Origin of the sequence: Paraburkholderia sp. SIMBA_030 (assembly GCF_046535245.1) — a bacterium.
GTDB lineage: Bacteria > Pseudomonadota > Gammaproteobacteria > Burkholderiales > Burkholderiaceae > Paraburkholderia.
Window position 1 is genome coordinate 288,358 of record NZ_JAWRXB010000007.1, and the last position, 57,671, is coordinate 346,028.

41 protein-coding genes and 6 pseudogenes (1 of these 47 running past the window's edge) are annotated in these 57,671 nt (G+C 57.8%); 26 read left to right on the forward strand and 21 right to left on the reverse strand.

Going from position 1 to position 57,671, the window contains the following annotated elements; genetic code table 11:
• The 3 genes from SB772_RS14590 to cysC form a co-directional block, all read right to left on the reverse strand.
• Nucleotides 1-333, reverse strand: the 5' portion of a protein-coding gene (locus SB772_RS14590; protein ID WP_410833939.1) for an ABC transporter permease. It extends 492 nt beyond the left edge of the window; the window shows 333 of its 825 coding nt (coding positions 1-333); the start codon lies at nt 331-333; the stop codon falls past the left edge of the window.
• A 221-nt stretch (nt 334-554) separates the two neighbouring features.
• Entirely contained in the window at nt 555-1,370 is an 816-nt protein-coding gene (locus tag SB772_RS14595; protein ID WP_410833940.1) for a sulfotransferase family protein, read from the reverse strand.
• Between the two features lie 80 nt (nt 1,371-1,450).
• Nucleotides 1,451-2,107: an adenylyl-sulfate kinase gene (cysC, locus tag SB772_RS14600; protein WP_410833941.1), complete on the reverse strand. Its 657-nt coding sequence runs from the start codon at nt 2,105-2,107 to the stop codon at nt 1,451-1,453.
• Nucleotides 2,108-2,363: 256 nt separating this feature from the next.
• Between cysC and SB772_RS14605 the strand changes: the two genes are divergently transcribed.
• The 4 genes from SB772_RS14605 to SB772_RS14620 all read left to right on the forward strand — a co-directional run bounded on the left by SB772_RS14605 (nt 2,364) and on the right by SB772_RS14620 (nt 11,883).
• The gene (locus SB772_RS14605; protein ID WP_410833942.1) at nt 2,364-3,764 is read left to right on the forward strand and encodes an ABC transporter ATP-binding protein; all 1,401 of its coding nucleotides are present in this window, start codon (nt 2,364-2,366) and stop codon (nt 3,762-3,764) included.
• Between the two features lie 11 nt (nt 3,765-3,775).
• Nucleotides 3,776-8,914 (forward strand): glycoside hydrolase family 99-like domain-containing protein, encoded by a 5,139-nt coding sequence (locus SB772_RS14610; protein ID WP_410833943.1) that lies wholly within the window; start codon nt 3,776-3,778, stop codon nt 8,912-8,914.
• Nucleotides 8,915-9,328: 414 nt separating this feature from the next.
• Nucleotides 9,329-10,075, forward strand: coding sequence for a class I SAM-dependent methyltransferase (locus tag SB772_RS14615; RefSeq protein ID WP_410833944.1), 747 nt, complete (start codon nt 9,329-9,331; stop codon nt 10,073-10,075).
• 266 nt (nt 10,076-10,341) lie between these two features.
• Entirely contained in the window at nt 10,342-11,883 is a 1,542-nt protein-coding gene (locus SB772_RS14620) for a hypothetical protein (protein ID WP_410833945.1), read from the forward strand.
• A gap of 297 nt (nt 11,884-12,180) precedes the next feature.
• On the opposite strand, the gene SB772_RS14625 is transcribed toward SB772_RS14620, so the two are convergent.
• Complete coding sequence (locus SB772_RS14625) at nt 12,181-13,041, reverse strand: class I SAM-dependent methyltransferase (protein WP_410833946.1); 861 nt, start codon at nt 13,039-13,041, stop codon at nt 12,181-12,183.
• A 286-nt stretch (nt 13,042-13,327) separates the two neighbouring features.
• Here SB772_RS14625 and SB772_RS14630 point away from each other — a divergent pair.
• Nucleotides 13,328-13,663: pseudogene (locus tag SB772_RS14630) on the forward strand (IS1634 family transposase); the annotation flags it as partial.
• A 260-nt stretch (nt 13,664-13,923) separates the two neighbouring features.
• On the opposite strand, the gene SB772_RS14635 reads toward SB772_RS14630, so the two are convergent.
• Both SB772_RS14635 and SB772_RS14640 read right to left on the reverse strand, forming a co-directional pair.
• Nucleotides 13,924-16,182 carry a hypothetical protein gene (locus tag SB772_RS14635; RefSeq protein ID WP_410833947.1) on the reverse strand — a complete coding sequence of 753 codons (2,259 nt, stop codon included), beginning with the start codon at nt 16,180-16,182 and terminating at the stop codon, nt 13,924-13,926.
• A 57-nt stretch (nt 16,183-16,239) separates the two neighbouring features.
• Nucleotides 16,240-17,349, reverse strand: coding sequence for an acyltransferase family protein (locus SB772_RS14640; protein ID WP_410833948.1), 1,110 nt, complete (start codon nt 17,347-17,349; stop codon nt 16,240-16,242).
• A gap of 58 nt (nt 17,350-17,407) precedes the next feature.
• On the opposite strand from SB772_RS14640, the gene SB772_RS14645 reads away from it, so the two are divergent.
• Nucleotides 17,408-18,424: an IS30 family transposase gene (locus tag SB772_RS14645; protein WP_410833949.1), complete on the forward strand. Its 1,017-nt coding sequence runs from the start codon at nt 17,408-17,410 to the stop codon at nt 18,422-18,424.
• A gap of 611 nt (nt 18,425-19,035) precedes the next feature.
• On the opposite strand, the gene SB772_RS14650 is transcribed toward SB772_RS14645, so the two are convergent.
• From SB772_RS14650 to SB772_RS14680, 7 genes are all read right to left on the reverse strand, one after another.
• The gene (locus tag SB772_RS14650; RefSeq protein WP_410833950.1) at nt 19,036-19,461 is read right to left on the reverse strand and encodes a GtrA family protein; all 426 of its coding nucleotides are present in this window, start codon (nt 19,459-19,461) and stop codon (nt 19,036-19,038) included.
• Nucleotides 19,458-20,741 (reverse strand): NAD(P)/FAD-dependent oxidoreductase, encoded by a 1,284-nt coding sequence (locus tag SB772_RS14655; protein ID WP_410833951.1) that lies wholly within the window; start codon nt 20,739-20,741, stop codon nt 19,458-19,460. Before SB772_RS14655 ends, SB772_RS14650 begins: the two co-directional genes overlap by 4 nt.
• Before the next feature lie 13 nt (nt 20,742-20,754).
• Nucleotides 20,755-21,693: an NAD-dependent epimerase/dehydratase family protein gene (locus SB772_RS14660; protein WP_410833952.1), complete on the reverse strand. Its 939-nt coding sequence runs from the start codon at nt 21,691-21,693 to the stop codon at nt 20,755-20,757.
• A 121-nt stretch (nt 21,694-21,814) separates the two neighbouring features.
• Nucleotides 21,815-23,524 (reverse strand): hypothetical protein, encoded by a 1,710-nt coding sequence (locus SB772_RS14665; protein ID WP_410833953.1) that lies wholly within the window; start codon nt 23,522-23,524, stop codon nt 21,815-21,817.
• Nucleotides 23,525-23,538: 14 nt separating this feature from the next.
• Nucleotides 23,539-24,279 (reverse strand): SDR family oxidoreductase, encoded by a 741-nt coding sequence (locus SB772_RS14670; protein WP_410833954.1) that lies wholly within the window; start codon nt 24,277-24,279, stop codon nt 23,539-23,541.
• Nucleotides 24,276-25,592, reverse strand: a complete 1,317-nt coding sequence (locus SB772_RS14675; protein WP_410833955.1) for an FAD-dependent oxidoreductase — start codon at nt 25,590-25,592, stop codon at nt 24,276-24,278. The genes SB772_RS14670 and SB772_RS14675 overlap by 4 nt, the downstream gene beginning before the upstream one ends.
• A 3-nt stretch (nt 25,593-25,595) precedes the next feature.
• Entirely contained in the window at nt 25,596-27,020 is a 1,425-nt protein-coding gene (locus SB772_RS14680; protein ID WP_410833956.1) for a UbiA family prenyltransferase, read from the reverse strand.
• A gap of 349 nt (nt 27,021-27,369) precedes the next feature.
• On the opposite strand from SB772_RS14680, the gene SB772_RS14685 reads away from it, so the two are divergent.
• Genes SB772_RS14685 through SB772_RS14700 form a run of 4 tightly spaced genes read left to right on the forward strand, consistent with a single transcriptional unit; the run spans nt 27,370 to nt 32,091 of the window.
• Nucleotides 27,370-28,215: a glycosyltransferase family 2 protein gene (locus SB772_RS14685; protein ID WP_410833957.1), complete on the forward strand. Its 846-nt coding sequence runs from the start codon at nt 27,370-27,372 to the stop codon at nt 28,213-28,215.
• Nucleotides 28,212-29,168 carry a UDP-glucose 4-epimerase family protein gene (locus SB772_RS14690; protein WP_410833958.1) on the forward strand — a complete coding sequence of 319 codons (957 nt, stop codon included), beginning with the start codon at nt 28,212-28,214 and terminating at the stop codon, nt 29,166-29,168. The genes SB772_RS14685 and SB772_RS14690 overlap by 4 nt, the downstream gene beginning before the upstream one ends.
• An 8-nt stretch (nt 29,169-29,176) precedes the next feature.
• A complete protein-coding gene (locus SB772_RS14695) occupies nt 29,177-30,208 on the forward strand; it encodes an MraY family glycosyltransferase (RefSeq protein WP_410833959.1) in 1,032 nt (343 codons plus the stop codon).
• 5 nt (nt 30,209-30,213) lie between these two features.
• Nucleotides 30,214-32,091, forward strand: coding sequence for a polysaccharide biosynthesis protein (locus SB772_RS14700; protein WP_410833960.1), 1,878 nt, complete (start codon nt 30,214-30,216; stop codon nt 32,089-32,091).
• Between the two features lie 60 nt (nt 32,092-32,151).
• On the opposite strand, the pseudogene SB772_RS14705 reads toward SB772_RS14700, so the two are convergent.
• Nucleotides 32,152-32,574, reverse strand: a pseudogene (locus tag SB772_RS14705) (glycosyl transferase); the annotation flags it as partial.
• Between SB772_RS14705 and SB772_RS14710 the strand changes: the two are divergent.
• The 4 genes and pseudogenes from SB772_RS14710 to SB772_RS14725 form a co-directional block, all read left to right on the forward strand.
• Nucleotides 32,575-32,935 (forward strand): annotated as a pseudogene (locus SB772_RS14710) (transposase); the annotation flags it as partial.
• 253 nt (nt 32,936-33,188) lie between these two features.
• Nucleotides 33,189-34,088: a tyrosine-type recombinase/integrase gene (locus tag SB772_RS14715; RefSeq protein WP_410833961.1), complete on the forward strand. Its 900-nt coding sequence runs from the start codon at nt 33,189-33,191 to the stop codon at nt 34,086-34,088.
• Complete coding sequence (locus SB772_RS14720; protein WP_410833962.1) at nt 34,061-34,450, forward strand: hypothetical protein; 390 nt, start codon at nt 34,061-34,063, stop codon at nt 34,448-34,450. The genes SB772_RS14715 and SB772_RS14720 overlap by 28 nt, the downstream gene beginning before the upstream one ends.
• A gap of 64 nt (nt 34,451-34,514) precedes the next feature.
• Entirely contained in the window at nt 34,515-35,222 is a 708-nt protein-coding gene (locus SB772_RS14725; RefSeq protein ID WP_410833963.1) for a nuclease-related domain-containing protein, read from the forward strand.
• A 202-nt stretch (nt 35,223-35,424) separates the two neighbouring features.
• On the opposite strand, the pseudogene SB772_RS14730 reads toward SB772_RS14725, so the two are convergent.
• Nucleotides 35,425-35,568, reverse strand: a pseudogene (locus SB772_RS14730) (glycosyl transferase); the annotation flags it as partial.
• A gap of 207 nt (nt 35,569-35,775) precedes the next feature.
• On the opposite strand from SB772_RS14730, the gene SB772_RS14735 reads away from it, so the two are divergent.
• The 3 genes from SB772_RS14735 to SB772_RS14745 all read left to right on the forward strand — a co-directional run bounded on the left by SB772_RS14735 (nt 35,776) and on the right by SB772_RS14745 (nt 40,433).
• Nucleotides 35,776-37,131: an IS1182 family transposase gene (locus SB772_RS14735; RefSeq protein ID WP_410833964.1), complete on the forward strand. Its 1,356-nt coding sequence runs from the start codon at nt 35,776-35,778 to the stop codon at nt 37,129-37,131.
• 1,210 nt (nt 37,132-38,341) lie between these two features.
• Nucleotides 38,342-39,316 carry a hypothetical protein gene (locus SB772_RS14740; RefSeq protein WP_410833965.1) on the forward strand — a complete coding sequence of 325 codons (975 nt, stop codon included), beginning with the start codon at nt 38,342-38,344 and terminating at the stop codon, nt 39,314-39,316.
• 454 nt (nt 39,317-39,770) lie between these two features.
• Nucleotides 39,771-40,433 carry an NERD domain-containing protein gene (locus tag SB772_RS14745; RefSeq protein WP_410833966.1) on the forward strand — a complete coding sequence of 221 codons (663 nt, stop codon included), beginning with the start codon at nt 39,771-39,773 and terminating at the stop codon, nt 40,431-40,433.
• A gap of 316 nt (nt 40,434-40,749) precedes the next feature.
• Here the strand turns inward: SB772_RS14745 and SB772_RS14750 are convergent, their stop codons facing one another.
• Nucleotides 40,750-40,938 carry a hypothetical protein gene (locus SB772_RS14750; RefSeq protein ID WP_410833967.1) on the reverse strand — a complete coding sequence of 63 codons (189 nt, stop codon included), beginning with the start codon at nt 40,936-40,938 and terminating at the stop codon, nt 40,750-40,752.
• A gap of 17 nt (nt 40,939-40,955) precedes the next feature.
• Here SB772_RS14750 and SB772_RS14755 point away from each other — a divergent pair, with 17 nt between their 5' ends.
• From SB772_RS14755 to SB772_RS14775, 5 genes are all read left to right on the forward strand, one after another.
• A complete protein-coding gene (locus SB772_RS14755) occupies nt 40,956-41,426 on the forward strand; it encodes a hypothetical protein (protein WP_410833968.1) in 471 nt (156 codons plus the stop codon).
• 900 nt (nt 41,427-42,326) lie between these two features.
• Nucleotides 42,327-43,424 carry an integrase domain-containing protein gene (locus SB772_RS14760; protein WP_410833969.1) on the forward strand — a complete coding sequence of 366 codons (1,098 nt, stop codon included), beginning with the start codon at nt 42,327-42,329 and terminating at the stop codon, nt 43,422-43,424.
• Nucleotides 43,425-43,433: 9 nt separating this feature from the next.
• Entirely contained in the window at nt 43,434-43,802 is a 369-nt protein-coding gene (locus SB772_RS14765; RefSeq protein WP_410833970.1) for a hypothetical protein, read from the forward strand.
• Nucleotides 43,803-44,098: 296 nt separating this feature from the next.
• Nucleotides 44,099-44,719: a hypothetical protein gene (locus SB772_RS14770; protein ID WP_410833971.1), complete on the forward strand. Its 621-nt coding sequence runs from the start codon at nt 44,099-44,101 to the stop codon at nt 44,717-44,719.
• Between the two features lie 3 nt (nt 44,720-44,722).
• Nucleotides 44,723-45,490, forward strand: a complete 768-nt coding sequence (locus tag SB772_RS14775) for a nuclease-related domain-containing protein (protein WP_410833972.1) — start codon at nt 44,723-44,725, stop codon at nt 45,488-45,490.
• A gap of 156 nt (nt 45,491-45,646) precedes the next feature.
• Here the strand turns inward: SB772_RS14775 and SB772_RS14780 are convergent.
• A pseudogene (locus tag SB772_RS14780) lies at nt 45,647-46,465 on the reverse strand (MraY family glycosyltransferase); the annotation flags it as partial.
• Nucleotides 46,466-46,626: 161 nt separating this feature from the next.
• Here SB772_RS14780 and SB772_RS14785 point away from each other — a divergent pair.
• Entirely contained in the window at nt 46,627-46,893 is a 267-nt protein-coding gene (locus tag SB772_RS14785) for a methyl-accepting chemotaxis protein (protein ID WP_410833973.1), read from the forward strand.
• Nucleotides 46,894-47,293: 400 nt separating this feature from the next.
• On the opposite strand, the gene SB772_RS14790 is transcribed toward SB772_RS14785, so the two are convergent.
• Nucleotides 47,294-49,132, reverse strand: a complete 1,839-nt coding sequence (locus SB772_RS14790; protein WP_410833974.1) for a hypothetical protein — start codon at nt 49,130-49,132, stop codon at nt 47,294-47,296.
• A gap of 1,460 nt (nt 49,133-50,592) precedes the next feature.
• Between SB772_RS14790 and SB772_RS14795 the strand changes: the two genes are divergently transcribed.
• The gene (locus SB772_RS14795; protein ID WP_410833975.1) at nt 50,593-51,486 is read left to right on the forward strand and encodes a hypothetical protein; all 894 of its coding nucleotides are present in this window, start codon (nt 50,593-50,595) and stop codon (nt 51,484-51,486) included.
• Nucleotides 51,487-51,838: 352 nt separating this feature from the next.
• Here the strand turns inward: SB772_RS14795 and SB772_RS14800 are convergent, their stop codons facing one another.
• Nucleotides 51,839-52,939, reverse strand: coding sequence for an MraY family glycosyltransferase (locus SB772_RS14800; protein ID WP_410833976.1), 1,101 nt, complete (start codon nt 52,937-52,939; stop codon nt 51,839-51,841).
• A 271-nt stretch (nt 52,940-53,210) separates the two neighbouring features.
• Between SB772_RS14800 and SB772_RS14805 the strand changes: the two genes are divergently transcribed.
• Nucleotides 53,211-54,860: a methyl-accepting chemotaxis protein gene (locus SB772_RS14805; protein ID WP_410833977.1), complete on the forward strand. Its 1,650-nt coding sequence runs from the start codon at nt 53,211-53,213 to the stop codon at nt 54,858-54,860.
• Nucleotides 54,861-55,664: 804 nt separating this feature from the next.
• Nucleotides 55,665-56,021 (forward strand): hypothetical protein, encoded by a 357-nt coding sequence (locus tag SB772_RS14810; RefSeq protein ID WP_410833978.1) that lies wholly within the window; start codon nt 55,665-55,667, stop codon nt 56,019-56,021.
• A 328-nt stretch (nt 56,022-56,349) separates the two neighbouring features.
• Here the strand turns inward: SB772_RS14810 and SB772_RS14815 are convergent, their stop codons facing one another.
• Nucleotides 56,350-56,625, reverse strand: coding sequence for a hypothetical protein (locus SB772_RS14815; protein ID WP_410833979.1), 276 nt, complete (start codon nt 56,623-56,625; stop codon nt 56,350-56,352).
• A gap of 263 nt (nt 56,626-56,888) precedes the next feature.
• Nucleotides 56,889-57,398 (reverse strand): annotated as a pseudogene (locus SB772_RS14820) (NAD-dependent epimerase/dehydratase family protein); the annotation flags it as partial.
• Nucleotides 57,399-57,671 lie beyond the last annotated feature (273 nt).

The following is a 57,671-nucleotide window of genomic DNA, read 5'->3' on the forward strand; positions in this document are numbered from 1 at the left end:
AACGAAGTTGGCGTTCGCGAGCACCATTGATGGCGCGCGATTCACACACTCAGAGAAGACGTTGAACATGATCATGCCCGCGAACAGCACGACCGCAAATTGTGCGTGCGATCCCGGGACGGCGCTGTTGCCCCAGCGCGACTTGAAAACGCCGCTGAATACGAAGGTGTACACGCTCAGCATGAGAAGTGGCGTGAGCAAGGACCAGAATATGCCCAGCATCGAACCTTTGTATCGCCCGACGGCATCTCGACGGGCGAGATCAAACATCAATCGGCGATTCTTCACCATCGATGTAAGGAGGTACATCGGCGAGGCACTAAAACTTTGCATGGATCTCAGCTAGAGGATACGGCGAACCCGCGCGAGCGGGTAAGCTCCCTGCGAGCAGGGGCCTTACCCGTGCCAATCACACTTGACATGGCAACACCGCGTCGATTCTTGCCGTGGGATTCGCAAGGTGCGATTAACGCAGCATGTGCGTATTATCGCATAGCGAATTTCCTCATTTGCCGACAATGCGTGGCGTGTTGCCACGGCCGGCGTTCAATGCTTCATTTGTAACCAAATATTTGCATCGCTTCTCTTGCACTGTACTCGCAATGTGCCCTGACTTCGGGGGACAGTTCATTGCGCCAGGCGTCTATCCGGTCTGGGAGAAATGGCTGGCCGAGATTCCTGTGGCTTGGATTGGTCCGAAGTTCTGCGCCGCGTTTGCTTGCATCAAGCATGGAGTCCTGGAAGGGCACGCCGAGTAGGTCCGTGATGCGCGCGAGTACAGTAGCGGGAGCGGTAACCAACTCCTCGTATTTCACGAGCAGGTAGTTGGGTTTTTTGCTGAGCATCTTGTACAAATGTAAATTTGTGTAATTCCAGATCCGGGGGAAGTATTCTTCGATGCCGGGCGGAGCCCAGTTTACGTTCAACAACGACGCCACGGATCCACGAACGTCACGCACGATGTGGACGAACATGACCCGTGAATCGAGCAGGCCTACCTGTTCCAGCTTGCGGATAGAAAGCAGATCGTCAGGGGACTTGTCGCCGCAGAGGCGTTTGCCGCGCTTGCCTGCCAGCGCTCCGTAAATAGCCTCAAGCACGCCGGCCAGTGATGGGGCGGCACTGTTGACTGCGCCCCGGATCTCAGCTTCGGTAAGGTACGGTGCGAATACAGTTGAGTAATCATCTGATGCAATGATTGCCTCGGCTATGACCCTGGAGGCTTTTTCCCACGAACTGGTGCTGCCCGCGATATGTGCGGCCGTGCTGATGACGGTCGTCTGCATCGGAATGAAGATTTCCGAATGAAGATTTAGCGATTCTTTCAGCAGGGTGGTGCCGGAACGCGGCGATCCGAATACGATGAACATGGAAATGCAAACATAGAGTGAGGGTTGAGCCGTGCGCCTCTTGGCTACGGCTTACGTCGTGAGCATCTAGCTCATCGTATCTAAAGGGGAGGCGAGGCGCTACGCAGAGGGACGGCGCGCATGATGTAGTCAACCAAAGAGTCCGAGCACGCGTCGAGGGTTAGTTTCCCCGTGTCGAGAAGCAGGTCCGGGGCTTCCGGTGGTTCATAAGGGGAGTCGACGCCTGTAAAATTGAGAATTTCCCCATTAAACGCTCGGGCATACAGTCCCTTCGGGTCGCGGCGCCGACAGGTTTCCAGATCCGCCGCAACGAATACTTCATGCAAACGTTTGCCCACAACTTCGCGGGCTTTCGCTCGATCTGCCGCGAATGGTGCGATTGCGGCGACGAGCACTAGCAGCCCCGAGTCGGCCATCAAATTCGCCACGTGTGCAGTGCGGCGTACGTTTTCTGAGCGGTCGGACGCTGAGAATCCCAAGTCTGCGTTGAGGCCAGTGCGAAGAACGTCTCCATCCAGTAAATAAGTGCGATAGCCGAGGGCTTCGAGCCGTGGGCGCACGTGGTGACCTAGCGTTGATTTTCCTGCACCCGACAGCCCGGTCAGCCAGATCACGGCGTTTGGGTTTTCACGAGACTGCGAGTATACATCCTCTTGCCGCGCTTCCGGGGCTGCGCTAGGTCGGCCGTAGCTTACATGAAGCGATGCCGAACGGTCGGCGTGGGGGCGAAAGCTCATAGCAGTTAAGCATATATGTACATCTGGAGGCGGGCCATTATTGCAGACCACAAATTGTAAGGCGGCGATCAATGGTTACAGTTCGTTACAAGCTATAGTCAAACCTAGTGGCCTCAAACGAGTTTCGTGTGGAGCATCCTTCCACCTGCGGATTGGTAGGTAACGACGTTTGGTAAAATAACGGTGGATAAATTCTCGCGGGCCCGCAATCTGTTTTGGTCGCGGTCTCTCAGCACTTTCGAAGGAAGCGGCTTTCATGTCTAGTCAGATTGTCATTCGAGCGTCAGGAGTGACAAAGGGTTTTAGTTCGTATGAGTTGCCTGCCGATCGTCTGAAGCAAGGTGCGCTTAGCTTGGTCAGTCGCATTCTGCCGACCCAGTTGGGGCGTGAGTGTGCGCGCGCACAGTCGGAAACATACGGGAAGATGTTCTGGGCGCTGAACGGCGTCAGCTTCGACGTGGCCAAAGGTGAAACGATCGGCGTCATCGGACGCAACGGTTCAGGCAAGAGCACACTTCTGCAGATTGTCTGCCAGACGTTGAACCCGACCGGCGGCTCCGTGGAAACCACTGGTCGCGTTGCGGCGCTTCTGGAGTTGGGGTCGGGATTTGATCTGGAATATACCGGCCGCGAGAACATTTATCTGAACGCGCAATTGCATGGGTTGGCCCGGCGCCAGATCGACGAGCGTCTTGACGACATCATTGCGTTTGCGGACATCGGCGATTTCGTCGATCAACCTGTCAAGACATACTCCAGCGGCATGTTCGTTCGGTTGGCGTTCGCTGTCATTGCGCATGTCGATGCCGACATCCTTGTCGTCGACGAAGCGCTCGCCGTGGGCGATGCCTTTTTCAACCAGAAGTGTCTACGCTTTATGGACCGCTTTCGCGAGACGGGAACGATCCTTTTTGTCAGCCATGACACGTCGACGGTCAAGAAGCTCTGCACGCGTGTAATCTGGATCGACAAAGGCGTCGTCATGCAGTCAGGGGATCCTGATGAGGTGTGCGAGGCCTACCTGGAGGCATATTACGAGGCAGGGCTGCCGAATGCTGCCAACGCACCTGTAAAGCCGCTTGAACAACCGGCGCGCTCGCTTGTTGTCGAGGCCGGTCGCGATAACAGACTTTCTGAAGTCAATCAATCGAAGTACCGCAACGATATAGAGGTTTTGCGGTTCGAGCCCTCTGCCGCGTCTTTTGGCAGCGGGGATGCTCGCATTGTGAATGTTGAACTCGTTGACGAAGATGGCTCACCGCTCGCATGGGTTGTTGGGGGGGAGTCTGTCACGCTTCGGGTGACGGCACAGATCAGGAGCGAGATCGACTCAGCGATTGTCGGGTTTTTCTTCAACGATGGCTTGGGCCAGCCGTTGTTCGGCGACAATACCTACTTGAACTATCGGGACCGGCCGGTCTCATGTGGCGACGGCGATATTCTCGTTGCGCGTTTCACGTTTGCGATGCCGATATTGCCGACTGGCGACTATTCAATCAATGTGGCGATCGCCGACGGCACACAACAACGGCACGTTCAGCTTCACTGGATACACGACGCGTTGCCGGTCAAGGTCCACGCGTCCAGTACTGCGCACCATCTTCTCGCTATTCCTATGCTCCGGGTCGGCGTTACCACTTTGTCCGCCATCCGGTAACCAGAGCTTTTATGTCGAACAACCGTTTGGAAAATATTCACGGCGCGACGCCGAACACGGGCGTTGAGTCCGAACATGATGTTCAATCCGAGCAAGATCTTGCATGGGATGGTGAGCGCTATATCCCGGGGATGTCCACCGAGATTGAACTCGAGCACATGCATCGGTACGTCGTTGCGCGTAAACTGGCCGCTGGCCTGCGTGTACTGGACATCGCGTGCGGAGAGGGCTACGGCTCATATGCCTTGTCCAGTCTTGCGGCGTCAGTCATCGGTGTAGACATCAGTGAAGAAGCAATTCGTCATGCGCAAACACAGTATCTGCACCGGACATCGAATCTCGAATTCAAGGTGGGTTCAGCGGCCGATATTCCGTTAGCGAACGCAAGTGTCGATCTTGTCGTGAGCTTCGAGACGATTGAGCATCATGACCAGCACGAAGCCATGATCCGCGAGATCAAGCGAGTGCTGAAGCCGGGCGGCGTTGTGGTGATTTCAAGTCCGAATAAATATGAATATTCGGACGTGACTGGTTATGCCAATCCATGGCATGTCAAAGAGTTATATCTGGACGAGTTCGAATCGCTGTTGCGATCGCAGTTCGCGAATATAGACATGTATGGTCAGCGCGTGGTGACGGGGTCAGTTTTGGCCCCGTTGGCAGATGCGGTGTCGCACCTGCATACGCTGCCGGGGAAAGATGCGGAAGATGCCGCGGAGCACTCGGGAGTTGCTCGCCCGCTCTATTTCGTCGCCGTTGCGTCTGACGGCCCGTTGCCCTCGCTTGAGAGTAGTGTGTACGAGGCTGCGGAAGGGGCCAGCGCTAACCTGGGTAAGGTGCAGGACGGGCGCATCGAATGCAAATTATATTGGCACGTTGTCTCAGAGGACACGTGGACCGAGCGGCACGCGATTGGTAGCTACGTGCTAGCGGATGACAGTGAGCAGTCTGTTCGTCTGGAGATTCGCGAGCCTGGGGAGAGTGTGTCCGTGCGTGGGCTTCGGCTAGATCTCAGCGACCGGCCCTGCGCAATGCGTCTCGGAAGCATTGAGCTTCTCGATGCCGATGGCTCGGTTGCGTGGGCGTGGGACGGACAACCGCAGACGTTGGGTCAGGTGCATAGCTCGTACTTTCTGTCGTCGGTCGCGCCTGCCACGTTGATCGTGACGGGTGATGATCCCTGGTTCGAGGTGCCAGTTCCGCAAGAAGTTCTCGCGCGAGCAACGCAAGGTTGGGCGATCATCGTGCGGTTCGCCGCGCAGGGCAACATTGAGGCAGTCGGCGATCTTCTGCGTGAAACCGATACACGCATGCTGGAGCTCGTGCACGACATCGATGGGATGTCGGACTTGGTCCAGGTGCAGGATGAAACGGCGCCGGGTACGCCGAAGCATTCGGGGATTGATAGTCAAACTGCAAGACCAACTGCTGGCGTTGCGGAAAGCCGATGGGCAGCATTTGAGCGGGCGCGGGACGTAATAGCCGAAGCGGGCAGGATGAGGGTGGAAACGCAGGGGAGGCTCAGCGAACTACATAAGGCGATTGTGGAACGCGATAATCGCATTGCTGGGCTTGAACGGGATCGCGAGGTCTTTGCTGGCGAACACAGCCGGTTGGTGGCGGAACTCCTGCAGCGAGACGAGCAGGTGCGTCTTGTGGACGAACGGGTGCATTTGCGTGACGAGCAGATCAATAAGATAGTCGCGAGCACATCTTGGAAGATCACGAAGCCATACCGTTTTGTAGGGCGCTTGGCGAAAGGTGGGGAGCAGCGTTCAGCTGCGATCCGTTCGGCGGTGAAAATTCTCTATCGTCGACTGCCCGTGTCGGAACGGCTCAAGCGTCGCGCTAAAGGCGCATGCTTCCGTTTTTTCCCAAGCTTGTTTTCCCATACGCGCGCGTACAAGGATTGGGCGGAGTTGCGGGCACGACTACGTGGTGCAGCGGTGCCCGCGCCGGTGCCTCCGGCTAGTGATATTGGTCCCAACTCCAACATGCCAGCGCCCCAGATTGATGAAACGAATTTGGCATCGCAGGTTCTCCCGGTGACCGCAGTTAGTCCTGCAGCCGACTATCAGGCGCTCCCGCCGGTTGCGCCTCGCGAGGTGCCGATTCGTGCAATCGCTTTCTATCTTCCGCAGTTTCATCCGTTTGCGGAAAACGACGAATGGTGGGGACGGGGCTTTACAGAGTGGACGAACGTCACGAGGGCGGTGCCGCAGTTTGCAGGGCACTATCAACCTCATTTGCCGGGCGAGCTTGGTTTTTACGACCTTCGTGTTCCGGATGTCCAGCGCCGCCAGGTCGAACTTGCGAAGGCGGCGGGGCTCGGCGGATTTTGCTTCTATTTCTATTGGTTTGGCGGCAAACGCTTGATGGAAGCCCCAATCCGCCAATATCTCGATCACGCGGAATTCGATCTCCCATTTTGTCTCTGTTGGGCGAATGAGAATTGGACGCGCCGTTGGGATGGGCTTGATCAGGAGTTGCTCATTTCGCAGCATCACTCTCCTGAAGACGATATCGCGTTTATCGAACATGTTGCCAAGTACATGCGCGATCCGAGATACATCCGTATCGGTGGACGTCCCTATCTTATGGTGTACCGTCCGAACCTGCTGCCGGACGCGCGCGCGACAGTCAAGCGCTGGCGCGAGTGGGCCCGTGAAAACGGTCTGGGCGAACTCTATCTGGCATATACCCAATCGTTCGAGAAGGTGGATCCGCGTGAATATGGGTTCGACGCTGCAGTCGAATTCCCGCCGAACAACAATGAACCGCCCTCGCGAGCCGACAGCGTAACGTTCATCAACCGTAACCACGCTGGACACGTGCTCGACTGGACGCACTATGTGGAGCGAAGCCGGGCGTACGAGGCGCCAGATTACCGGCTGTTTCGTGGCGTCACGCCGTCGTGGGACAACGAGGCGCGCAAGCCTGGCCGAGGCACGGCTTTTGTTGGCTCCACTCCGAAGCTTTACGAAGAGTGGCTGTACAACGCGGCCGTTGAAACGGTCCGCCAGATTGAGGCCCCTGACGAGCGACTTGTGTTCATCAATGCATGGAACGAATGGGCTGAGGGCGCCCACCTTGAGCCGGACCGGAAATATGGCTACGCCTGGCTGCAGGCGACCAACGACGCATTGACGCGGGCTAACACGTTTACTAGCGGCCATCGGGTGGTGGTTGTATCGCACGATGCGCATCCGCATGGTGCGCAATTCCTTGCGTTGAATCTTGCTCGAACGCTTGCGACGGACTTTGGTGTCGAGGTTGCCATTGTTTTGCTCGGTGACGGCCGCCTGAGTGACGAATTTGCGCGTTGGGGTACGGTGTATGACCTCAAGGGTATAGATCCGGAAGGGGACGAAGCCCACGCATTGGTGAAGCGACTCGCTCGGCAGGGATTCAACGCCGCGTTGTGCAACACGACAGTGTCGGGTCTATTCGCCGGCACATTGACGCTAGGTGGTATCAAGTGCGTAGCGCTCATCCACGAATTGCAGGGCATGCTCGGCAAATATCAGCTCGAGCGCCACGCTGAGCAGATAAGCAAATGCGCGACGCAAGTTGTCTTTCCGGCGGCTTCGGTTCAAGAGTCGTTCGAGCAACTTGCACCGGTTGAAGGCGGCCGTGCTCTGGTCAGGCCGCAGGGACTTTATAAGCGAAACCTGCTGCGTGGGGATCGTGAGCGCGCGCGCTCATTGCTGCGCGAAAAACTTCATTTGCCGAAAGACGCGAAGATCGTGTTGGGTGTTGGCTTCGCCGATCATCGTAAAGGCGTGGACTTGTTCGCGCAGATTGGCTGCGAGTTGGCTTCCAATCTCGGTGATGTGTATTTTGTCTGGGTCGGCCATTGGGACGCGGATGCTCGAAGCGAAGTCGACGCTCGACTCGATGGTCACAGCACCCGTGCAAGGTTCATCTTCCCGGGTCTGGAGTCCGATACCGACGCTTACTACGCGGGCGCGGACGTTTTTGCATTGACCTCGCGGGAAGATCCATTCCCCTCTGTCGTACTGGAGGCGCTCGAAGTCGGAGTGCCCGTCGTTGCGTTCGAAGGTGCTACCGGAGCGAGTGATTTGTTGGTGCGGGGTTGTGGATTGCTTGCGCCGCTTGAGGACGTCTTAGCTTTCACAGGCGCGATTCGGGAGTTGCTGGAAAGTCCTGTGCGGGCAAATCAACTGGGCACGACAGGTGCTCGCATCATCGCTGAGGAATTTTCCTTCAGGCACTACCTGTACGATCTGCTTGATATGCTCGGGTGCGGGTTCAAACGTACGTCGGTGATAGTTCCTAACTTTAACTACGCGCGTTTCATCGGTGAGCGTCTGGATTCGATCCTCAAGCAGAAGTACCCGATCTATGAATTGATTGTGCTTGACGACTGTTCAACCGACGACAGCGTGGCGGTCATCAAGGCGAAGCTCGTCAATCAAATGGTCGACAACCGCCTGATTGTTAACGAATCCAATTCGGGTTCGGTGTTCGCACAGTGGAAGCGTGGCGTAGAAGTCGCGCGCGGTGACTATGTCTGGATTGCTGAGGCGGACGATCTGGCGCTGCCGGAGTTTTTGTCTGGGGTGACGGCGGGCTTCAATGATGAGTCGGTTGTACTAAGCTATTCCGAATCGAGGCAGATGGCCGAGTCCGGAGAGATTCTGTGCGACGACTACCGTGGCTACGTGGCCGACATTTCCACGACGAAATGGAACGAACCTTACGTGATCTCCGGAGCTAGTGAGATCCGCGATGCGTTGGCTGTCAAGAACACCATTCCGAACGTTAGCGCGGTGGTATTTCGGCGCTCTGAATTGGCCAGCGTGCTTCGGAACCATTTCGACGATGTGCAGCAGTTCCGGGTCGCGGGCGACTGGATGGTCTATCTTCGGGTCATGGAAGAGGGGAAGGTTGCTTTTGTCCCCGACTCGCTCAACTTGCATCGTCGCCATGGGCGTAGCGTGACCATTGGTGGGTTCGGCGAAGCGCAACTGAAGGAAATCCGCAGCATTCAGTTGTGGGTGAGAGAAACGTACGAGGTGGATGATTCGGTAGTCGCAATTGCAGATGGATACGCGCGTCACCTTTGTTCCCAGTTCAACCTGGACGATGGCCTACTCGACGGCGATTCAGCGACCATGCGAGGTTAAGCAGGTTACGGGGCGCGTGCCAGCGCGGTCGTACCGTATTGCCACAGCGCGGCGCGTTCTTTTTCGCGAGCGGAATCGGGGTAATCCTTGGACTGCCCGCATCCCCTCATGTCAATCCTGGCGATTTTCGTCGCCTGTTTGGTCGCCGCGGCCTGCACAGGGCTCTCATGCACACGATCACGCGGTGTTGTGGAAGACCACCCCGCTTCGGGGCGAACGAGTTGATTCTGGAGCGGAGCCATGTGGTTACCCATTTGCGAATTGTGATTCCGTTGTCCGCTTTGTTGACGTCCCTCGGACTTGTCAGCGAAGCCAGTACGTCCGAACCTACCTAGAATCGTGGCGGGATCCGAAGGTCGAATACCGCTAGTCTGCTGTACTATGAAGACACACTCTTTCGGAAAGGGGCGTCATATGGGCAACGTTGAGTTTAACTCTCACTATTGGGATGGCGATTACGATTGGTCAGGTGCCGGTGAAGAGTGGAGTTCTATGTGGGGCGGCAGTCGTGCCCAATGGCTTGGCTCACTATATCCGCGGATTAGCGCGTTCTTGCCCGCAAAGTCTGTCCTTGAGATCGCGCCAGGCTTCGGACGCTGGACGCGCTTTCTGCTCGCTGCCTGTGACAGCTACCAGGGAGTTGACCTCTCGCAGGAGTGCGTTGATGCCTGTAATAGCAGGTTTGCTCGAATCGAGAAGGCAACATTTCACAAGAACGACGGTAGATCTTTAGATCTTGCGCAGGACCATTCGGTTGACTTTGTCTTCTCGTTTGACTCCTTGGTACATGCGTCCATGGACGTTCTTGAAAGTTATATTCCTCAAATTATCAAGAAACTTTCCCCAGACGGCGTTGCGTTTATTCACCATTCGAATTGGCTAGAGGCTTCCCAAGGCCTTCCCAACGATCATGGCCGCGCCATGGACGTGTCGCATCAGCTTTTCGCGGAGCTTGTCGCTGCATCCCACGGCAGGATTCTTGTTCAGGAGCGGATCAATTGGGGTGGAGATGTGTGTACCGACTGCATGTCGCTATTTTGTAATGAAGATGCTTACGATGGCGTTGATGCGACAGTAATCGAAAATCGCGACTTCATGGCCGAGGGCAATAATATTCGAAAATATCAAAGTCCTTATTCCCTGATTGCTCGGGGGGGCTGATTGCAACTTAGCGACTGTATCGCGGAGATTTGCATGCCCCGAGCAATGATCCTTGTTAACGACGACTGGCTTCGGCACGTTAAAGGACTGCCGGTTCTGAAGACGAATTCTGGATCTTTAGTGGCTTGATATCGGAAACGGTCACTGTCGGCGGCGGTGGACGCCTGGGGCTGCCGGCCTCAATACGTCTGCAGACTGACTACCGACGAGGCGACTCCCGATTCATATGTTCTATAATTCGCGGCTCATGTTGACAGAGTGGCGAAATGAACCAAGTTCGAGAACGAAACCGATCGGTTATCCTTGCCGTTGCTGCTATTGTCGCCGCACTGGCGCTCCTGTATTCAGCCTACATTTCGATTCGGTATAGCGGGCACCACATGCTCGTGCCAGCGTTCTCTTTCCGGCAGACGCAGACCGCCATCACGTCGTACTGGGCATGTCATGATGGATTCAAGCTAGCTTACGAAACACCAGTAGCTGGCTATCCATGGTCGATTCCTTTTGAGTTTCCAATCTATCAGTGGATCGTTGCGGCTATCTCATGTCCGCTCGACCTGGACCTCGACCGCGTTGGCAAGCTAACGGCCTATGTATTCCTTGTGTTGTGCGCATTGCCGGCGGCGCGCATCAGCAAGAGTATCTTCGGTGAGAAATGGCTGTTCTATTTCTTTGCGTTCTGCGGCGTCTTTTTTTCGGCTCCCCTTGATCTGTTTTTCGGCTCCGCGTTCCTTATGGAGACGGCGGCGCTCTTCTTTACGATGTATTTCATCGCTTACGCGCTCAGCATGATTCAAGGTGATCGGTCAATGCGCACCGCCGTGCTAGCGGGTGTATGGCTGACTCTCTCGATTCTGCAGAAGTCGACTACCGTCCTGCCGCTCGTTCCCGTGTTTGGCTTCTGGCTGCTCGCCGTGGGCTGGCGCGAAATCGTGGCCGATCGCCTTCGCGCACGCGTGTTGTGGGCTGGAATCATCGGAATCGTCATCCCCTTCATCATTGGCGCGGCGTGGGCCAAGTACAGCGATATCGTCAAACTCCACAGCGTGTTCGGCAGTCAGCTCACGTCTGACGCATTGATGCAATGGAATTTTGGCGGAGACAGGTTGAACTGGAAGCTTTGGCTGTGGGTGATCTGGCTGCGCAACATTGTCCGGAACATGGGCGGCTGGCTCGGCATCGGCATCGTTCTGATGGGACTACTGGTGCTCGACTGGAAGCATCGGATCGCTATCATCGTTGGCGCGGCATTGTTCCTGTCGTACTTCATGATTTTCACCAACCTGCAGTTCGTGCATGAGTACTATCAGCTCTCAAATGAGTTCCTGGCAATTTTTTCAGTCAGCGTGGCACTTGCCGGAGCGATGACAAATAGAAACCGGCTCCTTTCAGTAGCCGGTGCGGTGGCGACTGTGGCGCTGGTGGCCGTCAACATACATACTTTCAGGACCGGCGATAACTTCGTTGCGATGCGTGTCGTGCACGGTCCGGACGATCCAGTGCTCGCGAGTGCGTATTTCGTGCGCGACAATACTGATCCGGCGAGGCCCATCGTGGTATATGGTGACGACTGGAGCAGCGAATTTCCGTACTACAGTAACCGCAAGGGCTTCGTGGTGATGACGCATTTCCAAGACTTTGACGGTATCGTTGCTGAGCCCAGCAAATATTTCGGCGGCCTGCAACCGTCTGCCGTGCTGGTTTGCCGGGACGCAAGAAAACCAGATTTCGAAGCCCGTGTCGAAGGCGGGTTCAAACCGACTTCTGTGAAGCGCCTTGAGCTTTGCGATATTTTCCTGAAGGAGTAGCAAATAAAAGCTGGATTATTCGGCACTTCGTTGGCTATAGCGGTGGTCGTGTTTTCCGAGGGATACACGGCTACGGCTAAACTGGCAGACCGCAGGACATTGCTCGTGCTTTAGCATGGGAAGGATTGCGGCGGGAGACCCGCCGCGGCGCTTCTGGATCGTCAACTCATGGATATTGACGATACCTGCGATGTCGAGTTGCAGACGTCCGGCATCAGGCCATATTCCCAAGCAAGTCGGCGCCGACCTTTGTTCCGTTCAGCGCATTTAGCGTTGTGAGCCTGCCAAATATCTAATCTAGGATAACTTGACGGGTCGTAAAAACACGATTGTCTGAAACGGGTCTTGCAGATTAAATTCGACGCCTGCAACGTCCCATCCGTCCCAGTTCCGTTTGATGTAGTCAAGCGTCATCGATGTATCTCCATAAGTGATGTCACCGTCGATTGGTTCGCGACCGTGAGGCGTATAGGCGAAACCCTTCTCGACGTGGTCGCGCTGCATGGCCGCAACATCAACGACGTTCTGCTTTTGGTCATGCGAGACCCAATAGGACAGCGGGCGGATCGTGACGACCATTAGACCGTTGTCGGCGATTGACTGCCTGCACACGTCCATCACGGCCTTTCCGCTTCTTGCAGACAAGTGCGTGAAAACTGAAAATGCATAGATAAGATCGAATTTCTGCCCCGGGAAGGGAGTTTTCGTCGGAATGTATTCCGAGATCGCAAAGGTACCCGCCAAACGACTTTCACGACAAAGCTCAATGGATCGATCCCAAGGATCACAGCCGAAGATGTTTGCTGGGTCTGTGAACCGGTACAAGAGTCGGATCAGGCGTCCCCACCCGCAACCGTAGTCTAGGATCTTCGTGTCATCAAGCGGGCGTCCCGCATACCGTCTGAACCCGTTTTCCAGTACTCTGATGAACGCTGAGCTCTGCAATAGCAACGGGTAGCCATGTGTTCCCGTCCAACTGTCCTGAATGGCATCTGGAGCCATCGGCGGCAATGCACGCCGCGCGGCTTCGTATTCGGGCGGGATGTACATCAGGACATCCCCCACAGCGTCAACCGGGAGTTTGCGGAGTACAGCGTACGGATTCTGTCCTGCGGCGACTGCGGTGTTAACCAACTCATAGATCTCTGCACGGTCCATAAACTACGCTCCTGTGTTTGCGGGGCAAATCGGTTTGGATCTAATCCGGGGGCAGTCTACTCTATATTGTGGGGCACTTTGTTTAACCGCCCATCAGCACCTTAATAACCTAGGAGACAACGTTCAGTTGGTATTGGGTCTCCCGAGTTCGACAGCTTGAGCCAATTTTTGGGGTGATTTGAGAGCAAAGGTGCCGACAAATCAAACATTTGATGCGCAGGATCTGAACAACTCAGTAGTGGCTCGTTGCGCCGGAATCGGCGGTCACGTTCACCGGAATACGCACTACAAGTCGTTGGCCGACATCGAACGGGGCTTCCGCGTGCTGAAGTCCGAAATCGGGATCGGCCCGGTGTTCCACCGGCTACCCAACCGGATTCGCGCGCACGCGATGATCTGCGTCCTGGCGCTCGTGCTGTATTGCGTGATCCGCATGCGCCTGAAAGCTCGGCAGAGCGCCTGCTCACCCGAGCGTGCGCTTGAAATCGTACGTCGCATCCAGTTTCATCAGGTCATTCTTCATCTGCGCCAAAGCGCAATCGGCCTGTCCACACCGACTCCTGAACAGAAAGAAATCTTCAATGCCCTGAACCTGCCGATACCGACAATTCGTAGCTTGTAGTGGCAATTTTTGCACACCGAGGTTCAGCAAAATCATGAATTGTACGAAAATCTGTCGAACTCGGGGGGCTTGGATCTGACAAAGCTGATCATTCCTGGTATGCGTGCCATCGCTCATGAAAGTTCGCGCGGCAGTTGGGAAGCGTCTGAATATAGCTGTACTGATTGATGACGGATGGCCTCAATTGGGCACGGACCTGCGACGTGATCGTCGGAATCGCGACTGGCTTGCCGCAACGGTTGGTGCCGAAGTCATTGTTCTCAAGGAAATTTCGAACCGGAACTTCGGTCTGAACTTCTAAGCCAACATAGGCAACTTGCCAAAAGGAGGACCGCTAAGGCAAATGCAGTGATTGCGGATGGTTCAACGCGTTCGGCGGAAAGAATTGGATCGGCGACCCATGTCGTGGTGAAATAGATGAGCCACGCGATTAGTACGGCATGCGTGAACCGCCCTCCATGTTCCGAAAGGAACGCTGCGCCAGCCATGGCCAGAAGGAATATCGCTCCGTATGCTTGGTGGTGCGTGACGCCAAGTTGAAAAATGGTGAGCGTCATAAGGACCACGCCGATGCATCCGCAAATTGCCGCGTCCATCGTGGCGACGCGCAAATGGGCTCGGCTCTTTGCCAACCAAACTATGACGATCCCGGCGAGACCTAGTGATGCCGCGCCAATAGATCTAGCTACCACGACAAAGTCGAAAACTCGTTGGTTGCCCAAGATACTGTTGCCGAACGGGTCGATCGGCCCTCCAAACTCCTTCCAGTCACCTTCCGTCCCAACCAATAGGCCGAAGGAGCGCCTTTTCAGTGAAAGCCAATCGACGAGGCCAATCCGCCGATACGCATCAATCACGCTTGAAACGACCGGGCGGTTGCGGTGATCAAAACCAAAGTCGTTTGAGAGTGCGAACCGAGTCAGCGCGTTTCCATGTGGCTGTACAAGCAAAGTCCAATATCCCCAGGGAGACGCAATCAAGATTGCGAGGAAGGCAGCGATGCCAAGCCGTTTCCCTGTCACCTTGTATAGCACCGGTGCAAAAACCAGAAAGATGGGAAGTATGGCAAATGCATTGCTTGCGTGCGCAAGAATAGCGAGCATTGATAAAGCGGGCAGTAAAACGAAATTTGCTCGAAACGCAGGGTTATCGCGAGTGTATGCGCAAATGCCAAAGGCAAGGACCGCATAGGCTCCGCCTAGAAGTTTTCCCCACGTATACACGGTGTTGAACAGAGTGAACGGAGTCAACAGGACAATAGCGACTATGAATATGCCGTGCTGCGGAAACACTTTCTTTACGATCGAGATCAACATCGCGATCCAGATTGCCGTAACGGTAACCGCAGCGGCGTTGTCCGCAACTAGTACAAATTGGGCGCCCAGCGCATGTGACAGTGGTCCTATGACGAGTATTCGCGGCAGGAATAAAAAGGCGGTGAGAAGCGGCGTGCGATCCGAGAAAAGCCAAGGACCCTGTTCGATATTTTTGGATCCAACTCCGCCGACGAATTGCTCTAGAAAGAGCAAAGGACTTTGATTGTCTACAGACCAGCTTAGCGGGGAAAAGACGGTGTTTGCGGCCCATGGCCCAGCACCATTGTCAGCTGCGGCTAGGAACGCGACACATGCGAGCGACAGTGCAAGCCAACATAATAGAGTTGGTGTGATCTCCCCCAATACTTGGCGTACCGCCGCGCTTCTGGTCAGAGCGAATGTTGAGAGAAGGGCGATGCTTATAATGCCGATGGTGATGACAAAAACGGAACCTACAAAGGGGGAGATCATGTGAGCTGCTAACGCCCCCATGCCAACACCGCCGAGACCTAGAAAGCCGACGGCATCAGTGTCTAGCGAGTTCAGGCGCTGCTTCGCCAGAACAGAGCATGTCGCGAACACAATCGACAGGGATAGCCACGTCAGGAGAACGACCAGGCCACGAGAGCCAAACCTCGATTGGGTCCAAAACATCGCTCGGGATACGGCGAATGGGGTCGCGATACCGAGGTAAGCGCCGAGCCCTACGCCGAAGGACTGCGCGACCAACCTCCCTTTAGACGATGGGCAAAAATCGTCTGGAACCTCGATGTACGCGGTTACCCATTGATCAAAAGTCTGGGCGTTGCTGACAATCAACTCCTTCTTGGTAGCATCGCATTGGAGCAAAATTTTGTCTTGGGGTTCTGCAGTTACCAAGCCACCATGAGCATACGGGACGGCGATATATCTTGGGAGGTCGAAGGGCACCGTGGTCAATGTGCCAACCGCGGCGCCCGTTGGCGTCCACGTGCGGAACACCTTGGTTTTAGGGTTCGAGGTGATGGCACTCGGTACCTGTTGATTATCGATAGGATCTCTGAATTCTGGAAAATCTCCCGACCGAAGCCAACCACTGGCACCTATCAGCGGCTTGGGGGCCGTTCCATGCATGCCCCCAATACCAAAGAGAACGAGTATTCCTATGACTAGGGTGGCGGCAAAAAGCGCGGCCAAGGCTGCGATGCTATTTCTCTTGTACATTGCTCGATCAATGGGCTGCCGTAAAAGAGGCATACAGACGCTAGAAATTAAGTGCGATCAAGTCGAAATGCGAGATCTGACCCGTTGCAACGATCGAATCGCAGCCTTGCCAGCATTATTACCAGGCGTTTCGACATACCTGTACGTCAGATACGATAATCCCGTCACTACTGCAAGACCTACTGCCAGTGATGCAGAATATGCAATGGTTACGTACGGGATATGTTTATATATCGCAGCGAAAACCTTGGACATGAGGAAGAAGGTTGTCGCGTGACTCAAATAGAGGGAGTAGCTAATTTTTCCGTAAAATCGCGTGATCTTATTTACCAATAGCTTGGGGGCGGTGATCGACAGCCCGAGTAGCAAGCACCCGTACAGTGCCGCCTCAACCGTTAGGCTCTCAAATGGCCCAACCTGGACTATCCCGTACGCGATCGCGAGCAGGGAAACCCCGAAGGCACCGACTAGAAGGTAGCCGATTCCCAGTTTTTTCGCTGAATTGAAATTGATCAACTGATACGCACGATAGATCACAACACCGAACATGAAGGTCGGTAGATGACGAAGCAAGCTAAAGTTATAGAACGGCTGCGCAACGGCAGGATCTGCTACAAGATGCGGCACGGCTGCATGCCACGTTGAGCATAGTAAAAGTGCAGCGAGGAAAATTGCTCCGGCCGTTCCGATGCTACTGGCGTATCGAAAAATAACTGGGAAGACTAGGTAGAACAGCATTTCAACACCGAGTGTCCAGCTCGCCCACACGAAGCCCTGTTCGTGCCCGGGAAAGAAATTAAGCAGGAAAAATACGCTCCGAGCAATCTCGCCGACCGAATGAGTAGCGTCGAAAACGACCTTATCCCGAATGCAGTAAAGCACAATCCAAAGATAGAAGAGCGGCGCGATCCTGAAGAATCTGCGTAAAAAGTAATTCCTGACTGGAGTCGTTTCGTCGCTGCTTCGAGCGTCCATCGATAAGCATAGCGTAAAAGCGCTAACAACAAAAAATAGTGTGACGCCAGAACCACCTAGGCCGGTGAACGGAGCCAGCCACCGCGGCGCAACGGCCATCGGTGTGGTGATCAAGCTGAAGTGATAGAGCATCACGTAGAGCGCAGCGAATCCTCGTAGGGAATCAATGAACTCGAGCTTTTTCGGTTGCATTTTTGCCTGCCGTTCTCAAATCTGAAGTGCAACACCCCAACTCGTATAAGGTGTTGCCATGGAAAAACAATATCAACAGCTACAGCCTGAAGAGCGGCTGACGATTGCCAGCATGCATCTGCAGGGTTCAAGCATGCGGGCCATGGCCCGCATGCTTGGACGTTCTCCCGCAACCGTGAGCCGCGAGCTGGCCCGCCACTGCCGGTGTGACAACTACGCGTCCGTACCGGCGCAGGCGTTGAGCCTGGCACGACGCATCGCTGGACGAGGTCCCGCCAAGCTTGACCCAAAGGGCGTTACATGGCGCATCGTACTCACGCTGCTGGACTGGAAATGGTCGCCACAGCAGATATCGGGTACGCTCAGGCGCATGTACCCGAACGATTCGACCCAGCAGGTCTCGCACGAGACCATCTACACGGCTATCTACGCCCGGCCGTACGGGGAGCTGCGTCGCCAGCTCGTTGCCTGTCTGCGCCACCATCGCACCGATCGCATGCCGCGAAGCAGAGGTACCGACCGGCGCGGACAGATTCCCGACATGGTGAGCATCCATGCACGTCCGCCTGAGGTGGATGACCGCGTGATGCCGGGCCACTGGGAAGGGGACTTCATCAAGGGTGCGAACAATGCCTCTTCCGTGGGCGTGCTGGTTGAACGCACCAGCCGTCTCGTCCTGCTTGCCCGGATGGACGATGCAACCGCCGCCTCGGCACTCGCAGGCTTCTCTGCCAAACTCAACTCCATCGCCGCGCCACTCCGACAAAGCTTCACGTACGACCAGGGCAAGGAGATGTCGCGCCACCAGGAACTTACCGCAGCTACCGGCGTGAAGGTCTATTTCTGCGACCCACACAGCCCCTGGCAGCGTGGCACCTGCGAGAACACCAACGGCCTGCTGCGCCAGTATCTGCCCAAGGGCACTGACCTCTCGATCTACAGTCAGGATGATCTCGACGCTATCGCCGACAGTCTCAACAGCCGGCCTCGTGCCACACATGCATTCCACTCGCCGTTCGAAGTCTTTGCCAGCATGCTTGAACTTGCATCTCGACCTGACACTTCCGTTCATTAAGCTCTGTGTTGCGCTTCACCTTTGAAACCGCCCCTATATACCGTGTTTCCTAGTGGGCAAGATCATAGCACCCTGCAGTGAGGGTCTCGACCTGCATGACGAACGGTCTGTGAGGTGCCAGATATGCGGTGGGAGCGCATTGAGGCGGAGGGCGACGTCGAACTGATGCCAACTGCACACGGGATCTTCGCTTACGCCGATAGGTCTTGAGACTTCGGCGGCGCGCGCTGTACCGGGGCACAGTGGATCACCGTCAGAGCAAGAACGGCAGCTAACCGTAGTGATCGCGGCCGCCTCATGGCAATTCGTGGAAAAGCCGTCTCTCAATGCAGCGCGCAGATGGGCCAGTAAAAAGGCGGCATTGCGTACAGCGAGCGCGGCCTGATCCAAGTACGCTCAACGGACTGATCAGTATCGATATTTCACCATTCGCGTGCGCGTCCCTCTCCAGATGGATGGGTATGGGCTGCTACGGGACACGCGGATTACGTTTTTGAAGTGCTGATACGTCGGCCAAAACTTCGCCTGTCCGATCGAACGCAGGAACGGGACCGCAGCGTCGGCTTCCTTGTTGCGCAACATGCCACGATGATCGTCCCGGGCAAGCTGCTTTAATGTTTAAAACTCCACTTCTTATGCCCCACATAACTAGTGAACACCGGCGCGGCGACCCCAACCGCATGCGCGATATCCCTCACATGCCAGGTGAACGCCAACCGTGGAAACACGTAATACGCTAGCCCCACACTAACCACCCACGTCTGCGCCACCGCCACTAGATTCACGAGCGTAAAGAAGAAAACTGAGCGCCCGGTCGATTGCGTGCTCTTCGTGAACACAAACAGCTTCGCCAACACAAACGCCGTAATCATGCCCGTGATGTACGCGACCACGATGGCCGCCGAGTACGGCATCCAGATGTTGTAGACGATCCGGCTACCCCAGTTGACCGCCGCGGCGAAGCCGCCGGTCAACAGGAACATCAGAAAGTCCTTCGAGACGAACGTGTGCTTGACGAACGCGTGAGCCCGAGTCATATCATCCTCGCCATCTTGCGCGACAATCCGATACTCTCCGAGATGCCGCGATCCTCGGGGTAGTAGTACGACGTATCGGCAACCAGCAGACCTTTAACCGGCAACTGGATCGGCGGCAACCGGTCCAGAAACCCCGGCTCGCAAATCGGTTGCGCGAAGCGGTACCGGCTCGCACGTACGTCGATGAAGTCGTCCGCCTTCAAAGCCGGGTTGATCTTCATCAAATAGCGCTTGACCTTGTCGATGAACACCGAATCGGCTTCCTGATACTTCGGATGCTCACCCGGAACGTAAAACGGAACATAGACAATGTGATGATCCAGCGGCCGCAAGTTTGTGTATTCGACGATGCCCGGAATATCCATCTCGGGGTCGTTCGTGTTCAGCCAGAAGTTGTCGGTAACCGGCTTCTTGAGCTTGGCGATCACGCATACCACGGCCACGTTCTTGACACTACGGAACGCATCGAGAATGTTGGGCGGCAGATCGGGCATCACGCGCGGCACGTAGGGTAGCGGGATGGTGCTGATGACCTTGTCGAACGGCAGCACCTCGCCGCCGACCTCGATGCCCGTGACTTTGCCGTTTTCGATCAACACCTTCTGTGCCGGCGTGCCGAGCCGGAATTCGCCACCGTTCGCCTCGATATAACGGCGCATCCCTTCGAGCAGCGTGTCGGAGCCGCCGTCGAGATACCCAAGCTTCTCGCGGAAGATGCTATAACGCGATCGGCCGATGCGCCGGATGCGGCTCCAGATCCATGCAGCGGATAGGTTGTAGGCGTAGTCGTAGAACTTATAGTCGAACAAACGCCGCCACAACACTTCCCACGCTTCTTCGCCGACCCAGCGGCGGATCCAGCCGGTTGCCTCGACGTGATCGAGTGGCTTCCAGTCGTTGCGCTTGGTCGACAGAAACGCATGCAAGCCATAGCGGAGTTTCGCTTGCAGGCTAAGTCCCTTGAACTTCAGAAGCGCCATCGGGTTGCCCCATGGCTGCACGCGGCCCTGGTAGAAGTAACCCATCTTCGTTTCGCGCCACTGCATCTTTTCTTCGATGCCGAGCTCGCGCAGCACTTCAAAAAAGGCGTGGTCCGAAATTGCGTGAAAGTGATAATACCGCTCGATCGAAAGGCCGCCGAAATCGAAACACGCGGCCATTCCGCCCACGCGATCGTCCGCTTCAAAAATGATCGGCTTGCGTCCGTCCTTGACGAGCTGATAAGCCGCGCCGAGGCCCATCGGCCCCGCGCCCAAGACTGCAATGCGCTCTGCGCTCATGGTGTTTGCCTGCTCAGAATTCAAGTGCGATGTGGCTATACGTCGGATCGTTGAAGGTCTCGTCCATGGCCTTCGCGAACGGCGTCGCGCGGATGTTGAAAATGCCTTCCCAGTCGATCACTTCAAATTCGTCGCCGGCCGTCAGCGCTTTAAGCTGGTCGGCGGTGAAGGGCGGATTCTTGCTGAAGAGCGCATAGACTTTCAGCAGCACATAGAAGAGGCCATACGGAATCCGCACGATCGCGCATCGGGCATTCGTAGCGCGTTTGATCTGCCGAATGATGTCGATGTAGTCGACGCGCTCAAGCCCGGTAATGTTGAACGCCTGGCCTTTGACGCGCGACTCGATGCAACTGATGATCACGTTGCAGAAGTCGCCGACATAAAGCGGCTGGCGCATGTAGCGCCCGTTGCCGGGAATAGGAAACACGGGCACGCGATGCATGAAGCGCGACAGCCAACCCAGGTGCTTGCGGTCGAACCAGCCGAACATCAGCGTGGGCCGCAACACGACGCATTCAATGCCGGAGGCGAGCACGATTTCTTCCTGCTCCCGCTTCGTATCCGTATAGAAATCCTCGCCGACCGAGTTCACGACAGACGAACTGATGTGCACCGTGTACGGAACCCGGTAGCGCTTGATCACGTCGAGCACGTTGCGCGTCGCCGTGATGTTGTTGCGGATAAATGGCTCCAGCGTTGGCGCGCCAATCTGCGCCTGTAGCATGACCACCATGTCCGCGCCTTCGAAGTGTTTTGCCCAATCGCCGGGTTCGGCGAGATCGGCGAAGAGTGCTGTCACGTCCGGATGGACTTTGCGCAGGACTTCGAGATTGGGCTTGTGTTTGTCGAGCACGACGATATTGCTGTACCCGCGCGCTTTCAGTCGCGCAACTAGGTTCTGGCCGACGAGGCCGGCGCCGCCTGGAAGAAGGATGCGGGTTTGATTCATGCGTTTACTCGGTGAATATAGATGCTGTTAGCAATTTCGTAAGGGCTAGATGATACTAGCTAGCCGGGATCAGCCCGTAAAAACAGCCTGGTAGCATTAAACGGTTGTTCGGCCCTGGCTGCTATTTAGGCGAGGCGCCAAGTGCGGGCGGCAGTGCTATTTCGCCTTTCAGCGCGCAGTACATATCTGCATTTAGTTGCCCGTTGACTCGTACGTCACCGGTCGCCGGTGCCTTGAAAAAAGCGGTCCAACCGCTGTATCGAGCTCGCCGGCCATACTGCTTGCGAACGTCATCTCGTTCGCCCCCGACGACGCCCGTGCCCACTGTTGTCCCGGCCGAGTCGGTGACGACAATCGCTCGCGCCGTTTGGCCGCCCGCGGGGTCGTAGATCCATCCCCCTGCACGATAGATGCCCGGGGCTGTTGTGGCTGATATGCCATTGGTATCGCCAATGCAGGGAACAGTGGCGCTGATATGATCGGGCGGCACCAGATAATCGGGTTGATCCCGCGCGAAGACGGAAAGCCGGGCCGCCTCGGCGTCCTTGGCGATGACGGTCAACACGTCGGGAAACGGATACACCACCTTGGTGATCTCGGGATCGTAGACGTGCGCGCGCAGCGCAAGCCCCGCAACGAGGCGCGAGTAGGCTACGTCATGGTCGGACTTGAACGCCATGCGCTGATACGATGCGATGAGCAGCGTAGAGCAGGCCCCAACGAAAATCACCCGTTTGAGGCGCACGGCCGAGTCACTGTTGAGCGCAGCGAAAATGATTAGCGCGAGCCAGCTAGCCAGCGAGGCGGTTGTATAGCGTGAGGCCAGTGCGGTCCCGACACCGAACCAGAGTCGGCCGCCTGCTGTCAACAACGCATTGCCCGCGACGAACACGGCAAACGCCAGCAATGCTGTGGCTTGCGGATGTTTCTCGCGGTGCCGCAAAGCATTAACACAATATGCCGCGAGTACTGACAAAGCGAACAAGCCGCAAGCATAGGCACCTGTCAGGCCGAGCCCGGCGTGGGAGGCCGGTGCGCCAAGATACAGCAGCACGTAGCGCATCGCCCCGATTGGATGCCTGGTTAAGCCGGTGGTGAGGTTGCCGCTACTGGCCGGCGCCTGCCAGTCGACGAAATAGGCAAACCAGACAGTGGCGGTGACGACGGCAATCGTCAATATCGATCGAAACCGCAGGCGCAGATAGATCGCCTGGACGATTAGTACCGGAAACACCAGCACACCGCTCGACATCGAATAGGCGGCGGCCCAGCTGCCCGCAAGCGCCGCGGCGAGCCAGCCGAGCGATTTTGTGCGCTGATGGGTGGCCTCTGTCTCGGCGGTGCGTTCGATCGAATGGAACGCAAGCAACGCGAAAAGGTAGACCGCGAACCATTGGCTCTGAAAGCCCCAGGTGAAGTTCTCGTTCTGGATCCAAGAGAAGACAAATACCAGCGCGGCACCTGCCAGTCCAAACCGCGCTTTTTGCGAAAGCGTAGGGACGTGATGTAGCGTGATGCGGTAAAAGGTCGCCGCGAGTGCGCCAGCCAGCACCAGATTCGCAATCAGTGAAAGGACATTTCGTCCACCAAAATAGCGAACATCGGCGAAAAATATTAGCCGCGAGAACGCGAGGCGATGTTCGTTGTGCTGTTCGAGGAACGCGTGCCAAGGGTGTTGCATGGCGCGTATGTAGAAGCCGATCGCGCCGTCCCACGAATCGCCGAATGGCAGTGGCGAAAAGTGCCGCCATACTGCAAAGACAGTTGTGGCGAGCGTAAGGAGGCCTAGCGCAAACAGCACATAGCTCCCGGCTGTCTCCCGGCGGCTCATCGGCATTCCCAGCATTACAACGACGCGCGCTTGAACAGAAAACGTGGCACGGACCGGATGATCAGCATGATGATCGCCCAGAACCACCGCGTATAAAGCACGTCTTTGCGTTTTTCAACCGCGCGCACAATATCGCTCGCCACTTGCTCAGACGTGGCCACAAGTGGCCCTGGCAACGGTAGCCCTGCGGTCATCGGCGTGGCGACGAAACCCGGTTTGATCGTCACTACGTGCACACCGGCCTTGAAGAGTCGCGCATTCAAGCCTTCGCAGAACGCGGAAAGCGCAGCTTTTGCACTGCCGTACAAATAGTTCGACGGCCGCCCGCGATCTCCTGCCACTGAAGAAATCACTGCCAGCGTGCCGCGCTTCTGCGCTTCGAGGATGTTGGCAATCGGCGTCAGCAACGCGATCACGGAAACAGCGTTGGTATTGAATTCGCGCACAGCTAGAGCGGGATCGGCCTGGCAGGCGGCTTGGTCCGGCAAGGTCCCGGGCGCAATCAGCACGATATCGAGTGTGCCGAGCTCGCTCTGGCAGCGCTCGAGCATGCCGGAATGCCGATCCAGACGATCAATATCGAGTTGATGGCAGGCGGCGTGCTGCGCGCCGCGCGCGGTTAGATCGGCCGCCACCTGCTGGAGGCGTTCACCGTTGCGGGCAACCAGGAAGAAGCGTGCACCTTGTGTTGCCCATTGGCGTGCGCAGGCGATGGCGATCGCCGACGTGGCGCCGACGATAAGAATGTTTTTCATGTTCGAGTGGTCCGTTCCCAGAAGCGCGAGAGCAAGGCAGGGTCGCGCAGCGCTTCGAGTTGCTGCCATTGAGGGTAGGCGGCGCGAAAGTCGGCGCCAGGCATATGCGCGTCCTTGGCCGGATAGAGGCGGCCGCCTGCTTCGCGCACGATTGCATCGAGTTTGGCGAAAAGCCGGGTATTCAACGCGTCACGCTGAGGAAAATCGAGTGCAAGCGACGTGCCTTCTAGCGGAAACGACAGCAGACCCGGCGAACGTAAATCGCCACAACGTTTTAGCACCGCGAGAAACGAGCCGGTGCCGCTTTCGGCAATGGCGTCGAGGATCGCGCGCGTCGCGTCACGCGCTGAATTCGTCGGCACGACGCACTGGTACTGCTGGAATCCCGCGCGGCCGTAGATTCGGTTCCATTCAAGCAGGCTATCCAGCGGATAGAAGTAGGTGTCGTAACTGACCTTCGCGCTGACTTCGTCGCGTTGTTGCTTCTGATAATAGATCTCATTGAACGCGCGCAACGTGAAGCGGTTGAACACGGGAATCGGCAGCGTAAACGGCACAGTGCGCTTCTTACGCCGTGTGATTTCGAGCGGCCCGTCTGTCGCATGGTCACCGACCATGAAGATGCCGCGTCCGAGCGCTGAGCCGCGGCTCTGGCAATCCACCCATGCGACGCTGTATTCGTGCATCGGATCGAGCCGTTCCGACAACGAAAAGAATTCGTCGAGATTGGCGAAACGAATGCTCGTCATGTCGATCATGCTGGAGCGGATCGACATCAGCTGGATCTCTGCCCACAGGATCAATCCGGTGAGGCCGAGCCCGCCAATCGTCGCGGCAAAGAACTCGGGCTGCTCATCGGGCGCGCATTCGAACTGCGTGCCGTCGCTGCGCGCGAGCGCGAAGCGACGCACGTGCCGGCCGAAGGTGCCGCGCACATGGTGATTTTTGCCGTGGACATCGTTGGCGATCGCTCCGCCCAAGGTCGCGTACTTGGTGCCGGGTGTCACCGGCAACATCCAGCCGCGTGGAATGGCGACGTCGAGAATCTGCTCAAGGGTGACGCCCGGTTCGGCGCGTAGAACTCCGGTTTGCCAGTCCGCCGCAATCAGGCGGTCGAGCGGCAGCGTCTGCACGACATGGCCCGAGGCGGCGAGGCAACTGTCGCCATAGCTGCGGCCATTACCAAAGGCGAGGGTGGTTCCGTGTTCGCGGCTCGCATCCAGCCACGCGGCGTGCGCGGCGTCACGCCATGCTATGGCATGCGCTTCTTGCGGCGAATGCGGGTAACGTCCCCACGACAGCACGGTATTCATCGATTAGATGGCCGCCCAGAAAACCAGACCACAAAGCACGACGACAGCGAGGCTGACGCGATCGCGGGCCGCGAAGACGATCGGGTCGTCGTGCATCAGGCCACGGTGCGCAATGATCCAGGTGCGGCTGACCCAATAGAGCAGCAGCGGACAGGCGAGCCAGATGACCTGTGGATGGCGGTACATGCCAGCGGTCTTTGCGTCCTGGATATAGAGCGCAAGCACGAGGACGGCCAGATAACCGGACGCCGTCCCAAGCGACGAGATGAGCGACAGGTCGCTGGCGACATAACCGCGCCCGCGCGTCTTGACGAGGCCGCGCTCCCTCATTGAATGCAGTTCGGCGTATCGCTTGACGAGTGCGAGACTCAGGAAAATGAACATCGAGAAGGCGAGCAGCCAGAAGGTCAACTGCGCGCTGACCGCTGCCGTGCCGGCGATGATACGGATCGTGTAGAGCATGGCCAGCACAACCACGTCGACCATCACCTGGCGCTTGAGAAACATCGAGTACGCAAGCGTCAATGCATAATAGCCGAGCAACACCCCGGAGAATTGCCAGGGCAGGAAAATCCACGCGGTGGCGAACGAGCCGACCAGCAAGACAGGGAAGAGGCCTAGCCCCCAGGTGAGCGGCATCGCGCCCGAAGCAAGCGGGCGTTTGCGTTTGACGGGGTGATGGCGGTCGTCTTCGAGATCGAGCAGGTCGTTGAGCAGATAAACACTCGATGCGCATAAGCCGAACGTGAGAAACGCCACGAAGGCTGCAATGACGAGTTCGGGGGACGATAGCTTGTGCCCTGCCAGTAGCGGCACGAAGATCAACAGATTCTTCAGCCATTGATGCAGGCGCAACGATTTGGCCCAGGTCTTTGCGTAGGGCGGGCGTGATTCGATCACGCGCTCCACATTGCCGATTTTGCGGGCGGCGCGTTCCACGCCATTGAACGGATTGACCACGTACGCGCGGTCGGCGGATTGCCAGACCGAAATGTCGTCATGCGAGTTGCCGGCGTAGTCGAAGCCCTTTTCGCCGTACTCGGCGACCAGCAAATCGCGCTTGTTATGGGCGGACAGATTGACGCTGTCGTTAGTGGCAAATGTCTTGTCGAACAGACCGAGGTGAGCGGAGATCGCCTGCGCGTAACGCTCGTGGCTCGCGGTGGCCAGCACCAGCGAGCGACCGGCGTCGCGCTCGGCCTTCAGCCATTGGAGCACGGTGGCGTCGTAGGGAAGAACTGTGACGTCCACGTTCGTCGCATCCGCGAGGCGCGCTTTCAAGCCGGGCTTGCCTTCGCGAGCGAGCCACAGCAGCGGCTCGTAGAAGCGGTGCGGGGCCGCTTTAAGATAGGCAAATCCTGACTCGATCAGGACGTCTGAGCGGATCAATGTGCCATCGAGATCTACGACGAGTGGTCTGCTGCGCATTCAGTCTGCCCTGTGGGCGGTAGTTATGTTGATGGGTGACGGGCTGCATTGGGGGATGCCTCGCTGCCGTATTTATTCCGTCCGGTTACGGGACGCCCGGAGTTTTGCGGCGTTACTTTACTATTCCGCGATATTGCGCACAACCTTACACGTGAAAGTAGTTGATTCTGAGGTAGATCCTCCAAAATAGGGCAAAATAAATGGGGTTTGATGCACTCGCATCGAGCCGTAACAAAAGGAAAGGCCGGTTGCCGAGCTCCGCAAATTTGAGCAAACTGCGTGTTTGTTGCGGCCACACAACGAAGTGTCCTCCCGAAGTGCCCTCTATAAGGCACGCAGTTCCATATATATGAAAGCTACACGCGCGCCGCATTCTGGATCCGAGGGGTTGTCCGTGTCGGTGGTGGTCTACCGCCCGGATACCGAACAATTGATTTCCACGCTCGCCGGTCTTGGCGCCGCGTGCGATGCACTGCATACCAGTCGGCCTGGCTTGCCGGTGGCGCTGTATCTGGTGGATAACGGTGGCCTGCCTGACATCCAGGCGGCACTAGCTGAACTCTCGGCGCACAACGTGTCTTGTACGATCATTGCCGGGCATGGCAACGTGGGCTACGGCCGTGGCCACAACCTGGCGATCGAGCGCAGCACCAGCCGGTATCACCTTGTGTTGAATCCCGACATCGATCTTGCGCGCGACGCGCTTCGCGAAGCCCTCGATTTTTTCGACGCGCACGCCGAAGCGGGTCTTATCACACCGTGGATCGGCGATGAGCATGGTCATCAGCAGTTCCTATGCCGGCGTTACCCGGCACTGCTCGATCTGTTCGTGCGCGGCTTTTTGCCCGAGGGGTTGCGGCGATTGTTCAGGCATCGCTTGGCGCACTATGAGATGCGCGACCAGATCAATGCGCGCGACATCGTGTGGGATCCGCCGATTGTCAGCGGTTGTTTCATGTTGTTTCGCACGCCCGTGCTGAAGCAGTTGGCGGGCTTCGATGCCCGTTATTTCCTTTACTTCGAGGACTACGATTTGAGCCTTCGCGCGCATGACGTGACCCGTGTCGTCTACACGCCAGCCGTGCGCGTGCTGCATCACGGCGGCGGCGCGGCGCGCAAAGGCTCGGCTCATGTCCGCATGTTTATGGCGTCGGCATACAAATTCTTTAACCGGTTCGGCTGGAAGTGGCTATGAGTCACGTGCTCGTCACCGGCGCCAATGGATTTGTCGGCCGCGCGCTATGCCGCGTGTTGCGCGACGTCGGCCACACGGTCACCGGCCTCGTGCGGCGCGCGGGCCAGTTCGAAAACGGCGTGAACGAGTGGGTTGACGCTAGCGTGGATTTCGCCGGCCTCGCGGCGATATGGCCTGACGCGTTGCAAGTGGACTGCGTCGTGCATCTGGCGGCGCGCGTGCATGTGATGCGCGAAGATGCTGCCGATCCGGACGCGGCGTTTCGCGCGACCAATGTCGACGGCGCTTTGCGCGTCGCGCAGGCTGCATGGCGTCATGGCGTGCGGCGCTTTGTCTTTGTCAGCAGCGTCAAGGCGCTGGCCGAAGGCGATTCGGGCCGCCCGCTGCGAGAAGATGATCCTCCGGCGCCGCAGGACGCCTACGGCCGCTCGAAGCTCGCCGCCGAGCAGGCACTGGTGCACTACGGTCAGGAGACGGGCCTGGATGTCGTGATCGTGCGACCGCCGCTGGTCTACGGACCGCAAGTGCGCGCCAATTTTCTGCGTCTGATGGACGGCATCTGGAAGGGTTTACCTTTGCCACTGGGTTCGATCGACGCACGGCGCAGCCTCGTCTACGTCGAGAACCTCGCTGACGCGCTGATGCGTTGCGCGACGGATCCGCGCGCGGCGCGCCAATGCTTTCATGTCGCGGACGCCGAAGCGCCGACGGTCGCCGAACTTGCGCGCTCGCTCGGCCGGCACCTACAGAAGCCTGCGCGGTTGCTGCCCGTGCCTTCCGGCTGGTTGCGCCTCGTGGGCCGGCTAGCAGGCCGCACGACGCACGTGGACCGGCTGGTCGGTGCGTTGCAACTCGACACCGCGCGAATTCGCACGGTACTCGACTGGCAGCCGCCCTATTCCACCGACGAGGGGCTGGCCGCGACCGCCCGTTGGTATCGATCCACGCATTGAGGGCGTGCATGCTGACCTACGTTTCGACGCTCCCGACCTGGGTCACCGTGACGCTGATGGCGTTCGGCGCCGCCTGCGCCTGCGCTGCCATTCTGGGGGTGCTTCTTAAAACCGGCTTGGCCTGGCGCCTTGCCACCGACATCCCCAACGACCGCTCACTGCACACCCGGCCCACGCCGCGTGTCGGCGGCTGGGGCATCATCCCGGTAGCGGTAGTAGCGATCCTGGTTGTCGCGCCGCACCTCTGGCTTGCTGCGGTATGCGCCGCGTTCCTTGCCGCAGTCTCGCAGATCGACGACCGGCGTGGACTACCCGCGCGGGTCAGATTCGCGGCACACCTCGCCGCGGTCGCGATCTTCGTATGGACTCACCCGGCGCCGGTGCCACTCTGGCTGCTGGCGGCTATGTCGTTTTTACTGCTCTGGCTCGTCAATCTTTACAATTTCATGGACGGCGCGGACGGTCTGGCCGGCGGCATGACGCTTTTCGGTTTCGCCGGCTACGCCGTTGGCGCTTCGATCAGTGTGCATCCAGCACCTGAACTAACCTTGGCCTCTGCGGCGGTGGCCGGAGCAGCCGCGGGCTTTCTGCTTTTCAATTTTCACCCCGCGAAAATTTTCCTCGGCGACGCAGGCTCGATTCCACTCGGATTTCTGGCGGGAGCCTTGGGTTATTGGGGGTGGAGCGACGGCGTGTGGCCGGTCTGGTTCCCGGCGCTGGTGTTCTCGCCATTCATCGGCGACGCTTCGGTAACGCTTTTGCGACGGCTCCTTCGAGGCGAAAAAATCTGGCAAGCCCATCGTGAACATTACTACCAGCGCATGGTGCAGTACGGGTTAGGACATTCGAAGACCGCCTGCATCTGGTATGTGATAATGCTGGCTGGCACAATACTTGCCCTCCTTGCTCTTCGCTGGTCTTTGGCACTTCAATGGAGTAGCGTAGCTGCATGGGTGATCGTGCTGGTATTGATTGGTATCGGCGTCGATTCGCGCTGGCGCCGCTTCCACATAGCAGAATCCGAACAACCTGAGGTGTGACGCCGATGTTTCGACACAAAGCCTCATGGCTATCCTTTAGCGCCTTCTTGTTCGACCTGTGCGCCGTCGCAGGAGCCTGGCTGGCCGCCTATCTGATCCGCTTCAACGGCTCTGTCCCAGAAGAGTTCTGGTACGGCGGCATCAAAACACTCGCCTGGGTTCTTCCCGTCTACGGTCTGATGTTCCGCGTCTTCGGTCTGTACCGCGGCATGTGGGTCTTCGCCAGCCTGCCGGACCTGATGCGCATCGCGAAGGCGGTGCTAACCGGCGCATTCGCGATGATGATGGTGGCGGTGATGGTTCAGCCGTATCCGATCATCCCGCGCTCCGTACTCGTCGTCTCCCCGCTTCTCCTGTTCCTCGCAATGGGCGGGTCACGCGCGCTCTACCGGGCTTCCAAGGAGTTCTATCTCTACGGCGGACTCGTGGGGCAGGGCAAACCGGTGATCGTGCTGGGGGCTGGCAGCGCGGGCGCAAGCCTCGCGCGCGAATTGTCGCGTTCGAGCGAATGGCGGCTGGTCGGTTTGCTGGACGACGATCCGTCCAAACAGGGCCGTGAGATTTACGGCCACAAGGTATGGGGCCCGATTAGCGATCTGCAGCACTGGTCCGCGGATATGAAGGTCGAGCACGCGATCATCGCGATTCCTTCAGCTTCGGTGGAGGCGCAGCGACGCGTGGCGACGCTCTGCGTGCGGGCCGGTGTGCGGGCCATGGTATTGCCGGCACTGACCGCGCTCACACAAGGTGAGGCATTCCTGTCGCGTGTGCGCCAGATCGACCTGGAAGACCTGCTGGGCCGCGATCCGGTAAAGATCGACATGCCGCACGTCGAGGCGCTGCTACATGGCCGTGTGGTGATGGTGACGGGCGCCGGTGGCTCGATTGGCTCGGAGCTCTGCCGCCAGATACTGCGTTTCGAACCCTCTCAGCTGATCGCATTCGATCTGTCCGAATACGCCATGTACCGCTTGGCAGAAGAGTTGCATGAGCGGTTTCCAAATCTGTCCGTGGTCCCGATGATCGGCGACGCCAAAGATTCATTGCTGCTCGATCAGGTCCTCTCGCGCTATGCGCCGCACATTCTGTTTCATGCCGCAGCCTACAAGCACGTGCCGCTGATGGAGGAGTTGAACTCCTGGCAAGCCGTGCGAAACAACGTATTGGGAACCTATCGGGTCGGGCGCGCGGCGATTCGTCACGACGTGAAGCACTTTGTGCTCATCTCGACGGACAAGGCAGTGAACCCCACGAACGTGATGGGTGCCAGCAAGCGCCTCGCCGAGATGGCTTGCCAGGCATTGCAGCAGACGAGCACGCGGACGCAGTTCGAGACGGTCCGTTTTGGCAATGTGCTGGGCAGTGCGGGAAGCGTGATTCCGAAGTTTCAACAGCAGATCGCGAAGGGCGGCCCGGTGACGGTCACGCATCCCGAGATCACCCGCTTCTTCATGACGATTCCCGAAGCTTCTCAACTCGTGCTGCAAGCGTCGAGCATGGGCCAGGGCGGCGAGATTTTCATCCTCGATATGGGTGAACCCGTGAAAATCGTCGATCTCGCGCGGGATCTGATCCGTCTGTACGGATTCAGCGAAGAGCAAATCCGTATCGTCTTCACTGGCTTGCGGCCGGGCGAAAAGCTGTATGAAGAGCTGCTGGCCGATGACGAAGCGACCACCCGCACACCGCATCCGAAACTGCGCATCGCACAGGCGCGCGAAGTGCCGGACAATCTGCTGGACGCGTTGCTTCCCTGGCTGATGCAGCACCGCGTGCTGAACGACGTTGAAGTGCGTCGCGATCTGCGGCGCTGGGTGCCGGAATATCAGCCGGGCAGCGCGCCGGCGTTGCGTAGCGTCACACCGGCAACGCGGGTTTCCTAGAGCTTGCGATTACTGCCGTCGGAGATTAAAGAAAAAGGCGCTTTTCGGCGCCTTTTTCTATTACCGCCGCCCCTTCCTCACCACCATCCACCGCGGCGATTTGAACCGCACGATACTCATATACAGCCAGACATAAGTCGCCGCAAACACCACCACAAAACACAACAGATGCAGCGTATGCCGCCAGAATAAAGTCGCCGGCACGACGGCGATCAGACAAAGCAGCCAGAGATACGGCGAGGTCAGCGAATTACGCCGCGTCAGTTCGCGTGCGGTGCGCGCGCCGACCGCCCAGCGCATCAGCCGCTTATAAACCAGCATGTGCAGATGCACACCGTCTGGGATCCCCGGCGACATCCCGCGAATAAACTTCTTCCGGTAGATCGAGAAGCAGGTCTCGAAGATCGGATACATGAAAAGCAGCACCGGATACCATGCCGACACATCGCGATTGCGCATCACCAGCATGATCGACAGCTCGGCGTGCTCTCTCGCCTGTTCCGGCGTCTGTTTCTCGAACAGCTGCGCCGTGCCTTCGACACGGGTGCGCTGCATTTTTACGGCAAGCTCGAACCGCTTGCCGACGCCCAGGCGTTCGCCGCCTTTCTCGCACCCGCGGCACAAGCCGAGTGGGTGGTCTGCGAAGCCTCCCTTCGGCGACGCCCGGCACGTACTCGACTATCTGGGCCGCTACACCCATCGCGTGGCAATCTCCAACAACCGGCTGATGCGCTTCGACGGCGACCATGTCACGTTTCGATGGAAAGACTATAAACACGGCGCCGCGCACAAGACCATGACGCTCAGAGCCGATGAATTCATCCGTCGTTTCCTGCTGCACGTCGACTCCGCCTCATCGTCGCGCGGTGCCCGGCTAACGCGTGTGGCGCGCGCTGGATCACCGCAGCGACGATTCAATGCCCATAGCACGACCGCCTGCGGAGCGGTTCAGCACAAACGGTTTTTTAGTTACCGATTGCGGTCCAACCTGTACGGACTCGCTTATACGCCTGTAGCCGCAATCGCTAACCAAAAAACCCTCTGCCATGATGAGAGTCCTGGCGGCCATCGGGGCTGCCGTTGTGAGGAGCTCGATCATGGAGGATTCCACCCGTCAAGTTTCAAGCCGTCTGCCGTTGGAGCAGGTCATTGCTGGTGCCGTAAGCGAACTGGAGAGGCTAGGCTACAGCAGAAGATCGCTGAATCGCTATTGCACGGTCTGGCGACATCTCGTTGCGTTTTGCCTCGATACGAACGTGATAGATGAGTACTGCAAAGATATCGTGGTGAAGTTTTATAGCAGGTATAGGATGCAGGATGGGGAGCGCCTCAAGGCGGGCGGCGGTTGGCAACGCCATATCGAGATGGCTCTTAAAGTGCTGGAAGACTTTGCGCGTGATCGGCATATCGAGCGCACCATCACCGACATGCAGAAGATACAGGTCCCGGCGCGCATGGTGAAGACCGTCCGCGACTACGAACAGTACTGTCGGGATCGTCTTAATCTTCGCTCAAGAACCCTTTGTGATCGGATGCGGCACGTCGCCATATTCGCGGATTTCCTTGGGTCAAGGAACATCACTTCTTTCGATCAGATGCAGTCGGCCGATATTTCTGCCTTTGTGACCTCACGACATTGTCTGGCGGCTAAAACCGTCTCCGGGATCGTTTCCCACGTGCGTGGTTTTCTGCGATTTCTTCTGCTGCGCGGAATCCTGCACCGTGATCTGAGTCATGTATTACCGGTGGTCCACGTCCCCAGTGATGCGACTGTTCCATCGGTCTGGGACCCGGAGCTCGTGATCAGGTTGCTCGAAGTCGTTGATCGCAGTTCGCCCAAAGGCAAGCGCGATTACGCGATCCTCCTGCTTGAGTGTCGCCCGAATCGCAATGTCGTCGCGTGGCGGCACTGCTGGAGGGTTTCGAGGTGCTGCGTGCCAGCGGCTTCGCTCCGCAAACGCCCTGGAACTTGCAGGGCAAGCATTTGCGTTTTCTGATTAGTCGCTGGTCTGCGCAAGAGCTGACCTCGCCCGACCTGGCTGAGAAGCTCGTGCATTGGCGCCAGTTTGTGCTTTGGATCAGAAAGCGCGCACTTCTTGCGCTGCTCAGTTCGCCTGTGCGGGCAGGTGAGTCGTGCGTTGACAACGAACACGTCCAACGCCCGGCTGTGGTTCCCTACGCGCGGCCGAATATTCCGGTGCTCACGTATGACAAGGCCATAGCGGCGCTGACGGAACAGCGTGGCAACTTGCGTAATGCCGCGCGAGCGCTGGGTACGACGACGCATGCCCTATGTCAGGCCGTCACCGAAGGCCGTCCGCGAGAGGAGCAGATTCCTGGTCTCAAGATTCTCACGTGAGCGCTTGACTTCGCATAGGCGTCGGTACGCTGGTTTCGTCAATATCAACAAAGGAGAAACCAGCATGCTGATACAACTGCTCGCGTTCGGCGCCGTCCTGTTGTGCGCGTATCTGAGCTTCAACGGTAAGCGGTCCCTCGATGATGGGGCGGCTGTGGCGGGGCCGGGCTTGCCCTTGGGACGCGGCGACGAAGGGGAGAAGCGGGTGTCGGCCGATCTGCACCGGCACCTCGCACGCCTGTGCGGCGATGACTGGTGCCTACTCGATGGCGTAATCCTGATCCACGCGCCGGGGAGTGCCTTTCCCACCGCCGAGATAGATCATCTGGTGATTACGCCGTTCGGAATCTTTGTGATCGAGACCAAGCATTGGGCTGGCGCCGTCACACGTGGCGAAAGCGACGACACGCTACTGCTGGCGACGCTTGATGGACAGCGGCTCGTGCGTACTTCGCCAATGAAGCAGAACGCGGGCAAGGTGCGGTTTCTGAGCAGATTGCTCCCGCCACGGCTGTGGATTGTCGAAGGGCTCGGCGTGTTCTCGCACGAAGCTGCGTCGGTGGACCCCGCGCTTCCGGCGGCATTGCTTGAGCGCGGCGAACTGTACCGGCATCTGAGAGTGCGCCAGCAGCAGTTCGCGCATACTGGGACAGGGCGTTTGCCAGTGCGCGCGATCGCCGACGCGATCCTGCGGCATGCAGATATGCGCCCACAAGCCCTCGTTGAACATCGGGAGCGCATCCAGGCGGGCCGCGCACGCGGCCGAGGGTGACCCGGATTGATCCGCGTTGGTTTCAGATGAGCAGTCGCGCATTGAGTCGTTGCTGATCGTACCTGAAAAAAAATGGCGAGTTTTGAATTGCTGCCTTAATCACGCCGATGGGTCGGGCGTTCACAAATTTGGAACACCCGGCGAAGATCATTGGCGTTTTTTACCGCGCAGGTTATGTGCGATCAACGTCCTCGGGTGAAGGTCACCGCTTCCCTTTCCTCACCACCATCCACCTCGGCGACCTGAAGCGCACGATGCTCACGTACAGCCACACATAAGTCGCCGCGAACACCACCACGAAGCAGAACAGGTGCAGCGTATGCCGCCAGAATAGTGTCGCCGCAACACAGTCAGCTCCTCATGCGATGCGTACTCGCTCCTCACGCTGGGGAGCGAGTACGCGGTGCAGTTTTCGCGAAAAGTCAAAAAACTTCTGGCGATATTTCGCTGCAGCAAGATCCCTAGGAGTTTGTCGGAGTTTCCGCTGAAGGTGGTCATCCGAAGGATAAGGTTGCGCGTTAGTGGAGCAACAAGTCGCCGAGAGAGCCCATAGATGAGTCGCTTCGTGCCCGTTGATCGTCAGACCGGTTATCTGTTGCCACCGTCGGTGGAGGACTGGTTGCCTGAAGACCATCTGGCGCGGTTCGTGGTGGAAGTCATCGAGCAGCTGGATCTCTCGGAGCTGAGCGGGGCGTACGCGGGACGCGGCATGGCCGCGCATCACCCCGAGGTGCTGCTGGGTTTGCTGGTGTACGGATACGCAACCGGGGTGTTCTCGAGCCGCAAGATTGAGAGAGCAACCTATGACTCGGTGGCATTCCGCTACACTGCCGCGAACACGCACCCGGACCATGACACGCTGGCCACCTTTCGCAAGCGGTTTGCGAGCCGGATAGAGAAGCTGTTTGTGCAGGTGCTGCTGGTCGCCAAGGAGATGAAGCTGGTCAAGCTGGGCCGCATTGCGCTGGACGGTACCAAGGTGAAGGCGAACGCGAGCAAGCATCGCGCGCTGTCGTACGGACATATCGGTCGGATCGAAGCGAAGTTGCGCGAAGAAGTGCAGCAGTTGATGGGGATGGCCGAGAACGCCGATCGGCAGAGTCTGCCCGATGGGATGGATGTGCCGGCGGAGCTCGCGCGACGCGAAGCGCGGCTCAAGGCGTTGGCCGACGCGAAGGCGAAGATCGAGGCGCGGGCGCAGGAGCGGTTCGAGGACGAGCAGAAGGAGTACGAAGCCAAGGTGGCGCGTCGCGAGGCGCAGCGCAAAGACGGCAAGAAGCCGCGTGGCAAGGACCCGAAGCCGCCGCAAGGCGGTGCCAGGGAACGTGACCAGATCAACCTGACGGACGAAGAGTCGCGCATCATGCCGGTGTCCAGTGGTGGCTTCGAGCAAGGCTACAACGCGCAGGCGGCGGTCGATGTGGAGACCATGTTGATCATGGGCACGACGGTGACCCAGCAGAGCAATGACAAGCGCCAGGTCGCACCGATGATCGACGTGCTGGGGACGCTACCCGAGCCATTGGGCCAGCCCGAGGTGTTGCTGGCCGACGCGGGCTACTTCAGTGCGGCCAACGTCGCCACCTGCGAGGCAGCGGACATCACCCCGCTGATCGCGATCCAGCGCGACGTCCATCATCGGCCGCTGATGGAACGCTTCGCCGATGATCCGGCACCACCAGCGAGCACCGATCCAATCGTCAGGATGACGCACCAACTCAAGACCAAGACAGGTCGAGCACTGTACGGACTGCGCAAGAACACGGTCGAGCCAGTGTTCGGCATCATCAAGCACGTGATGGGATTCCGGCAGTTCTCGCTGCGCGGGCTGTCCAACGTCACGGCGGAATGGTCGCTGGTCGCGCTCGCGTGGAACATCAAGCGGATGAGCGTATTGCGAGGCGGGTAGGACGATAAGGGGGCGCTTTGCGCGGCCTCATCGCCCGATTGCTCCGTCATATTCTTTCAAATAACTTTCATTGCGTGTTGACGACTGAGGTGAGCCCGCAAAGTGGCGCGAACCGCCGAGCCTCGAACTCAACTTCGGACTCAGGCGCTACCTCAACTCCGACAAACTCCTAGCGTATCGATTGGATACGAGCACGGAAAATTCCGCCTCAAGATAAGAAGACTATTCCGGAATTGATGCTGACCGGGCGACAAATCGTGGGAGGCAGACGCGACATGGTCACAAGATTGCGGACGTGCAACCTCGCACCAGAACATCGCAAAAATCTGGCGTGGCAACTGATTCCCCTACCGAATCGATAATGCGTCCAGCAGATTTGCGGGCCCGATGATCAGGGCCGACTGGGTAGTCTTGAGTGACATCGGAGTTTTTGTCATCACACGTCCATTGGTCGCGGGCACGTCTATCGAGGCCTGCATCCGGACAGCCGGACAGCCGGACAGCCGGAGCGCCGTGTCGTCGGAGACAGGGAAAGCGGAGACGCGGTGTCCAGCTTTTTTATCGACACCGTTGCCTACTCGTTCTGTTGGATGTGAAGACTTGTCGTGCCCGATTGCGATGGCGGAAGCGCGGGCCTCATGGGTAATGCAGTTCCGTAAAAGTAGAGAATGGTTGCAAATGACGGCTGGCCATACGGCGACGGCTTTTACATGTCACGTGCAGTGCGCGAGATGCGAATTTGCGAAATTTGCGCATTTTGGTCAGTCATTCCGATTTTCGCAAATTGGGCCGTTTTGCCAATCAAATCAAGGGGGCGCGGATCTGCGATGGATGGCGCCACATCCTTTAACGTGTTAAAAGTTGCGGCAGCTTTTATGGTTAATGTCCAAAGCTTGGAAGCGCTGAGGCCACTTTCTGTCGCCTCGCTAGATGATACAAGTGGGTGAAGTGCTTGGCTCTGTTGCTGCTACCAGGCAATGGACGAGTCACGTTGGTCGTGCAAGAGCAACCGGCGGGTGGCCCGTTCACATGCGTCGTCTCACCCTGCGACGACGTGTGTGCCGGGATCGACTTCGTGACCATACCTCGTTCTCTTCGGTTTTTTGAAAGACGATGCTTTTCAACCACCATTCAGTCGCCGCTCGTTCGGGAAGTCGCGTATCGTTGATATCTTGGCTGAGTATCGCGAAAAAGTACCGAGCGTGAAACTATGAACGAACATCGACTTTTCGGACCAAACTTGCAGCGCAGTTGCATCCTTATCGCGGCTTTCTATGAAAGGGGACTCGCTCGGGGCGACTGGACGACACAAGCGGGCGCTGTAGACACACTGGGCGTCAGTCCGGCAGAACTGTCGTTAGCGCTTAAAATGGATGAGCTGCCAGCCACGGTGATCGACTTGTTCAAGGCGCCTGCTGAAATAACACCGTATTCGGTGCGGGTTATTCGCGATGTTATTGCGCGAGACGGTCTTGAGACAGTGCTTCAGCGAATCGGACAGCATGTTGCCGATGGCAGCAAGCTTTCTATGAGGGCGGTGCTTGCGACTGTAAAAGGACAAGTATCTGCGTCAAAACGCGCGTTGCGGCGGTACCACAACATTGAAAAAAAAATCCTGGAAGAGACTGAGGATTCGCCGAGAAACATCGCCGATCGGTATCACCTCGGTGTTACCAAAGGACACTGGACCAGTTACAGCGGGTGTGCCCGCGCGCTCAACATTTCTCGAAAGAAGATACGCGATGCCACGCACATCAGCGCGCTTTGGCTCAGCCTGCCAAATCTTTTCCATGAGGCTGAACTGACGTTTGCGGTCGGACGGAAACTTCTTGCGCTTGACAAAGATTGTGGCAGGCAAGTGCTACTGCAGCGCGCAAGGATCATACATTCACGAATGAGGGGCATAGAGACCACGTCCGAAACTATCCTCCGGGAGTTTAATGACGAAAACGTCCGCCCATCTGACCTTTCTTGTGTGCGCATCAGGCGGGGAAGGGGAACAAAACGACTCATTATCGAGTGCGACCATCCGGACTTCCTCTTCCAATACCGTCGGGAATTGGAGTTCGCAATTCGCAGTGCTCTGAAAAAAATTACTGTTAGCTCCGAGCAGATCGAGTTCAATCGTCTATTGAGCAATCATTCATACTTCAAGACCGCGTTTCCTCGGTTTTCCGTTACCTGACAAGCTGCGCGCGGCGCATAGCCTAGGCAGCGGGCATCAGGGCATCCAGCCTTTGAGAGGCCACCGCGCATCAACACCGTCCGGATATTGGGTGACCTCGTCCCGACGGTGCGTCAGCGCTCCCCCGCAATGCAGGATGATCGTCGAGATTTTCTCGCTCAGGCGTTGTATTCGGAGGCATGACATCTCTTTGATGCTCTGCTTCTGAACACTGCTGGTCGCAATCCTCCCGCCGATTCTCCCCAAACCCGCCTTCTTCGCGGGCATCACATTCCTGCCCTCCGTTGGACTTAAGTTTGAGTTCCTGCGCGGCACAGCCGTTGCCTTGGTGCCAGGTAACTCGACCAATGGCTACCAGGCTCCAGATCTCCTTTTGTTGCGCCGTTACCTTGACTTCCAACTGCACAAGGCAAGCTCAAGGTATCGAAAACTGCAGCTAACGAAAGGAGAACAGATGGAAAAGGTTAAGGCGCTGCTTCCTTCAGCGGGCGAGGAGGCATTCAATATTGCTGCGTGCCCCGAGGGTCTAACCATGGATTCTAGGCGGCTGGATTGTGATCGCGCCGGATGGATGTCGCAGCGACGTCGGCTATGTTCTCCATTAGCAAAACATGTTGCATCGGTGCTAAAGGCGATGACCGACAGTGCGTTCGTTGTACGCCGTGGAGTTGTGTTGGAGCACGCGCCGGGCACACGCAGTCCCGTAACATGGATAGATTGTCTTGCTGTCTCCGCGTTCGGAACGTTTGCCATCGACCGATACGACTGGATGGGCACGGTAAAGAGCTCAATGAATGCTGACGAGCTTCTTTTGCATGAAAAGCTTGGCGTTGTTTCCGTGCAGACATCTCCATTACGCAGGGCAAAGCCCGCGCTGCGACACCTGCGCGTGACACTAGGCGCATACAATTGCCCCGTTGAAAGCATTGCCGTATTTTCTGCCTCGCACTGTGTGCTTGATCCCGCGTTGCCGGAAACCATCCTGCAAGAGGCTGAGCTGTACCATTTCATGCGAACTCGGTTAAAGCGCTATCGCGAAAACCATTCCCAATATCTCGATTCCGACAGAATCTCCGCGCATTTGCAATCGCGTTGTGCGGATTGGGGAAAAAGCTGAAGTTGCCAATTGTCGCTTAGCAGATGGCGGGGAACGAGGGGGCTGGAAGTCCCAGTCGATGCGGCACGGACGTTTCGGGCACTCATGTGAAACCAGCAAAATCCGTGTGGCCGCTAGACTCCGGGCCGGGTGAGACGGCTGATGACGGTTCGGCCGCCGTAACACGAGCACGCGGTGAGCGACACCTGCTATTTCGTTGGACGAGGAAAGACCCCCTCTTTTCCTTAGCTTTCTGCGTGGAACGTGGTGCGTAGGGGCGCTATAGTCACCTTACACACCGCGTTTTCAACGCATCGACTGGAACGAATCGTACGATTCACGGAAGGCCTTTTCTCTTGCCATCAGCGTCTGATGCTGATCTGGACTCGGAAACCGGCTTGGGATCGTCGAGATTGTCACTTCTTTTTTCACCACCGGAAGGTGGCATCATCTTCTGGATAAACGCTTTTTTCGGATCATTCATCGTCATCGGGCGATTGGCTTTACGAAGAAATCCATCAATCATTTAATAGTGGAGTAGCCATGAAATTAATAGGTGTTGTAGTGTCCTATGAAGATGGGACTGTACTTGCTGATCGTGCTTTACTGAGCCCCGAATCAGCGCAGGTGACGTTACCGCCACGTTTAACCTCGCTAATAGAGATCCTTGATCAATTCGACCGAAGAAAATCATTCATTGCTGAATATGGTAGCGTTCAATTCGCGGTAAAGCACGATTCTGGACGCGGGTATTTCATCGATTTCAATGCCGCTGTTCGTCGCGAGACGCTTTTTACCGTCAAGCGCCTCTTTTCTCAGTCCGCTGATCAGAGAAAACTTAACGGGCGATTTGCACATATGCTTAGCGCCTTTGCTTTAATTGGAGCCTGTCTTGAAGTTGCAACCACTCCCGCTCTGAGCGGGAAGTCCCTTGTTGAACCTGTCGCACTTTGCATTTTGTCGATAGCACTTCTCGTTGTTGGGCATCGCTGCTTTGCTATTCAAAGCTTATGAACTTGTGCGCCGCAGTTGGTCGATACCGCGGCGCCGCAGCCGTGCAGATGGAAGGCAGCGGTGTCAGACCAATCAATGGTCGCGATGCCGCGCCTTCCTCAGAGGCATTGCGGCGATCCTGCCGCATAGTGAGCCTCATTGCGATGCGCCAGAGTCTTGTGCGCCATCTTAGGATGGCCGCCAATTATCCGTTGCGGCGAGCTGACGTCGTCTCGCACGGGAGAAATGCCATTGGGCAAAGCGCAAGGTATACCCAAGAGAGAGAAGTATCGTCTGGGCCAGTCGGCGACTTGGCCAATACTCATTACCTGTCCGTGCAAAGTTCTGTCACGCGGTTTTGAAATCCGACGTGACAGCGACCGGTTGCGTGACAATTCCGCATAATTAATTACCGGCGGTTTTCCCAACGCCCGCACGCTGCCAGCGCCTTCACGACGGCGAACAAGCCTAGTCTTTTCTCAGGGATCTCAGCGGGGCATCCGTCAAATGAACCTCGCGTTCATTCATCTTCAGATGTTGATGAATCATGCGAGCGCCCGCCAGTACGACGTCATTTCCAAGACGGTGCAGCAGAGGTGTCTCGATGTTTTTGCCAGACGCCTGGCACCTCGCGTCAACTTAATTTGGCGTCGTATCGCTTTGTGGGCATTCAGCCCCCTTCCAAGACCTTTCCACTCGAGGGCCTATCCGGTAACGGATCCCACAGCTCAACGCATCATCCGGCCCTTCCCATTATCTCGAAATCCTTGCAAACGCGTGTGGGTAACCCCGGCCCAGTCCGCTTTTTCAGACATCCAACGGTGTCCAGATGTGTCACGAGCCATTCGTGACCGGAGGCGTGTTCGCGTATCCCGCGCGCGAACATGGGTTGAGACGCGGGCCGGACTCTGGAGTTAGCCGATGAGCATGATGTCAAAAGCCATACACGAATCAGCGGTAAGCAGCAAAAAGGCGGGCGGTAGCTTTGCAACACAACAGAACAGGCGGTTTGATACGACAGGTCTTTTGCGGTTTGCCAGACAGGTCGGCGAGTTACATTCATCGATCAGCGAGATTCCCGCATGGGTAGTTCATGCATACGCCCAATACTGCGCAGCGCAGGGCAAAGCGGCAGGCACGCTGGCAAATATATTCGCGGCTATTCGAGTCACCTCGCGCTATGCCGGTCGGAACATTGATGACATCTGCAGCAATAGGGAACTTCAACTGGTTCGGCGAGTAAGGAAAGGAGCAAAGCGGGCCATGAGTCCGACGGAAATTGACGAGTTGCTCGTGCGGGCAAAGAGGATAGACCATGGGCTAACCCACATGATTTCGCTCGCGCTTCATCTGGGCCTGCGACGCAAAGAGGCGTTGATGTGTTCGCCTGATCTAGCGATGTGGCTTGATGCACTCGAGCGCGGCGATTCCACGCTTTCGCTTATGCGCGGTTCGAAAAACGCAAGACCCCGACACGTACGAGTCATCGAAGGCGAGCGAGCGCAGACAATTGAATCGATACGCTCTGCACTCGCTTACTGTCGCGAACATAACTTGGAATTGATCACGGGCAATGGCAAAACTCTCAAATCGGCAATGAATCGTCTGAAGGCACTGCTGCGGCGTGCCGGAGTCACCGGTCCTACAAGCTTCCATTCTCTTCGCTATACCTATGCGCTCAGGAGTGCGCTGGAGCTGCTGGACGCCGGAGTACCCCCGTATGATGTTCTAGTCCAACTAAGCGAATCGCTCGGCCACGGTCCAACACGCGCCCAGATGATCCTTGGACACTACTGCCAGCCTATCAGGGACAAATTTGAAGGTCATATATCGCTGCACAACGTCGAAGATGATCACCGCCACCCACCGGCCGAATTGCCGCGAGCAGCAGCCCGTCAAGTGGCAAAGCGTCGACATAGCGCGCTAAGTGGCTATCCGATTGGCCGCGCTGGCCCCGCAGACGATGAGGTAGCACTGCACGGCCGCACTTCAGTCGAGAAGCGTCTTTTTAAATCCTAAGGTATTTCTATGTCAGATTCTCTATTCATTCATCAAGTGAGAAATTGCGCCGATAAAATCGGACTCAACGACACGATGCGCATTATCACGATTACCGTTTGGCTTGCAATTGAACACTTTACTTCTCAATATTCGGGCACTCCGAATCAGTTAGAAGACCTGAGTGTAGCTGCGGTTGCGCGCTTCATCGAAACTCGTTCAGAGGGGAATCTGGATGTGGAATCGCTACTGTTGGAGATCACCTGCGTCAGGTTGATTTTGCTCGAGTCAGGTTTCTCGCACAACGAGTTGACGCAGCTTAGCGTTCGCGTGAAACGGGAACGGCTTGTCAATGACAAAAGCGGTAAATACCGGTTTGCTAAAAGACTTTATGCCTGATTTTAGTAGGTGACGAAGCCTCGGGCCGAGGTCGCGTTGAGCCCCTCGGCGGTGCAAGTGATGGTGAAGATGCAAGATCCAGGCTGTTGGTCCCACGACTGCGAGCGTGTCCGCTTCGTCTGCCATGGATGAGTGATACGCAGCAAGCCAGACCGCTAAGTCGATGTCGTGTCTCCGCTGGTTTCGCAACCCGCCTTTTCCCCTTCGTCGATGGCGCGCGCAGTCGTGATAAACCCCTGAAAAAGCCGGCGCGTTGCGCCGCATTGATCTTTGACCGGTTAAAAAGGAAAACAGGTATGCATGTTGTCTATGATTATCGATACGTTATTGCCTGCAGCAGTCTGCCTGGCGAATTCAAGCGCGAATTTCGTAAGCTTGCCAGGGGCAAAGTCAACTGGAAGTATGATCGGAGAACTGGTGCCAATTATCCAGTGTCGCCCGAAACACAATGTTATCGCGTGGCGGAACTCCTGGATGGCTTTGAGGCGTTGCGCGCCGGTGGCTTCGCTCTGCAAACGCCGTGGAACTTCCAGGGCAAGCATTTAAGCTACCTCATTGCTTGGTGGAGGGCGCAGGAATCAACCTGGTACGATCAGACCAAACTTGTACATTGGCGCCAGTTTCTACTTTGGATCAGAAAGCGCACACTCCTTGCGCTGCTCAATTCGACTGTGCGAGCAGAGGCGTCGTGCGGCCACAAAACACCCGCTCCGGTCGCCGTTGTGCCAGCTCGCGGCGGCGCGGCTATCCCCGTGCTCGCATATGACAAGGTTCTGTCGGCGTTGACGGAGCATCGCGGCAATCTGCGAAAGGCGGCGCGTGCGCTTGGTACGACGACGCGTGCCGTGTCTCAGGCCTTCACCGAAGATTCTCCATCGGAAAAACAGCTTCCTTCTGGCATTCGGATTCTCACGTGATCCTTGACTTTGCAGAGGACTGCATACGCTGGCTTCACCGATATCAACACAGGAGAAACCAGTATGCTATTACAACTAATCGCGCTCGGCGCCTTGTTGCTGTGGGCGTATCTGAGCTGCAACAGTAAGTGCTTTTTGAATTACGAAGCCCCCATGGCAGGGACGTGTCCGCTTACGGCGCCCGGCGAGGAAGGAGAGAGGCGGATTTCAGGCGATCTGCACAGGCATCTCGCACGCTTATGCGGCGATGACTGGTTGGTGTTCGATAGTCTCATTCCTATTCACGCGCCGGGGAGTGCCTTTCCGACCGCCGAAATAGATCATCTAGTGATCACGCCGTTCGGAATATTCGTTATCGAAACAAAGCATTGGGCTGGCGCGGTCACACGTGATGAAAGCGCCGATATGCTGATGCTCGCGGCGATTGACGGACAGCGGCTCGCGCGCACATCGCCGATGAAGCAGAATGCGGCAAAGGTGCGGTTCCTCAGAGGGTTGCTACCGCCGCGGCTATGGATCGTCGAAGGTCTCGGCGTCTTCTCGCACGAAGCAGGAACGGTGGGTCCAACACTTCCCGCGGCATTGCTTGAGCGTGGCGAACTTTACAGGCATCTGAGGATATGCCAGCAGCGATTTGCACATACTGGAACCGGGCGCTTGCCTGTGCGCACGGTCGCCGACGCGATTCTGCGGCATGCAGACATGCGACCACAGGCCCTCGTAGAACACCGGCAACGCATTCAGGAAGGCCGCACGCGTGGTCAAGGGTGATACGAATTCTCTGTCCTGATCTGAGTTCGGGGCCGCTTCGAAGTGCTGTTGCTGCCAGCTAACCAGGATGGCGACTCTGAAGTCACGCCCCGATCACGGCGAAGGTGAGCCTTCGGAGTGCGGGTAAGTATGGTGGGGCGGTTTCTGTCGGGCGTGCTACCTGCGATCACCGCCTCGCTTTCTCACCACCATCAATCTCGGCGACTTGAAGCGCACGATGCTCACGTACAGCCACACATAAGTCGCCGCGAACACCACCACGAAGCAGAACAGGTGCAGCGTATGCCGCCAGAACAGCGTCGCCGGCACGACTGCGATCAGGCACAGCAGCCACAGGTACGGCGAAGTCAGCGAATTGCGCCGCGTCAGTTCGCGCGCAGTGCGCGCGCCGACCGCCCAGCGCATCAGCCGCTTGTACACCAGCATATGCAGATGCACGCCGTCGGGAATGCCCGGTGACATCCCGCGAATGAACTTCTTCCGATAGATCGAGAAGCAGGTCTCGAAGATCGGATACATGAAGAGCAGCACCGGATACCACGCCGACACATCGCGATTGCGCATCACCAGCATGATCGACAGTTCGGCGAGCATGAAGCCGATGAAATACGCGCCGCCGTCGCCGAGAAAAATCAGCCCGGCCGGAAAATTCCAGATGAAGAAGCCGAGCACCGCGCCCATCATCATGAACGATGCCGACAGCACGGTCAGATCGGACACCTGAAACGCCACGTAAGCGAGCGACGCGAACATCATGAACGCGACCATCGACGCGAGGCCGTTGAAGCCGTCGATGATATTGATCGCGTTGGCGAGCGCCGCGACGGCCAGCACGGTGACCACGCACGAAATCACCGCATACGAGAGCAGAAAATCGAGCGGCGGCACGCTGATGCGCGTGACTGCGATATTCAGCATAAAGTAAGCAAGGGCCGTCGCGACGATCGTGCAGATCAGACGCACGATCGGTGATACCTCGCTGCCGTCGAGAACACCTCGCGGTGCGCGCGAGTGCCGAGGTGGCGAGCGCGAGCAGCAAACCGACGAGACGGCGCGTCACGCAGCGCGCGAGCGAAACTGCCCGGGAAACGCCGAGCTGTCGTGCCGCACAGAGCACAAGGCGGACATCTTGCACAATGCTGCGGCAAGCATGGAAGATCTGTCGGCCAAAGGGAAGCAGAATACCGACATCGCGAAGCCCATTCAAGCGTTCCGCGCAAGGAGCGCTCAATTGCGTAGCGCGCGGCAGCGACCTCATGACGCCCGTCGCGGAAAGGATGAGCGGGCTTACCGATTATTCGCTGAAGGTTAGCGAAGTCGCTTGCGTCATCGCGAATATAGCGCTCCAGACCAGTACACGTGCCTTGAATGCAGTCGTGGAAGCGGCGCGTGCGGGCGAGTAAAAACGGGACGTCAAGAGCGTCTGCTGCAGCGCGCTCGCCGACATGATGCGGCGGATGGTAAACGTCGATCTGGAAGACAACGGGGCACAATGTCTGCGCATTTTGGCGGCGCGGCAAAGTCTGATCGTCGTCGGCTCATATGCAGCGCCAGCAGGCTAGGCTACTGGTCGTCATTGAACCGGGATCGATACCGCATTGCTGTTGGGTCACTGGCGATGCCAAACGCCGTTCATGCTACGAACGTTTGATTGGCTCACGCTCGACTTGGTCGATCGCAGACAGTCACGCAATTGAGCCGGCTACACATGGCGAAACCGACGGCACGCTGATGCTCGCGACGGTTGAGTATTTGGCTGCCGCCAGATTTCAGCGGCAGCTTCGTCGTCACTGACTACAACGATTACTGGCCCGTGTAGCCAACGGGAACGGTCGAATTGTTCTTCGCGACCGTCGCGTTGTTCGACACGATGTACTGCGGCACTTCCGTCAGCGTCAGCGACACCTGGCCATTCGAGTACGGAACCGTCGAGGTATTGCCATAGCCATCGATCTTCGTCACGTTACCCGACGTACCCGGATTGTCGACCTGCAGCGAATAGCCCGTCGAATACGTCTGGCTGTACGTGCCATTGCTCGTCGGCCACTGGCTGTTGCTGTGCGCCCATGCGGCCGTCACGACCTTGCCATCGCCGAGCTGCTGGAAGGCATACACGAACATCCCCCCCGGCGTGCCCTTGACACGGCCCAGCGTGTTCGTGCCGTCGAGCACGCGGGTCATCGTTGCGAAGGCCATCGCTTCAGGCTTCGGCGACAGATTCGACGCACCGAATGCGCCTTGCGCGTCGCTCAGATCGAAGAACGAACCGTAGCCCACTTCGCCCGAATAGTCGGGACCGAAGAACAGCGTCGTCATCTGCGCGCCACCGCCCAGCACGATGATGTGCGAGCGTACGCCAACGGCAGCATGTGCGAACAGCTGGTTCTGCGACGGAGTCGTCGGACCGTAGTTGATGCCCGGGTCGTAGCTCGTGCCTGCTTCCGTGAAGAACAGCTTCATGTTCGGCTTGCCGGCCTGCATCACCGAGCGCAACTGCGTCATCTGGTTGTCGAGCGCGTTGGCCTGGTTCGCCGGATCGGGATCCGAGTCCTGCAGTTCAGGCGGATGCGCCGGAAAGGTACCCGCATTCCAGTAGCCATGTGTCGAGACTGCATCGATGTAATTCCACAGGCCCAACGCACCAAACTTCTGCAGATAGCCGGTTGTACAGGTGCCGCAATTGGCCGCGAACGGATTGCCCGTGCCCATCACGACGGCATTCGGGTCGGTCGAGTGAATGCCCTGGTAAGCCGCCTTGTACATGGCGACGAAGTTCGCGTCGCTATCGGCCCAGCCGAGGCTCGGCTCCCACGTCACCTGATAGTAGTTCTTTTGCTGGTTCGGATAGTTCGCCGCGCGGATCAGGCTCGTATCGGTACCGACCTTCGCCATGAAGCTCTGGAACTCAGCCATGTTCGACGGTGCATAGTAGCTGTCGTTGAACTGGCCCGTCTTCGAGTCCCAGGCAGGCAGGCCGTCAAGACGCACAATGCGCATCTGATCAGGATTGGCCTTGTAGAACGGATCGAGGTCGTTCACGTTCGGCGTGTACGAGTTGGGACCGTTGGGCTCCATCGTCGACTGCTGACGGTCGTCGATCGTCCACGAGATGCCGAGTGCGTGCAGCGCGGCGATATTGCCGTTGAAGCCTTGCATGCCGAAGCGGTGTTGATCCTGATGCGCGTAGTTCACGGTGCCGAGTACGGGCGCGAGGTTCGGCAGCACGCCGAACGTCGCAATGCCCGTCGGACGCGTGCCGCTGTGCGGCAGCGTGCCGCCGTTCGCGCGCAGCGTGGCCGTGAGCGCGCCGTAGCCCGACCACATCGACGTACAGGAGATCGTGTTGGTCTGCACGCCGGCGTTCACGGGAAAACTACCCTGCGTCTTGATCGCGCCATTCGAATCGGCAATCGACCACACGACGGTATCCGCGTTCGGCGAGTTCGTCGTGATCGAGAGCTTGAACGGCGTGTTGTTCTGGAATACGCGCAGGCCGTCGGAAGTCGGCGTATCGGCCGTGATCAGGCCATTCGGCGTGCCGCCCGCCTGTTGCGTTGCCGTGCCGCACGAGAGCGTCGAGCTGCCCGACGGCGACGGCGTTGTTTGAGCCTGCGCGTGTTCCACACCAAACGATGCCAACACGGTTGCCGATGCAACCCCTAGTAGTTTCCAATATCTCATCATTGTCCCGTATATTTCGCTGAAAGCAGTTTCCCCGAAGTCCAGCAAGGTCGATCGGGGTCATTTCCCGCCTTGGCGTTATCAAATAGAAGGAGAAGTGCACCGGAGGACGCACCGCCTGTGTCCCTTTCCTGAGCCGCTTGGATCGGTTGCATCTCCCCGCATTCGCACGAGGGCGCAAAACGCCCAGGCTCGCAAACCTTCGGTATATATTACGTACTGCTTACTGCTTTGCCGAATCAGATGCGCTCGAAGAATCATTCCTCGCAACGAGCAGCGCTCGCCTACGCACCTCTTGCGTGAACTACAGCCGACATGTCGGCACGTGCCATCGATCCGCCCTACGCGCGACGAAACACGCATCAACGGGGTGATGGCAGCTCAGACGACCCGGTGTAGGACGCGAGTCGGATGACGCTCACGGCGGCCGTCGTCTACTGCGTGCATCGCGGCTGGCAAGCGCATAGGAGTACTGACGGAGCAGGCAAACCTTCTTCGATTTCCTTTGGCGACACGACGCCGTCTTCGAACCTTAACGGTTCGAAGACGCGGCAACGCAATCCTGCAACTGAACAGCCAAGATCCGTGCGTCGGGTTTCCGCGGTAAAGAAATCGACGCAGGAATTGACAACAACCAGACATCTCGATTCCGCTCATTCGCCACCTTTTCGCGGCGAAACTATGTCTGGCTACAGCAAATGACCTCTTCGGTACCTATGAACCATGGATGGCAGCTTTAATGCTGATCCGGCATTAGTTACGGAAGATTTCCGGCAGAGGAATTATAAGCGTTTCATGCGGGTAGCGTTAACCCGCTGCAGTACAGAAAAGGACGATCTCATTAATGAGCGGCAAAATCGTCCTCCCACCTTCTACCTTTGCGGCCCGTGAGGACAATCTACCTCAAAGGCCCGGAGAAAAGACACATCTGTCATCGGTCTGGAATCTTTTTCACGTAAACCGAAATCATTTTTATATTATTAATATAAACAGCTATTTGATCCCTATTACCAAGACGCGAAGAATGGCCCGTCCCTGAAGTACCAACGCACCGCATGGCTGTGACCGTCGCGTGGGAACCGGTGGCAGTGATCAAGCGATTTCGCTTTCGTCTTCGCGTCATGTTACGCGAACACCCCGTCAACATGATGGTGCCGATCATAGGGTATGAGCGTCTCCACACGAGAAATAGCGACCCGGCGGCACAGCCGATGGTGACGGGTTGACCGTTCGCCAGAGCGCGACGCTCAGTTAGTAACGAAGATATTCCGGCAGACGAGCGAGAAACAGGATTTGAGGAATGCTTCGTGAAAAATCTGGCAAAAGCCGCCACCTTTTTGTCTGGCGCTGTTCTTAACCGCAAACTATAAACGTTGATACAGGCGATCCACTGGCGGCAAGGCAGGCGGTAGGAGAGCGTGATGAACGATACAGATCAGGACCTCACTGCCCTTACTCCACGAGTCACGAGGGCATTGCGATCATCGGTGATCGTCGCGACGATTGCATTCGCACCCGCTGGATGCGGAGGCGGTGGCACCGATGGCGCAGCCAGCGCGGCAGTCGCAAACAACGCCGTCATCGACTCCGCCGATATCGCCGTCAGCAAGTCCGCCGCGCAGGCGGGGAGCCGTGTTGAAGTTGTTCCGCGCCATGCACGCTTCGATGGGAAAACCTACCGTCAGTGGGTGGTCTCCTTCTGGCAGTGGGTAAATATGATAGGCAACGGCCCCTTTTTTCCAAACCCGCTAATCAACTGTACCCGCCCCATCTCAGCCGGGCAAAGCGGTAACGTCTGGTACTGGGCCACGCCCAGTTCCTACTTTCACGCGCTCAGCGTCCCCAACACACCGCAGACTTGTGACCAGTCCGCGTACGTCATTCCGGCGGGCACGTCCCTCTTGCTGGGGACGCTGGATACTTTTTCTTCGACACTGCTGCCCCCCGGCACCTACACGCCAACCACGGCTGGGGGCGAACGGGTCATTGCCGACCGTTTCGCTGACCGCATTCAAGACTTATTCGTCACTATCGACAACGTCCGGGTCACCAATATTACGGCGTATCGCGTCGCTACCGACCAATTCACATTTACGGCGGCGTTGCGCTGGGTTTTTGGAGAGCCGGAACATATTTACGGAACTGGCACAGCTGTAGCTGACGGGTACTACCTGCTTCTGAAGCCCCTGCCAACAGGCTCACACACGATCCACTATGGCGGCAGGTTCCACTATCTGACGGGAGACTTCGGGCCAGGAGCCCCACCGCCGGATTATGTCGTCGATATCACGCTCCTGATTACAGTTGGGCCTTAGATGTGCAATGTGTCTTTGCAGGCTGCGCCTGCGCGGAGCATGGACAGCCGGATTGGGCTGTCGCACCATGGGTCACTCATGCACCGGGCTTCAACGAGAGCGTGCGCCAGATCGTGCACACCAGCATTGGCGGGTCGGCCGTCCGGAAAACTCGGGGCGGTTCACGACCGTGCAGGCGTCCGACCTTCAGCGAACCCCATAGACTTTCGGTCGGCGCGTATCCCAGCAATCGCCACGTCGGCTCATCGATGAGCGCATGCCTTCGATGCAGCCACACATGAAGGCCGAGTTGGTATGGCCTTCCTTACTAGCAAAGGTCGCGGTCAGTTTTTGTCGCGAAGGCGAGGTGTGGTCACCGCTTCGCCTTTCTGACCACCATCCACCTCGGCGACTTGAAGCGCACGATGCTCATATAAAGCCATATGTACGTTGCCGCGAACACCACGACAAAGCAGAACAGATGCAGCGTATGCCGCCAGAACAACGTCGCCGGCACCACCGCGATCAGGCATAGCAGCCAGAGATACGGCGAGGTCAGCGAATTACGCCGCGTCAGTTCGCGTGCGGTGCGCGCGCCCACCGCCCAGCGCATCAGCCGCTTATAAACCAGCATATGCAGATGCACACCGTCGGGAATCCCCGGCGACATCCCGCGAATGAACTTCTTCCGGTAGATCGAGAAGCAGGTCTCGAAGATCGGGTACATGAAGAGCAGCACCGGATACCACGCCGACACATCGCGATTGCGCATCACCAGCATGATCGACAGTTCGGCAAGCATGAAGCCGATGAAATACGCGCCGCCGTCGCCGAGAAAGATCAGCCCGGCCGGAAAATTCCAGATGAAGAAGCCGAGCACCGCGCCCATCATCATGAACGATGCCGACAGCACGATCGGATCGGACACCTGAAACGCCACGTAAGCGAGCGACGCGAACATCATGAACGCGACCATCGACGCGAGGCCGTTGAAGCCGTCGATGATATTGATCGCGTTGGCGAGTGCCGCGACGGCCAGCACGGTGACCACGCAGGAGATCACCGCATACGACAGCAGAAAGTCGAGCGGCGGCACGCTGATGCGCGTGACGGCGATATTCAGCAGAAAGTAGGCGAGCGCGGCGGCGGCCATCGTGCAGACAAGCCGCGCGAGCGGCGACACGCGCTTGGTCAGGTCTTCGACCAGGCCCGAGCCGAACGCCGGCATGCCGCACGCGACCAGCCCCAGAATGCCGCCCGACACAGCGGGATACGCGCGATGCAGTTGCACCGCCGAGACGATCAGCCCGATCAGAATCCCGGTCCCGCCGATGCGCGGCACCGGGCGTACATGGAATTTCTGCACGCCGGCCAGATCGGTATCGGTGGAGAATTTTTCATGCAGATGCGCATAGCGCACGATCAACAGCGTGATCAGCAGTGAAACGAGAAAGCCGAGCGCAAAACTAAGCATGAAAGTGGGCCTGAGCGAAGACGCCGAATTATACAAACGAAACGCGCTGTGCCCGGAAAAGCGGCGCTCGCGTAGATTACGCGAAATATCCCAGATAGTGAGCCCAAGATGCCGCGCAAAGCCTTGCCTGTCATGGATTCCACCTATTTAACGGGAACGCGCGAACGCCGTTAACCTGGATGCGGCGAAGTGTAAATGGCGCATGAAACAGCACCGCGCGCCGGCGCTTCCCCGATTATGCCGCCGCTCGACAGGACGTTCCGGAGACCCAATGCTAAACAACATCACCATTCGTGGCGGGCTGACGCTGGTCATCAGCGTGTTCGTCGCTTTTCTGCTGACTGTGATCGGTGTCGGCTACGGCGCGCTCAAGCTCGCGAATAGCAGCCTCGACGAGACGCAGCGCAGCGCGGCCGCGCTATCGCATCTGAAGGAGAGCTCCGAGAAGCTGCTGCAAGTGCAGCTCGCTGTCGGCACGTATCAGACGCTCTTTAGCGTCGGCAAGCAGACCGACGATCTGTTGCCGGCCGCGCACAAGGTGCTGGTCGAGTCGAACAACGAATTCCGCAACTACATGGCGAGCCCGTTCGCGAGCGAAGAGGAAAAGAAGCTCGCGCAGGCGGTCGAGCAGGCGCGCGCCGCGCTCGTCGACAAGGCCATCGAGCCGGAGTTCAAGGCGCTCACCGATTTCGACTTCAACACCTTCCGCAACATCCAGGGTGAAACCGCGAACAACTTTTACGCGGCGTATTCGAAAGCCATCGATGCGCTCGAGCGCGTGCAGGTCGGCAATCAACACCAGCGGGCCGAAACCGGCGCGCAGCGCTTCCGCGTGGCGACGCTGTTGTTCGCCGCGATCGGTGCGATTGCGATCGTGATCGGTGTGATGGCGCGAATCGGTTTGTCGGCGGCGCTGATCAAGCCGGTCAATGTGACCATCAAACATTTCGAGCGAATCGCCGCCGGCGATCTGACGATTGCGATCGCAATCAAATCGCGCAACGAGATGGGCCAGTTGCTCGGTGCCCTGACGAAGATGCGCGACGGCCTCGTGGAGACGGTGGCGAAGGTGCGCGGCAGCACGACGGCGATCACGCACGGCGCGAACGAGATCGCGTCGGGCAATGCGGATCTGTCGTCGCGTACCGAGCAGCAGGCCGCTGCGCTTCAGCAGACGGCGGCGAGCATGGAGCAACTGTCGGCGACGGTGAAGCAGAACGCGGACAACGCCAAGCAGGCGAACCGACTGGCGCAGGGCGCGTTGGACACGGTGACGCGTGGCGGATCGGTGGTGTCGCGCGTGACGCAGACGATGGACGGGATTACCGAGTCGTCGCGCAAGGTGGCCGAAATCATCGGCATGATCGAAGGGATCGCCTTTCAGACGAATATTCTCGCGCTGAACGCGGCAGTGGAGGCCGCCCGCGCGGGTGAACAGGGCCGCGGGTTCGCGGTTGTCGCATCGGAAGTGCGCAGCCTTGCACAGCGCTCAGGCGCGGCGGCGAAGGAAATCAAGGAGTTGATCGGCGAATCGGCCGCCAAGGTGCAGGAGGGGGCGTCGCTGGTGTCCGACGCGCAGAAGACGATTCACGAAGCCATGAGCGCGGTCCAGCGCGTCACCGGCGTCATGAACGAGATCGAGGCGTCCGCGCACGAACAGAGCGACGGCATCGAGCAGGTCAACAAGGCGGTTTCACAGATCGACGAAGTCACGCAGCACAATGCGGCGCTCGTCGAAGAAGCCGCGGCCGCGGCGAAATCGCTGGAGGAACAGGCGGCTGTGTTGCGCGATGCGGTCGCGGTATTTCGGCTTGATGGGAACCCGTCAGTGTTGGCCACCCGTGATCGAGCGTCATTGGATTCCGGCGGCCGCAGTCGTGCATCGCTACCGAAAAACATCTCATCTGTTCAGGCCATTTAAGTCCTGACGCTACTCTGCCCGGCCGGTATTCTCGCGTCGAACGCGGCCCGGAAGCGGTGCCTGCCGGTGAACGCGGCGCGGTCTCGCCGTGGTGGCCCGGAACTGCGCAGTCTCGCGCCGCGCTCGGGCGGGGCGGCGGAGGTGAAAGGCCGCATCGCTCCTGTCCGAAGCGCTGAGGACGATTCACGAAGCCATGAGCGCGGTCGATCACGTTACCCGCGTGATGAACGAGATTGAGGCGTCCGCGTTGGGGCAGGACGACGGCAACGAACGGGGAACAAGGCCGCTTCACAGATCGACGAAGTCGCGCAGCGCAATGCGGCGCCCGTCGAGGAAGCGGCCCGGGCGACGAAATCGCTGGAATGTAAGGCGACAGTGGCTCGCGATTCAGTAGAGGTCTTTCTACCTGACGATGATGCGTCAGCCATGGCTGCAAAGAGATCGCTTGACGGAATCACGCACCGTCCGAGTACAACACTCGGCGAAATCCCGTGTGCCTTCGTACTACGCGAGCTATCGCGATAAGGTCGCTGGGCGCTGTCAGATTTATGTGTGCGGAGTTCATCGGGCGGTACGTCAAGATAGCCCATGCTGACTGAACGAGCATGGCGAGGAGGAGCGGGAAACCCCAAATAGCTTTAGGTGATTCCCCGTCTTATTGCCTACTTGACGGAGACGCACAAATTATCTCTAGAACATGACGGAGCGCCAGGCAAACGGATATTTATTCAACCGATTTTCCAACTTGCATGACGACGCGCGCATAGGAGACTGAGGGTACTTCCTCAATCTACAGAGATTTCCATGTCACTACCCCCTCGCCCTGTCTCCTCACCTGGGCACGCAACTCGCCAGCGGTACACAGACCGCATTCAAGCAGTCGCTGACGGTCCAGACACCTTCAACGTCCTTATCGATGGGCAACTGCGCTTCCGCCTGGAAGGCGAGAGCCAGTGGCCGGCCCAATGGCGACTGTACGCCATTACGGATGGCGCGCGCGCCGCCCAGTGCCTCGCGATCGAGAACGAATATTGGGATATCGTTTCCCAGCTCGAGTGCGGCGTGCACTGGATGCCGAGCGAGAACATTAGACCCGTGACGAGTAGGGCATCGGGCGACTCAACCTATGCTCGCTGGCCGGAGTATTTGCGCGAGCGCTAATCGATGCCGCTGGTGATGTGTTCATCACGCAAAAGTCGCCACAGGCCGCGACGAAGTGCACGGCAAGTAAGAACGCCTTGTCATCGCAGGCCGCTATGAGACGCTCCCTGACTGTCAATCCGGTATCCACTTCACGGAATCGCGCATATCTGCTTCTTCATCCAAGTGCGAGCCCGACTTGCGTTTCGTGGACCCCATGTGATCCTAGACCTGTCCTGCGTCGATGACGTAGGTAGACCGACCGGCAGCAGTTAGATCGTAGGCATCCGATCTCCTGACTTAACGGGCAATTTCGCAAGCTGCGCACCGTGGCGACGGATCGCCATTCTCACAGGACCACAAAATGGAAATCAAACGTTTCATCTTTCAATCCAACGGCGCGGAGGTCATCAAGGTGACAGGCGCTGGCGCAACGGGTTATATCGCCGCATCCATTCCACTGGAAGCGCTTGCAATCTGGCACCGGCGAATTCGCGCTCGGCTGATGCGGATCAGCCGGCTTCCGTATCGCCAGCGACTCGGGAAACGTCGCAGATTGAAGCCAGTGCGCGTTCGCGCGCGCCGCCGTCGTCCAGAGAAACGCTATCGCGGCCGCATGCGCCATTGGAGCGACGCCCCGCGCCAACTGTGCAGGCAATAGCGTGCACCTGAACAGCTGTACCAAAGAATGACAGTGTTTGAACGGGCGCACGGCATCGCGGGCGTTGATCGCTGTCCGAGCCTGTCTTCGAACCTGAATTGTTGAGGTGAAACGCCGAACCGATTCAACGCGTCGACCTTACTTTCGTGCACTCGCCGTGCCAGGTGCCGCCAGGGTGCAGACTAGTGCCCGAGGTTGCTAAATTAGCGTCACGCTTTGACCAGAGCATCCAGCGCATCCGGCGCGGCCAGATGTCCGCGCGCCACATTCGTCAAGTGAATATAGTTATACCCGCCCGTGCCACCCGGCGTTTCATTCTAGCCGCCGAACACCCGTAGTTTCTTGAGCTTGCCAACCGCCATCTGCGCTACATACGGCATCAGATTGTTCGGAATCCAAGCCGGATCTTCGCAGATCAAAGCACTAGCATGCGCGCCCACCGGATTGAGGTAACGCAGCGTCGCAATCCGCCAGCTCGGGTCCCAGATTTCCAGATCGCGCAGCACCTGCACGGCGATCAGCTTCGATTGCCCATATGGATTGGTCGCGGACAGCGGAAACGACTCATCGGCCGGCGAGCGCTTCGGCACGTCATAAACAGTCGCCGACGAACTGAACACAAACTGCTTCACATCGAGCGCGCATCACGTCGAGCAAGGTCAGCAGACTGACGAGGTTGTTGCGGTAGTGCTCGATAGGCTTCGCGGCGATCCGCCGACTGCCTTCAACGCCGCGAAGCCTCAGCTTCCGCATTGTGCCCGATGGCTCATCGTGTAAAGGCGGCGTCTGGTTGCATTTGCGGAATCTTCTCTGACACTTGGCTCGCGATTGTGCGCTGGCTGTATCAGCAGGTTCACGGTCGTCAACCAACATCAACCAGACTGGAATCCTCACGAAAATGGGAAAACGACTTGCTGAACATCTCTTTCCGCCCGACAAGAGCATCGTGCGCTACGGCGGCTTGCCAGTCGTGTCGCTGTTATCGGCTTCCGGGTGACGTATGCGCCACC

What these genes read in the sequence shown, in the direction of transcription:
- SB772_RS14650 (WP_410833950.1), bottom strand. Translation starts at nt 19,461, where the DNA reads ATGACTCGGGCTCACGCGTTCGTCAAGCACACGTTCGTCTCGAAGGAC.
- cysC (WP_410833941.1), bottom strand. Translation starts at nt 2,107, where the DNA reads ATGAGCTTTCGCCCCCACGCCGACCGTTCGGCATCGCTTCATGTAAGC.
- SB772_RS14610 (WP_410833943.1), top strand. Translation starts at nt 3,776, where the DNA reads ATGTCGAACAACCGTTTGGAAAATATTCACGGCGCGACGCCGAACACG.
- SB772_RS14785 (WP_410833973.1), top strand. Translation starts at nt 46,627, where the DNA reads ATGCTGCGGCAAGCATGGAAGATCTGTCGGCCAAAGGGAAGCAGAATA.
- SB772_RS14795 (WP_410833975.1), top strand. Translation starts at nt 50,593, where the DNA reads ATGAACGATACAGATCAGGACCTCACTGCCCTTACTCCACGAGTCACG.
- SB772_RS14760 (WP_410833969.1), top strand. Translation starts at nt 42,327, where the DNA reads ATGAGCATGATGTCAAAAGCCATACACGAATCAGCGGTAAGCAGCAAA.
- SB772_RS14755 (WP_410833968.1), top strand. Translation starts at nt 40,956, where the DNA reads ATGAAATTAATAGGTGTTGTAGTGTCCTATGAAGATGGGACTGTACTT.
- SB772_RS14605 (WP_410833942.1), top strand. Translation starts at nt 2,364, where the DNA reads ATGTCTAGTCAGATTGTCATTCGAGCGTCAGGAGTGACAAAGGGTTTT.
- SB772_RS14745 (WP_410833966.1), top strand. Translation starts at nt 39,771, where the DNA reads ATGGAAAAGGTTAAGGCGCTGCTTCCTTCAGCGGGCGAGGAGGCATTC.
- SB772_RS14810 (WP_410833978.1), top strand. Translation starts at nt 55,665, where the DNA reads ATGTCACTACCCCCTCGCCCTGTCTCCTCACCTGGGCACGCAACTCGC.
- SB772_RS14675 (WP_410833955.1), bottom strand. Translation starts at nt 25,592, where the DNA reads ATGAATACCGTGCTGTCGTGGGGACGTTACCCGCATTCGCCGCAAGAA.
- SB772_RS14690 (WP_410833958.1), top strand. Translation starts at nt 28,212, where the DNA reads ATGAGTCACGTGCTCGTCACCGGCGCCAATGGATTTGTCGGCCGCGCG.
- SB772_RS14620 (WP_410833945.1), top strand. Translation starts at nt 10,342, where the DNA reads ATGAACCAAGTTCGAGAACGAAACCGATCGGTTATCCTTGCCGTTGCT.
- SB772_RS14770 (WP_410833971.1), top strand. Translation starts at nt 44,099, where the DNA reads ATGCATGTTGTCTATGATTATCGATACGTTATTGCCTGCAGCAGTCTG.
- SB772_RS14815 (WP_410833979.1), bottom strand. Translation starts at nt 56,625, where the DNA reads ATGGCGCATGCGGCCGCGATAGCGTTTCTCTGGACGACGGCGGCGCGC.
- SB772_RS14740 (WP_410833965.1), top strand. Translation starts at nt 38,342, where the DNA reads ATGAACGAACATCGACTTTTCGGACCAAACTTGCAGCGCAGTTGCATC.
- SB772_RS14725 (WP_410833963.1), top strand. Translation starts at nt 34,515, where the DNA reads ATGCTGATACAACTGCTCGCGTTCGGCGCCGTCCTGTTGTGCGCGTAT.
- SB772_RS14645 (WP_410833949.1), top strand. Translation starts at nt 17,408, where the DNA reads ATGGAAAAACAATATCAACAGCTACAGCCTGAAGAGCGGCTGACGATT.
- SB772_RS14655 (WP_410833951.1), bottom strand. Translation starts at nt 20,741, where the DNA reads ATGAGCGCAGAGCGCATTGCAGTCTTGGGCGCGGGGCCGATGGGCCTC.
- SB772_RS14595 (WP_410833940.1), bottom strand. Translation starts at nt 1,370, where the DNA reads ATGTTCATCGTATTCGGATCGCCGCGTTCCGGCACCACCCTGCTGAAA.
- SB772_RS14800 (WP_410833976.1), bottom strand. Translation starts at nt 52,939, where the DNA reads ATGCTTAGTTTTGCGCTCGGCTTTCTCGTTTCACTGCTGATCACGCTG.
- SB772_RS14680 (WP_410833956.1), bottom strand. Translation starts at nt 27,020, where the DNA reads ATGCGCAGCAGACCACTCGTCGTAGATCTCGATGGCACATTGATCCGC.
- SB772_RS14660 (WP_410833952.1), bottom strand. Translation starts at nt 21,693, where the DNA reads ATGAATCAAACCCGCATCCTTCTTCCAGGCGGCGCCGGCCTCGTCGGC.
- SB772_RS14750 (WP_410833967.1), bottom strand. Translation starts at nt 40,938, where the DNA reads ATGATTGATGGATTTCTTCGTAAAGCCAATCGCCCGATGACGATGAAT.
- SB772_RS14670 (WP_410833954.1), bottom strand. Translation starts at nt 24,279, where the DNA reads ATGAAAAACATTCTTATCGTCGGCGCCACGTCGGCGATCGCCATCGCC.
- SB772_RS14640 (WP_410833948.1), bottom strand. Translation starts at nt 17,349, where the DNA reads ATGCAACCGAAAAAGCTCGAGTTCATTGATTCCCTACGAGGATTCGCT.
- SB772_RS14695 (WP_410833959.1), top strand. Translation starts at nt 29,177, where the DNA reads ATGCTGACCTACGTTTCGACGCTCCCGACCTGGGTCACCGTGACGCTG.
- SB772_RS14765 (WP_410833970.1), top strand. Translation starts at nt 43,434, where the DNA reads ATGTCAGATTCTCTATTCATTCATCAAGTGAGAAATTGCGCCGATAAA.
- SB772_RS14625 (WP_410833946.1), bottom strand. Translation starts at nt 13,041, where the DNA reads ATGGACCGTGCAGAGATCTATGAGTTGGTTAACACCGCAGTCGCCGCA.
- SB772_RS14805 (WP_410833977.1), top strand. Translation starts at nt 53,211, where the DNA reads ATGCTAAACAACATCACCATTCGTGGCGGGCTGACGCTGGTCATCAGC.
- SB772_RS14635 (WP_410833947.1), bottom strand. Translation starts at nt 16,182, where the DNA reads ATGTACAAGAGAAATAGCATCGCAGCCTTGGCCGCGCTTTTTGCCGCC.
- SB772_RS14665 (WP_410833953.1), bottom strand. Translation starts at nt 23,524, where the DNA reads ATGAGCCGCCGGGAGACAGCCGGGAGCTATGTGCTGTTTGCGCTAGGC.
- SB772_RS14715 (WP_410833961.1), top strand. Translation starts at nt 33,189, where the DNA reads ATGGAGGATTCCACCCGTCAAGTTTCAAGCCGTCTGCCGTTGGAGCAG.
- SB772_RS14615 (WP_410833944.1), top strand. Translation starts at nt 9,329, where the DNA reads ATGGGCAACGTTGAGTTTAACTCTCACTATTGGGATGGCGATTACGAT.
- SB772_RS14700 (WP_410833960.1), top strand. Translation starts at nt 30,214, where the DNA reads ATGTTTCGACACAAAGCCTCATGGCTATCCTTTAGCGCCTTCTTGTTC.
- SB772_RS14685 (WP_410833957.1), top strand. Translation starts at nt 27,370, where the DNA reads ATGAAAGCTACACGCGCGCCGCATTCTGGATCCGAGGGGTTGTCCGTG.
- SB772_RS14735 (WP_410833964.1), top strand. Translation starts at nt 35,776, where the DNA reads ATGAGTCGCTTCGTGCCCGTTGATCGTCAGACCGGTTATCTGTTGCCA.